A 57,671-nucleotide genomic window follows, 5' to 3' on the forward strand; every position below is an offset into this window, starting at 1 on the left:
GACGGTTGGGGGAGCTCGAGGCGGAGATCATGGACCGTCTCTGGGCTTGGCAGCGTCCCACGACGGTGCGGGAGATCGTGGACGACATCAACGAGCACCGCCCGGTCGCCTATACCACGGTGATGACCGTCGCCTCCATCCTCTACAACAAGGGCTGGCTGCTGCGCGCCAAGGAGGGCCGGGCGTGGGTGTACTCACCGGTCCGCAGCCGCGAGGAGTACACCGCGGCGCTGATGGAGGACGCCCTCGGCACCAGCGAGGACCGCTCGGCCGCCCTCACCCACTTCGTCGAGCAGATGGGCCCCGAGGAGGTCAGCGCGCTGCGCAAGGCCCTGCGGACCGCGGGGCGGCGGACCAGGGCGTGACGGCCGCCCTCACCCTGGCCTGCTACGCCGCCGTGGTCGGCTCAGCGGCCCCGAAGGCGATGGCGCGCAGCGCCTGGCCGCATCGCGCACCCGCCTTGGCGGTTGCCGTTTGGCATGGGTTGGTCCTGTCGTTCACCATCGCGCTCGCTCTGACCACTTATCACCTCGTCACCCCAACTTGGTATCTTCATAGCGGAATGTCCGGCTTGCTCCGCTTCTGTGGGTTGACGCTGAACGCCCGGATCCCCGGCACGGGCCCGATCGGCGTTCCGGCCATCGCCGTACCGGCCTCGGTGGCGTTGGTTCCGCTCGTCTGCTTCGGCCATGAGGTGCTGCGGGCCCGGCGCGTCCGCGCCCGCCACCGGGGCGTTCTGGACATGGCCGGCCGGCGCTCGGCGCGGTTGCGCGCCACCGTGCTGGACCATGGCACGCCCGCGGCGTACTGCCTGCCCGGCCGCAGGCCGCGGATCGTCGTGAGCGCGGGCGCGCTGCGGCTGCTCTCCCCCGCGCAGCTGGAATCCGTACTGGAGCATGAGCGCGCGCATATCGCGGGCCGCCACCATCTGGCGCTGGCGGCCACGGAGGCGTTCGCCCGGGTGTTCCGGTGGCTGCCGCTGGCGCTCGAGGCCAGGGCGCAGACGCCGCTCCTGCTGGAGATGGCCGCGGACGACCGCGCACTCCGCCGCCATCCGCGCCAGGCGCTCGTCTCCGCTCTGTACACGATGGCGGCGGGCCACGCTCCCCATGCCCCCGGCGGAGCCTTCACCGTCGGCGGACCGGGCGCCGCGGTCCGGCTGCGGCGGATGCTGGACGCCCGGCGGCGTCCGCATCCGGCGCTGTGCGGCCTGGCGGCGGCGGTCGCGGTGGGCTTACCGCTGCTGCCACCTCTACTGGGCTGCGCCCCCGGGATGTAGCACTCCGGGCACGACCCGGGGCCCGCCCCGAACCACGCGGCCCGCCCCGGACCACGCGGAGGGACCGCGGGACCCGGGCCCGAGCCTTCGCGCTCCCGTGGCGATGCCCTCGCCCTTCCCGCCACAGCCGGCGAGCGGCGGCCCTCCGGCGGCGACGGCGCCCACGAGCGCGAGACGGCGGTGGAGCGGCCGACGCGGGACATGCGTGAATGCGGTCATGTCGATATACCTCTTTTTGCCAAGTGTTGACTGTTCCATTGGGCGTACCGGCGCTTCAGGCGCGGTTCGGCCTATATCCGCAGAACAGACAGGGCAGTGAGGTCGGGGCCGGGCGAGCGAGGATCGGGCCGCGCGACGACGGGCGCCGCCAGGGGAAGCCGCAGCGGCGGATCGCTCCGGCGGGTGAGCACGGCGTGCGGGAGCGGCCCGCCGCGGCCCGGAGCCGGTGACGGCCGTACCGCCGCCGTGATCGGCGCCGTACGCCCCGGGATCGCCGTCGTACGCCGCAGGGTCGCCGCTGTACGCCGCGGGGCGCATCTCACCGGGCGGATGGCGCGCCGAGTGGGCCATGCCCGAGCCGGAGCCGCCGTCGGATGGCCCAGGGTGTGCATGGCGAAGACCCCGAGCGCGAGCACGACGACGAAAGTCCCCGGAGCCGCTCAGCCTTCCCGCATCGCCAGCCTGGCCAGCATGTTCTTCGCGTCATCGGCGACCTGGGCATCCGCGACCACCTCGTAGCGCGCGGCCACGATCTGGCTCCGCGACGAGAAATCGCGCCGCCCTCCGGTCATGGCGTGCCCGACGAAACCGAAGATCGCCCCGAATACCGCGCCGTAGACCAGACCGCTCACCAGCAGCACGATCACGTTGTGGGCGCCCGCCGCGAACACGGACAGCAGCAGCCCGATCAGCAGCCCGAACCACGCCCCCGTACCGGCACCGCGAGCGCCGCACGACCCCTGGTCAGCCGCCCGAGCACGGTCTCGACCATCCGGAGGTCCGAGCCGATGATCGCCGTGTGCTCCACCGGGAACTTGTTGTCGGCCAGGAAGTCGACCGCGCGCTGGGCACCGGCGTAGGTCGGGTACGAGCCGACGACCGTACGGTCGACCACCTCCGACGGCGGTTGCTGGGTCATCGCTGACTCCCTCCGTCAAGGAGAGCGTGCGCCCGCGCCTGCCCCCTCGCAACGGGAGAGGCGCGAGGAAGGGCGGAGAAACCCGCCGAGGGTCCGCGCAGCCGGATATCCGGAACGGCCACCGCGGCTCTCCGTGGAACGTTTTCCCGGCACTCTTCGCCCCGCAATTCCCACCCGGCCCGACACCCCGCGATTCCCGGAAGCCTCCGGTTCCTTTCCGCCGAGCGGAAAGAAACCGGAGGCGCGACGGACCTTACGGGTATCAGCCGCAGGCGGCGCGGTCGGTGTGGTCGGTGCGGATGAGGGAGCGCACCATCCGGCAGGTGGTGTCGGACGGCGGATGCACCCCGATCCGGGCGGCCGTGGTGCGTATCTTGCGGTTGGACGCCTGCTCGGGGCGGTAGACACCGGAGTTGAGCAGCGCGATGGCCAGCCGCATGGCCTTCAGACGGCGGTTGTGGGACTCGTACCACTCACGCGGGCGCCCGGCCGGCATCCGCTTCTTCGGCAGGGTCGGAAAGGTCGGAAGATCCTGAAGAGGGGGTCCGGCAACGGCCATCGGCAACCTCCTGAGTTGGTCGGGAAACCTTCCCTTCAACTCCCTCCATTCTACGGCCGGGTACTGACAAAGGCCCCTGGTCAGACCCCGTTCCAAGGCACTTTCGCGGTACCGTGTGCGGCATGGAGATCTGGATCAATCCGGCATGCTCGAAGTGCCGTAGCGCGCTCACCCTGCTCGACGCGGAGGGCGCCGGTTACACCGTGCGCCGTTATCTCGAGGACGTACCGAGCCAGGACGAGATCCGCGCGGCGCTCGACCGGCTCGGGCTGGAGCCATGGGACATCACCCGGACCCAGGAGGCGGCCGCGAAGGAGCTGGGTCTGAAGGACTGGCCGCGTGAGGAGAGCGCACGGGACCGCTGGATCGCGGCGCTCGCCGAGCACCCCAAGCTGATCCAGCGGCCCATCATCACGGCGGACGACGGTTCGGCGGTGGTGGGGCGCACCGAGGAGGCGGTGCGGGAGGCGCTGTCCCGGTCCCGCGGCTGACCTCAGGGCCAGGCCAGGGGAGCACGGAAACGCCCCGGGGCCCCGTGTCGTACACGGGGCCCCGGGGCGTACGTGGTGCTCGGTACCCCGGGCCGGGCCGACTCAGCGGCTCCGCGGTGCGGCCTGCTGCGGGCGCAGCAGGAACCGCTGCGTCTTACCGCTGGAGGTCTTCGGCAGCTCGGCCACGAAGTGCACCTGCCGCGGATAGGCGTGCTTGGCGTACCGCTCCCTGACCAGCTGCTGCAGCTCGGCCGCGAGCGCGTCGCCCGCCTCGATCCCCGGGCGCGGAACGACGAACGCCTCCACGACCTCGCCGTACTCCTCGTCCGGTACGCCGACCACAGCGGCCTCCGCCACCGCGGCGTGCTCCAGCAGCACGGTCTCCACCTCGAAGGGGCCGATGCGGTAACCCGCCATCAGGATGATGTCGTCGCCGCGTCCGGAGAAGAACAGATGGCCCTCCTCGTCGCGGGCGGCGGTGTCACCGGTGTAGAACCAGCGCCCGTCGGGGCTGAACTTCTCGGCGGTCTGCTCGGCGGCGTCACGGTAGCCCTTGAACCACATCAGCGGGCTGTCGGCGATGTCCACCACGACCCGTCCGGGGATGTCCACGCGGGCCGGCGCGGAGTTGGTGTCCTCGCGCAGCACCTTCACGCTCCAGCCGGGCAGCGGACGGCCCATGGAGCCGGGCTTGATCTCTTCGCGCAGGTCCGGGTGCCAGGCATGGGCGACCACCATGCCCAGCTCGGTCGAGCCGTAGTGGTCCCGCACGGGGACGCCGAGCGTCTCGAGCGCCCAGTCGACGACGTCCGGGGGCAGCGGTTCGCCCGCCGCGGAGCAGCAGCGCAGCCGCAGATCGGCGGGGGCGGGGACGCCGGAGGCACGCAGCTTGCGGTAGACGGTGGGCCCGGCGGCGAAGTTGGTGACACCGAAGCGGGAGAGCACCTCCCAGGTGGACTCCGCGGAGAACAGGCCGTTCAGCAGCAGTCCGCGCTGCCCGAGGGCGAGGGGCCCGATGAGCGCGTAGTACAGGCCATACGCCCAGCCCGGGTCGGCGGCGTTCCAGAAGACGTCGGTGGGCCGGTGGTCCAGGCCGAACTGCTGGTACATGGCGAAGCCCGCGACCGCCCGCAGCGGGATCGGGACGGCCTTCGGCGTGCCCGCGGTGCCCGAGGTGAACAGTTCCACGATGAGCCCGTCGCCGCCCACGGCCACCGGCTCGGACAGCGGGTCGTGCCCCTCGGCCAGCTCCGCGAAGGACAGATCGGCCCCGGTGACCGGCCCGGTGGTGACGATCCGCCAGGGGCGCTCGCCGGGGAAGCCCGACTCCGGGTCCAGCTTGGGGCGTTGGTCGGCGTCGGTGATCACGACCTTGGTGTCATTGCCCGTGATCCGCAGCGCGATGGCCGGTGAGGCGAACGCGGTGAACAACGGCACCTGGACGGCCCCGAGCCGCCAGATCGCAAGGCTCGCGACCAGCAATTCGGCGGATTTGCCCATCAAGGTGGCGACGCGGTCACCCACTCCGACTCCCAGGGAGGCCAGGGCACCGGCCATGCGCGAGGAACGGTCACCAAGCTCCCCGTACGTCATGTCATGACCGGTCATGTCCTTGCCCACCACAGTGAACGCGACGGCGTCGTCCGGGTGCCTGTCGCACAGCAGGTACGCGGTGTTCGCCGCAGGCTCACCGAAGGTCTTGAGCAGGTCAGCCATGCGCTGTTCCGGGCTGGTCAAGAGGGCTCCTAGTGCTGGTATCCACGAGTGGCGCCGGACCGGAGGGCCGCTGCCCGGCTTCGGGCGAGCGCGGACGCACCTCGGGGGCGCGAGCGCACCTCGCCTTCCGGGGCGGGCTGTTCCCGGGTTCTGCTGACGAACTCCCAGGCGGCGGCAACTCCCGTTGGCCGGTACACGCTATCGCGCTTTCCGACCGGCTCGTCAGCCGTCCTCCGATACCGGGACCGGGACGGCATCCGCGGGGCGGAGCGGGGGTGGTGGGCGACGGGCGACGGCCCCGGACGTCCCGAGCCGCTTCGGCAGTCCCGGCGCACTCTTACGTCCCGAGGCACTCTGGCGTCCCCCCTTTCCCCGTCCTACCTTTGGGCAGCGGTAGGCATACCGCTCGCACGGCTTGTCATGTCTGAGCTCCGAGACGCCCGACACGAGGTGAGCCTTGATCCTCCCCCGAAGACCCGTCGGCCGGTTGACCGTCGTCGCCACCGTCCTCGCCACCGCGGCGGCCATCGCCGCCGGACCCGCGCGGGCCACCCCCGACGGCACACCGTCGGCCGGACCCGCCCGGCCGTCGCTGGTGCGGCCGATCGATCCGCAGCAGTGGCGCAACCCCGACGACATGACCTGGTCCGACTACCGCGCGGTCCCCGGTACCCACTGGGCGGACCCCGCCGTCAAGCCCACCCGGCGCACCTTCAAGGGCGCGCTGGTGCTTCTGGACTATCCGGACGAGGAGTTCACGGTCAGCCGGCCGGCCGGGTCCACCCTGTTCGGCAATCCGCAGCCGAGCGCCTCCGGTATCCCGCGCGACCGCCTCCCGCGCTTCTACCAGGACTTCCTCAACACACCGGGGCCGCTGAACAACGGTCACACCATCAACGAGTACTGGATGGAGGACTCCGGCGGCCGCATCGGGGTCGATCTGACCGCCTTCGGTGTGTACCGCATGCCGGGCACGTCTTATCAGTACGGCGTCGAGGACTCGATGAACCCGGGCGCCTGCCCGGCCGGGGACACCTGCGGCAAGGACATCCGGGAGGACGGAAAGGCCGCCTGGACGGCCGATGTCGGCGCCGACAAGGCGGACTCGTTCGACTTCGTCTTCTATCTCACCGCCGGACAGGACGAGTCGTCCACCTGGCAGGAGTTCGGCCCGATGAAGTTCCCGGGCGCACCGGACATACCCGCCGCCTGGGGGCCACCGGCCGCCACGGGCGACAACTCCGCCCGGACCCGCTATGTGCCGTGGACGTCCTGGCAGGCCGCCGCCCGTATCTGGCCCAACGCCGCCGACGGGTCGTCGGTACAGGCCGAGAGCTCCGGCATGGCCGTGTACGCCCATGAGCTCAGCCACATCCTGGGCATCGGGGACAACTACAACAACCCGTACGGCACCCCCCTCAGCCGTTCGTACACCGGCATCTGGAGCATGCTCTCCCGCGGCTCCTTCAACGGCCCCGGCGGACCGCACACCCGCTGGCAGATCCCCGCCACGGGCGGGGGCTCGATGGGCTCCCAGCATGTGCTGCGCGACAAGCTGAAACTCGGCATCGTGGACGAGAAGAACGTGCTGCGGCTGGACCGCGACGCACTGAAGAGCTCCGGCCTCGTCGTCGCCCGCGTCACCGCACGCTCGGCGCCACCGGGCGAGAAGGGGCTCTCCGGGGTCAACATCACCATGGGCGGAGATCTGTCGGAGCCCTGCGACAACGGCACCGACCCGCTGTGCGACGGCGGCGGCTACGACAACTACACCGTCGAGGTCGTCGACCGCATGGGGATGGACTCGTTCACCCCGGATCACGGGGTGCTGCTGGCCAAGACCAAGAACAAGGACCGGGCCCCGTTCGCCTGGGTGGTCGACGCCCACCCCGAGGACATCGGCCTGGTGGACTTTTGGCGCCCCGACGGCACCGACCAGAAGATCACCATGGGCGACTACCGGCAGCTCAGCGACGCCCTCTTCCACGCCGGAGCCGACTCCGGCAGCCAGTACGAGTACATCGACCGGGCCAACCGGCTGCACTTCTATGTGCTCGACCTCAAGCGCGACAGGTCCGGAGTGCTCTCGTACACCATCGCGGTGAAGTCCCTGGACGGCGCCGGACCGCGGCGCCGCGGAGTGGCCCTGCACCGCGGCGAGGCCAAGGGGGACCCCTCCCGCTCCCGGGCCATGTGCACCTTCGGCCTCGACAACACCGGACGCGCCACCGGGGACCGGGCGACGACTCCGGCCACGTCGGTGGACTCGGATGTCTACCGGCTGTCGGCGAGGGCGGTCGGCCGGGGCTGGTCCGCCTGGCTGCCCAACCGTCTCGCCACCGCCAGGGCAGGTGAATCGGTGGATGTGGAAGTCGCCGTGGCCGCGGAGAAGGGTGCCGAGCGGCGGGGCGCGGTCGTCCTCACCGCCCGCTCCGAGAGTGATCCGCATCGGACCGCCAAGGCGCTGTGCCGGCTGTCGGGTCGCCGGTAGGGCGACGGGTGACGGCCCGCCGGAACTCGGCGGGCCGTCCCCGTTCGGCGGTCCTGCTCCGCCGGCGGTCTCGGTCGAGGGTCTCCTACTCCGTCTCGTCGGCCGCGGTCTGGATCGGCACCCGGAGGGTGTCGGGCTCACAGCCCGCCGTACCGGCGATGATCCGCGCCGCCCCCTTGGTGAGCGGCACCAGGCTCTGCTCGTCCACCTTGTCCGGGGTGTCCCGCGGATCGAAGATGTACATGGGCGTGGTGATCAGCTGCACCAGCGGCACACCCGTGTAGTAGAAGTAGGCGCCGTCGGTGGCCGGGTTCGGCGCGAAGGCGGTCGGCGACAGGATCCATGAGCGGCGCAGGTCCTCCGCCGCGAGCGACTCGGCCACCAGCTGTTCCAGCTGGGGTGCCTGAGTGGTGAACCACCAGCGCACCTCGGGGTCGTCGGTGGGCACGACCTCCCCGTCGACCACCTCGGCCTGGCGTGCGGCGTGTTCCAGATGCATTTCGAGGACGACCTGGGGGAACAGCTCGGGGTGCGCCGCGATGAACGCCTGGGTGCCCGCGGCGCCCGCCATGTGGCCGGACGTCAGCACGAACAGCATGTTGTGCGGCCGCAGTTCCTGGGGCACCGACGCCCAGAACCTGGCCTGCGCCAGGACGAGCGCCACCCCGGAGGCGTCCTCCACGGCGGATGCCCAGGGACCGTCGTGGTGTGAGCCGACGATCACCCAGTGGTCGGAGGCGCCGGGCAGGGTGCCCACCACATTGTGGGTGGTCTCCTCGGTGATGGTGGCATCGGAGACGATCCGGCCCTCGCATTCCCCCGACGCCATCAGCTCGCGGACCCGCTGCCCGTCCTTGCCGCTCAGCCAGATGCCGGGGATGGAGCGCCGTTCGGCGTCATAGGGCCAGTAGAAGTCACTGGTCTCCCAGGGCAGGCCGGTGAGCAGGCCGACATAGGCCGTGGCGCCGTCCTTGATGGCGATGTCGAAGTCCAGCACATGGGCAAGGTCGAAGGGCACGGTCTGGACGAGGTCGGGGAAGACGCCCTCGGGGTCGTAGGAGCCGGTGGCCCGGGCCTGCACCTCGGTCTGCGGCAGCTGGGTGAAGCCGATCTCCTGGACCGCGATGGAGCCCCGCACCTCCCCGCCCTCCATCCGCACCAGCGGGCCCTCGGTGCCCTCGGTCGGGGTGGTGTACGGCAGCGCGAGTCCGTCGAAGCGGGTGACCTCATCGGGCCGGTCGGTGGGCCAGATCTCGAAGGCGGCGGACCGCGGCCGCCAGATGGGCGTGTCCAGCGGCTCCAGCCGTACGTCCTCCAGACCGGTATCCCGGAATTGTTCGGCGGCCCACTCCTCGGTCCAGCCGTCGGCCGGATAGCCCGCCCGGCGAATGCCCTGGCTGACGATCAGTTCGATCCAGGCCATCATCTCCTTCGAGGTGGGGGCCCGATCGATGTACTTCTCCAGCTCCGGCCAGCCGCTCATCGCCATCCTCCTCATCGCCATGGTCGGCATTCATCGTCGATGCGCGGGCTAAAGCTGAGCTAATGCGGGGCCAGCACTCCTCTTTCGCGACGCCCCTTTTCTCATCCGGGAGGCCAAGTCTCGTCCGGGGGAGGCCAAGCCGGGCGTTAGACCCACTTTGGTGACGGCACAAATGATGGTCGCCGTATCCGGACAAGCCGCCGATCAGGCGGCTCAGCCGCAGGTCAGCGCCCGATTGACGGTTGGGAGTCGAGAGTGCGTACCGAAAGCTCGGAGGAACGGGAACGGGAACCGCGGGACACGGCCCGGCGCAGGAGGTGGACCCGGCAGGTCCCGGCAGGTGTCGTGGGTGTGGCAGCGGTGAGCCTGATCGCGCTCACCGTCTCCCCGGTGAACGCCGAGCCCGATACCAGAGGCAAACCGCCGCGCGGCAGGAATCCGCTCCCCGCTCCCCCGCAGATCCGCGATCTGGACTTTCTGCTCGGCTCCTACACCTGCGACTACACCCCACCGCCGGGCGGAAACCCGGCGGTGCTGACGCTGAACACCAAGCGGGCCATGGGCGGGCATTACCTCTATACGGACGCCACGCTCGAACCCGGAAACGTGGTCGGCCGTTCGTCCTTCGGCTGGAATCCCGTGGACGGGAAATTCATCACCCAGTACCACGACAACTGGGGTTCCTCCGGAAACTACACCTCGTCCGGCTGGAAGGACGGCCATCTGATATTCAAGGGTCCCCTCACCCAGGTGATCACACCGAATGCCTCAGGACAGACAACGGGCGTGAAGCTGGACCTCAAGGATGACTACCAGGTCCTCGGGCCGGGGCATTTCAAGGACACCACGAGCTTCACCTTCCCCGACGGAAGTACTTTGCAAGGCAGTTACGACTGCCGCCGCCAATAGCGTTCAGCGTTCCGGACCGAGGGAAGTGGAGGTGGCCGACCATGGCGAGCAATGAAGAGAAGCTGCTCGACTATCTGAAGCGGGTGACGGCGGATCTCCGGCAGACTCAGCGCCGTCTGAAGGATGTCGAGTCCGCGGGGCATGAGCCTGTCGCCATCGTGGGAATGTCCTGCCGCTTCCCCGGAGGCGTACGGTCCCCCGAAGAGCTGTGGGAACTCGTCGCCACGGAGCGGGACGCCATTTCGGAACTCCCCACCGACCGCAATTGGGATGTGGAGAACCTCTTCCACCCCGATCCGGAGCACCCTGGGACGAGTTACACACGCGAGGGCGGCTTCATCGACGACCCCGCGGGATTCGACGCCACGTTCTTCGGCATCAGCCCCCGCGAGGCGCTCGGAATGGCGCCACAGCAGCGGCTGGCCCTCGAGGCGTCCTGGGAGGCCGTCGAACACGCCGGGGTCGACCCGGAGTCGCTGCGGGGCAGCCGGACCGGCACCTTCATCGGCTGCGATCACCTCGACTACTGTTCCGACGCCTCCCAGGTGCCCGAGGGCTCGGCCGGCTACTTCACCATCGGCAACTCCGCCAGCGTGGTGTCCGGCCGGGTGGCGTACACCCTCGGTCTGGAGGGAGCCGCGGTGACGGTGGACACCGCGTGCTCCTCCTCCCTGGTCGCCATGCATCTGGCCTGCCAGGCGATCCGGCAGGGCGAATGCGATATGGCGCTCGCCGGGGGCGTGGCCGTGATGTCCTCGACGGCACCGTTCATCGGCTTCAGCGAACTGCGCGGGCTCGCGCCGGACGGCAGGTCCAAGGCGTTCTCGGCCAACAGCGACGGCATGACCCTGGCCGAGGGCGTGGGTGTCCTGCTGCTGGAACGGCTGTCGGACGCGCGGCGCAACGGCCACCAGGTGTTGGCCGTGATCCGGGGCACGGCGGTCAACCAGGACGGCGCCAGCAACGGCCTGACGGCGCCGAACGGGCCCTCACAGCAGCGGGTCATCCGGCAGGCGCTCGCCAACGCCCGGCTGCCGGCGTCCGAGGTGGACGCGGTGGAGGCGCACGGTACGGGTACGACGCTGGGCGATCCGATCGAGGCGCAGGCGCTGCTGGCCACATACGGGCAGGAGCGGCCCGAGGGGCGTCCGCTGTGGCTGGGGTCCATCAAGTCCAACATCGGGCACGCACAGATGGCCGCGGGTGCGGCCGGGGTCATCAAGATGGTGATGGCGATGCGCCACGAGATGCTGCCCGCCTCACTGCACATCGACGAACCGACCCCCCATGTGGACTGGAACGCGGGCGATGTCCGCCTGCTGACCGAGGCCCGGGAGTGGCCGCGGGGCGAGCGTCCACGCCGGGCGGGGGTCTCGTCCTTCGGCATCAGCGGGACCAATGCGCATGTCATCGTGGAGCAGGCGCCCGAGGAGCCGGTGACGGCGGCCGGAGCCGTCGAGGCGGGACCGGTGGAGTCGGCGTCCTCGGCGAAGCCGGTGGGTGGGCCGGTGCCGTGGGTGGTATCGGCGCGCGGGACGGAGGCGCTACGGGGCCAGGCGCGGGCGCTGGCCGAACGGGTGAACGCCGACCCCGAGGTGAGCGCCTCGGAGGTGGGGTGGTCCCTGCTGCGGTCCAGGACGCTCTTCGACCACCGGGCGGTGGTCATCGGGCAGGACCGCGAGGAACTGGTGGCGGGGCTGGAGGCACTGGCCACCGGAGAACCGCACCCGGGTCTGGTGCACCCCGGCGGAGCCGCCGAGGCCACCGGGCAGACGGTTTTCCTGTTCAGCGGACAGGGCAGCCAGCGCCCCGGCATGGGCGCCGAACTCTACGACCGATTCCCCGTCTTCGCGGCGGCCTTTGACGAGGTATGCGGTCTGCTCGATCCGCATCTGGAGCACCCGCTACGGGAACTGGTCTTCAGCCACGACCCCGAACAGGCAGCACTACTGGACCACACGACCTACGCCCAAGCCGGGCTGTTCGCCCTGCACATCGCCCTGGCGCGGCTCCTCGACTCCGTCGGCGTACGACCCGACGCCGTCATCGGCCACTCCATCGGCGAAATCGCCGCCGCCCATATCGCCGGAGTCCTCGACCTCCCCGACGCCTGCCACCTCGTCGCCACCCGCGCCACCCTCATGGGACGGCTCCCCACCGGCGGAGGCATGGCCACCATCGCCGCCACGGCCGAGGAGCTCGCCGACGACCTCGCCGCACACAACGGCCAGGTGAGCATCGCCGCCCTCAACACACCCGGCAACACCGTCATCTCCGGACCCATCGACCTCGTCGCCGACATCAGCGCCACCTGGACAGCCAAAGGCCGCAAGACCAGGACACTGACCGTCAGCCACGCCTTCCACTCCCCCCTGATGGACCCCATCCTCGAACCCTTCAAAGAGGCCATCAGCGGACTCACCTACCACTCACCCACCATCCCCCTCATCAGCAACCTCACCGGACAACCGGCGGACGAGCAGATCGCGACGCCCGACTACTGGACCCAACACATCCGCCAACCCGTCCACTTCCACCCCGCCATCACCCACACCACACCCCACACCAGCATCTACCTCGAACTCGGCCCCGCCCCCATCCTCGCCACCGCAACCCATCACACCCTCCACCACCACACCACCCATACCGAGCGCCCAACACCCCTCATCACCTCCACCCTGAGCCACAAACAACCCGACACACACGCTCTCACCCACACCCTCGCCCAACTCCACACCACCGGTATCAATGTCGACTGGACCAGCTGGTTCCCCGCCGACCCGGCCCCCCAGGTCGTCGGGTTGCCGACGTACGCCTTCCAGCACCAGCGCTTCTGGCTGGCCCCGCTCGCCGCCCGTACAAGCTTCGAGGGAGCTGCCGGGGACCCGGCCGAGGCGCAGCTCTGGCATGCCATCGAGGAGCTCGACGTCGACGCCCTCACCAGCACGCTCCAGCTGGACGAGGACAGCCCCGGCATCGACGCCCTGCTGCCCGCACTCCCCGTACTGTCCGCCTGGCGGCGCCAACACCGTGAACGCTCCACCATCGACTCCTGGCGCTACCGGGCCACGTGGCAGCAGCTCCCCGACCCGGCCGCCCCGGCCCTGACGGGCATCTGGCTGGTGATCGTCCCGGCCGGGCAGGAGGAGCACGCCGCGGTCCAGATCACCCTCCAGGCGCTGCGGGCGCACGGCGCCACGACGATCCCGTACGCGGTCGACGCTCATGACACTGATCGCGCCGGGCTCCGCGAACGTCTCGACCGGCTGACCGAGGAGTCCCAGCCCGCCGGAGTCATCAGTCTGCTCGCCCTCGACCAGGAACCGCTCGCCGGCCACTCCGCGGTGTCCGCCGGGCTCGGCGCCACCACCGCCCTCCTCCAGGCCCTCGATGACGCCGGAGTCAACGCGCCGCTCTGGTGCGTCACGCAGGGCGCCGTCGCCACCGGCCGCAGCGACCTCCTCCCCCACCCCGAGCAGTCGCAGATCTGGGGCTTCGGCCGGGTGGCCGCGCTGGAGCATCCGCAGCGCTGGGGCGGTCTCATCGATCTGCCCGGCGCCATGACCCACCACACCGCGGGTCGACTGGCGGCCCTTCTCGTGCCCGGGCAGCCCGAGGACCAGGTGGCCATCCGCACCACCGGTACGTACGCACGCCGCCTCACCCGTGTGCCCGCCGCCGACACCTCCCCCGCTCCCTGGGAGCCGTCGGGCACCACGCTCATCACCGGCGGCACCGGCGGTCTCGGCGCCCAGATCGCCCGCTGGCTCGCCGAGCGGGGCGCACCCCGTCTCCACCTCATCAGCCGTTCCGGTCCCGACGCGCCCGGCGCGTCCGAGCTCGGCGAGGAGCTCACCGCGCTGGGGGCGGACGTCACCATCACCGCCTGCGATGTCTCCGACCACGCCGCGCTCCGGCGGCTCATCGACAGCGTCCCCGCCGAACACCCCCTCACCGCGGTCATCCACACCGCCGGCACGATGGAACTGGTTCGGATCGGCGAGCTGGACGCCGGGCGGTTGCAGCCCGTTCTGCGGTCCAAGGCCCTGGCCGCCGCTCATCTGCACGACCTCACCCAGAACCTCGATCTCACGGCCTTCGTCCTCTTCTCGTCGAACGCCGCGACATGGGGCAGCGGGCAACAGGCCGCCTACGCCGCCGCGAACACCTATCTGGACGCGCTCGCCGAACACCGCCGGGCCCGGGGCCTGCCCGCCACCAGCCTCGCCTGGGGGCCGTGGGGCCAGGCGGGCATGGCCGCCGACCAGCACACGCTCTCCCACCTCAAGCGGCGGGGTCTCTCCCCACTCCCGACCGACCTCGCCATCGCGTCATTGCAGCACGCGCTGACACACCACGACACCGCCGTCACTATCGCGGATGTCGACTGGGAGAAGTTCGGCCGTACGTTCACCGCGCAGCGCCCGAGTCCGTTCCTCACCCGGCTGATGCCGTCGAACGCGGAGCCCGCCACGCCCACGGCCACCGCCGACGTCAATCCGCTGCGGCAACAGCTCGGCGCGGCGCCCGCCGCACAGCGCCATCAGATCCTGGTCCGCCATATCCAGGCCCTGGCCGCGACGATCCTCGGGCACTCCGGACTGGACGCGGTTCCCCCGGGGCAGCCCTTCCAGGAGCTGGGCTTCGACTCCCTCACCGCGGTCGAGCTGCGCAATCAGCTCACCGCCACGACCGGCCTCGCCCTCGCTCCGGCGCTGGTCTTCGACCATCCGACGCCGAACGCGCTCGCCACGTATCTGGGCGCCGAACTCACCGGGCAGAAGGCCGCCGTCACCACCCACACGTCGTCCGTGGCCACCGACGACGAGCCGATCGCGATCGTCGGCATGGCCTGCCGCTACCCGGGCGGTGTGTGCTCGCCGGAGGAGCTGTGGCAGCTGGTCGTCGCGGGCCGGGACGCCATCGGGGAGATGCCCGCCGACCGCGACTGGGATCTGGACACCCTCTTCGATCCCGACCCCGAGCGTCTGGGCACCAGCTATGCGCGCGAGGGCGGTTTCCTCCATGACGCGGCCGGGTTCGACGCGACGTTCTTCGGCATCAGCCCGCGCGAGGCGCTCGCCATGGACCCCCAGCAGCGGTTGCTCCTGGAAACCGCCTGGGAGACCTTCGAAAGCGCGGGCCTGGACCGGGACACGCTCGCCGGGAGCAACACCGGCGTCTTCGCGGGCGGCACCTATCAGGGCTACGGCGCCTCCGGCAGTTCCTCGGCACGGGAGGTCGAGGGGTATCTGCTCGCGGGCGGTACGCCGAGTGTCATGTCCGGCCGCGTGGCGTATGCGTTCGGTCTTCAGGGCCCGGCGGTGACGGTGGACACGGCGTGCTCGTCGTCGCTGGTGGCCATGCATCTGGCGGCCCAGGCGCTGCGGCAGGGCGAATGCACGTTGGCCCTGGCGGGTGGCGTGACGGTGATGGCCACGCCGACCACCTTCATCGAGTTCTCCCGCCAGCGCGGTCTGGCGGCCGACGGCCGGTGCAAGCCGTTCGCATCGGCGGCCGACGGCACCGGCTGGGGCGAGGGCGCCGGGCTTCTGCTGTTGGAACGGCTGTCGGACGCGCGGCGCAACGGCCATCGGGTGCTGGCCGTGATCCGGGGCTCCGCGGTCAACCAGGACGGTACGAGCAACGGCCTCACCGCGCCCAACGGGCCCTCGCAGCAGCGGGTGATCGGCCAGGCACTCGCCAACGCCCGGCTGTCGCCGGCAGAGGTCGATGTAGTGGAGGGACACGGCACCGGAACCACGCTCGGCGATCCGATCGAGGCGCAGGCGCTGCTGGCCACATACGGGCAGGAGCGGCCCGAGGGACGTCCGCTGTGGCTGGGATCCATCAAGTCCAACATCGGCCACACCCAGGCGGCCGCCGGAGTGGCCGGGGTCATCAAGATGGTGATGGCGATGCGCCACGAGATGCTGCCCGCCTCACTGCACATCGACGAACCGACCCCCCATGTGGACTGGAACGCGGGCGATGTCCGCCTGCTGACCGAGGCCCGGGAGTGGCCGCGGGGCGAGCGTCCACGCCGGGCGGGGGTCTCGTCCTTCGGCATCAGCGGGACCAATGCGCATGTCATCGTGGAGCAGGCGCCCGAGGAGCCGGTGACGGCGGCCGGAGCCGTCGAGGCGGGACCGGTGGAGTCGGCGTCCTCGGCGAAGCCGGTGGATGAGCCGGTGCCGTGGGTGGTATCGGCGCGCGGGACGGATGCGCTACGGGGCCAGGCGCGGGCGCTGGCCGAACGGGTGAACGCCGACCCCGAGGTGAGCGCCTCGGAGGTGGGGTGGTCCCTGCTGCGGTCCAGGACGCTCTTCGACCACCGGGCGGTGGTCATCGGGCAGGACCGCGAGGAACTGGTGGCGGGGCTGGAGGCACTGGCCACCGGAGAGCCGCACCCGGGCCTGGTGCACCCCGGCGGGGCCGCCGAGGCCGCCGGGCAGACAGTGTTCCTGTTCAGCGGACAGGGCAGCCAGCGCCCCGGCATGGGCGCCGAACTCTACGACCGATTCCCCGTCTTCGCGGCGGCCTTTGACGAGGTGTGCGGCCTGCTCGATCCGCATCTGGAGCACCCGCTACGAGAGCTGGTCTTCAGCCACGACCCCGAACAGGCAGCACTGCTGGACCATACGACCTACGCCCAAGCCGGGCTGTTCGCCCTGCACATCGCCCTGGCGCGGCTCCTCGACTCCGTCGGCGTACGACCCGACGCCGTCATCGGGCATTCGATCGGCGAAATCGCCGCCGCCCATATCGCCGGAGTCCTCGACCTCCCCGACGCCTGCCACCTCGTCGCCACCCGCGCCACCCTCATGGGAGGGCTCCCCACCGGCGGAGGCATGGCCACCATCGCCGCCACCCCCGACGAACTCACCGACGACCTCGCCGCACACAACGGCCAAGTGACCATCGCCGCCCTCAACACACCCGGCAACACCGTCATCTCCGGACCCATCGACCTCGTCGCCGACATCAGCGCCACCTGGACAGCCAAAGGCCGCAAGACCAGGACACTGACCGTCAGCCACGCCTTCCACTCCCCCCTGATGGACCCCATCCTCGAACCCTTCAAAGAGGCCATCAGCGGACTCACCTACCACCCACCCACCATCCCCCTCATCAGCAACCTCACCGGACAACCAGCCGACGAGCAGATCACCACCCCCGACTACTGGACCCAACACATCCGCCAACCCGTCCACTTCCACCCCGCCATCACCCACACCACACCCCACACCAGCATCTACCTCGAACTCGGCCCCAACCCCACCCTCGCCACCGCAACCCACCACACCCTCCACCACCACACCACCCAAACCAACCACCCAACACCCCTCATCACCTCCACCCTCACCCACAAACAGCCCGACACACACACCCTCACCCACACCCTCGCCCAACTCCACACCACCGGTATCAATGTCGACTGGACCAGCTGGTACCCCACCACCCCCACCCCCCGCACCATCGACCTCCCCACCTACGCCTTCCACCACCAGCACTACTGGCTGTCGTCCGGCCCCTCCTCGGACCCGGCGCCCACGGAGGCGGCTCTGGTCGACAGGGAGTTCTGGGAGGCGGTGGAGCGCGAGGATCTGGAAGCCCTGGCGGCGGCCATCGACTCACCGGCGGACCAGCGGCCCATGCTGGGCGCTGTTCTTCCGACGCTGTCCGCCTGGCGGCGGCATCACCGGGAGCGGTCGGTCATCAATTCCTGGCGATATCAGGTCACGTGGAAGGGGCTTCCCGCTCCTTCCACGCGTCCGGACCTCTCAGGCACCTGGCTGCTGATCATCCCCGCCGGTCAGTCCGACCACCCCGCCGTGGCAACCGCCACGCAGGCCCTGACCGCCCACGGCGCCACCCCGCTCCGCCATGTGCTCGACACCCGTACCGTCGATCGTGACGCCTTGGCGGACCACCTCACCCGTCTGGCCACGGAGTGCGAACCCACCGGAGTACTGAGCCTGCTCGCCCTCGATGACGAGCCGCACCCCGAATACGCCGCCGTACCCTCCGGGCTGACCGCGACCACCGTACTCGTGCAGGCCCTCGGCGACGCCGAGATCCCGGCACCCCTGTGGTGCCTCACCCAAGGCGCCGTCGCCACCGGTTCCGGCGATCCGCTCCCCAGCCCTCGGCAGGCGCAGATCTGGGGACTTGGCCGGGCCGCGGCCCTGGAACACCCTCGCCGCTGGGGTGGCCTGATCGACCTCCCGACCGTCATCGGCCACCACACCGCCGACCGTCTGGCCGCCCTGCTCGCCCCCGGTGGGCCGGAGGACCAGACCGCCATCCGCGCCACCGGCAGCTACGCCCGGCGCCTCCGTAGGGCCGGTACGCCCACCACCGCTCCCAGGACCTGGCAGCCCACCGGCACCACACTCATCACCGGCGGCACCGGTGGCCTCGGCGCCCATGTCGCCCGCTGGCTCGCGCGCCACGGCGCACCCCATCTCCACCTCATCAGCCGGTCCGGGCCCGACGCCCCCGGCGCCGCCCAACTCGCCCAAGAACTCACCGACCTGGGCACGACCGTCACCATCACCGCCTGCGACGCCTCCGACCGGGCCGCACTCCAGCACCTCCTCGACACCATCCCCGCCGAACACCCCCTCACCACCGTCGTCCACGCCGCCGGAACGTCGGACACCGAGCTCATCGCCGACCTCGGGCCGGAGCGGCTGCGGCATGTGCTCGGGCCCAAGGCCCTGGCCGCCACTCATCTGCACGAGCTGACCCAGGGACTCGCTCTCAGCGCGTTCGTGCTCTTCTCGTCCGGCGCGGCCGTGTGGGGCGGCAGTCGGCAAGGCGCCTACGCCGCGGCGAACACCTATCTCGACGCCCTCGCCGAACACCGCCGCGCCCGGGGACTCCCCGCCACCAGCCTCGCCTGGGGCCCCTGGGGCGATGCAGGCATGGCCGCCGACGAGACAGCGCTCGCGTTCTACGGGCGGCGCGGCCTGTCTCCGCTCAGCCCGGAGCTGGCCGTGGCATCGCTCCAGCACGCCCTGGACCACCGTGACACGACGGTCACCGTGGCGGACATCGACTGGGAGAAGTTCCCGACGGCGTTCACCGCCCAGCGCCCCAGCCCGCTGCTCGACGACTTGGTCACGGCCGCCGACCACTCCACCGAGCGAACCACCAGCAGGTCCGCAGGCACCTCGCTCCAGCAGCGGCTCTCCGCCGCCACCCCCGAGCAGCAGCACCAGCTCCTCCTCGAGCGGATCCAGTCCCTCGCGGCCTCGATCCTGGGGCATTCCGGACCGGACGCGATTCCGCCCGCCCAGCCGTTCCAGGAGCTCGGTTTCGACTCCCTGACCGCCGTGGAGCTGCGCAACCAGCTCGCCACCGCCACCGGAATCGACCTCGCACCCGCGCTCGTCTTCGACCACCCCACGCCCAACGCCCTCGCCACATATCTGCGCGCCGAACTCACGGGCCAGCAAATGGCCGTCACCGCTCACACCCCCACCACGGCCGCCCAGGACGAGCCGATCGCGATCGTCGGCATGGCCTGCCGCTACCCCGGCGACGCGCACTCCCCGAAGGAGCTGTGGGACCTGGTCATGGCCCACCGCGATGCCATCGCGGAGATGCCCACCGACCGCAACTGGGATCTGAACGCGCTCTACGACCCCGACCCCGACCGCGCGGGGACGAGCTACGTCCGCGAGGGCGGATTCCTCTACCAGGCGGCCGAGTTCGACCCCGGGTTCTTCGGCATCAGCCCGCGCGAGGCGGTCGCCATGGACCCACAGCAGCGCCTGCTGCTGGAAACCGCCTGGGAGACCTTCGAAAGCGCGGGTCTGGACCGGGACACGCTCGCGGGCAGCAACACGGGCGTGTTCGCGGGAGTGACGTCGCAGGACTACATCTCCCTCACCGGCGATACGGCGAGCGACGTCGAAGGCTATGTCGCCACGGGCAATATCGGCAGTGTGGTCTCCGGCCGGGTGTCCTACTCCTTCGGCCTCGAAGGCCCGGCGGTGACGGTGGACACGGCGTGCTCGTCCTCGCTGGTGGCCATGCATCTGGCCACCCAGGCCCTACGGCAGGGCGAATGCACGATGGCCCTGGCCGGCGGGGTGACGGTGATGGCCACCCCGGGGGCGTTCATCGAGTTCTCCCGCCAGCGCGGTCTGGCGCCCGACGCGCGGTGCAAGCCGTTCGCGGCCGCGGCGGACGGCATGGTGTGGGGCGAGGGCGTCGGACTCGTCCTGCTGGAACGGCTGTCGGACGCGCGGCGCAACGGCCACCGGGTGCTGGCCGTCGTGCGTGGCTCCGCGGTCAACCAGGACGGCACGAGCAACGGCCTCACCGCGCCCAACGGGCCCTCGCAGCAGCGAGTGATCCGGCAGGCGCTCGCCAACGCCCGGCTGTCACCGTCCGACGTGGACGCCGTCGAGGCACATGGCACCGGGACCACCCTCGGCGACCCGATCGAGGCGCAGGCGCTGCTGGCCGCGTACGGGCAGGAGCGGCCCGAGGGGCGTCCGCTGTGGCTGGGGTCCATCAAGTCCAACATCGGCCACACCCAGGCCGCCGCCGGAGTGGCCGGGGTCATCAAGATGGTGATGGCGATGCGCCACGGCGTGCTGCCCGCCTCACTGCACATCGACGAACCAACCCCGAATGTCGACTGGAGCGCGGGCGACCTGCGCCTGCTCAACGAACCCGTCCCATGGCCCCAGGGCGAACGGCCCCGCCGGGCGGGAGTCTCCTCCTTCGGCATCTCCGGCACGAACGCCCATCTCATCCTTGAGCAGGCCCCCGAGCCGATCGAGCCCGCCCCCGTATCGGACGTCGCTGGTGTGGTGCCCTGGGTGATCTCCGCACAGAGCGACGCGGCGCTACGAGGCCAGGCGCGGGCCCTGACCGGGCACATCATCGGCGAGCCAGAGGTGAGCGCCTCGGAGGTGGGGTGGTCCCTGCTGCGGTCCAGGACGCTCTTCGACCACCGGGCGGTGGTCATCGGGCAGGACCGCGAGGAACTGGTGGCGGGGCTGGAGGCACTGGCCACCGGAGAGCCGCACCCGGGCCTGGTGCACCCCGGCGGGGCCGCCGAGGCCACCGGGCAGACAGTGTTCCTGTTCAGCGGACAGGGCAGCCAGCGCCCCGGCATGGGCGCCGAACTCTACAACCGATTCCCCGTCTTCGCGGCGGCCTTTGACGAGGTGTGCGGCCTGCTCGATCCGCATCTGGAGCACCCGCTACGGGAACTGGTCTTCAGCCACGACCCCCAACAGGCAGCACTGCTGGACCACACGACCTACGCCCAAGCCGGGCTGTTCGCCCTGCACATCGCCCTCGCGCGGCTCCTCGACTCCGTCGGCGTACGACCCGACGCCGTCATCGGGCATTCGATCGGCGAAATCGCCGCCGCCCATATCGCCGGAGTCCTCGACCTCCCCGACGCCTGCCACCTCGTCGCCACCCGCGCCACCCTCATGGGACGGCTCCCCACCGGCGGAGGCATGGCCACCATCGCCGCCACCCCCGACGAACTCACCGACGACCTCGCCGCACACAACGGCCAAGTGACCATCGCCGCCCTCAACACACCCGGCAACACCGTCATCTCCGGACCCATCGACCTCGTCGCCGACATCAGCGCCACCTGGACAGCCAAAGGCCGCAAGACCAGGACACTGACCGTCAGCCACGCCTTCCACTCCCCCCTGATGGACCCCATCCTCGAACCCTTCAAAGAGGCCATCAGCGGACTCACCTACCACCCACCCACCATCCCCCTCATCAGCAACCTCACCGGACAACCAGCCGACGAGCAGATCACCACCCCCGACTACTGGACCCAACACATCCGCCAACCCGTCCACTTCCACCCCGCCATCACCCACACCACACCCCACACCAGCATCTACCTCGAACTCGGCCCCAACCCCACCCTCGCCACCGCAACCCACCACACCCTCCACCACCACACCACCCAAACCAACCACCCAACACCCCTCATCACCTCCACCCTCACCCACAAACAACCCGACACACACACCCTCACCCACACCCTCGCCCAACTCCACACCACCGGTATCAATGTCGACTGGACCAGCTGGTACCCCACCACCCCCACCCCCCGCACCATCGACCTCCCCACCTACGCCTTCCACCACCAGCACTACTGGCTCGCCCCGCCCGCTCCGCGCGCCGACGGGCATGTCAACGGCCACCACCCGGCCGAGGCCAGGCTCTGGGACGCCATCGAGGAGCTCGACGTCGACGCCCTCACCAGCACGCTCCAGCTGGAGAAGGACAGCCCCGGCATCGACGCCCTGCTGCCCGCACTCCCCGTACTGTCGACCTGGCGGCGGCAACACCGCGAGCGGTCCACCATCGACTCCTGGCGCTATCGCGTCGTGTGGAAGCAGCTGCCGGACCCCGCCACCGCGCCGACCCTCAGCGGGATCTGGCTGCTGCTCGTGCCCTCCGGGCAGGAGGAGCACCCGGCCGTCCACGCCACCGTCCAAGCGCTGGATGCCCATGGTGCGGCTTATGAAGTCCTGTCGCTCAATGGCGTGGACGCCCGACGCGACGCCCTCGCCCCACTTCTCTCACACCTCCGCGATGGCAGCACACCCGAGGGCATTCTGAGTCTGCTCGCGCTCGATCAGACGCCCCACCCCGACCACCCGGCCGTCCCCACCGGGCTGGCCGCGACGGCCGCCGTTGTCCAGGCCCTCGACCAGACGCCGCTCATCGTGCCCCTGTGGTGTGTCACCCAGGGTGCGGTGGCCGCCACCGCCACCGATCCGCTGCCCCATCCGCACCAGGCCCAGATCTGGGGTATGGGCCGGGTCGCGGCCCTGGAGCACCCCCACCTCTGGGGTGGTCTGATCGACCTCCCGGCCGACGTGGACGCCCGTACCCCCGCCCGTATCGCCGCCGTACTGACGCCCGGCCAGCCCGAGGACCAGGTGGCGATCCGCGCCACGGCTCTGGCCCGCCGTCTGGAGCGCGCCGCCTGCCCGGACACCGCGCCCCCCGCGTGGCGTCCCGCCGGTACGACCCTGATCACCGGCGGCACCGGCGGTCTGGGCGCGCATGTGGCCCGCTGGCTCGCCCGCCGGGGCGCATCCCATCTCCACCTCGTCAGCCGCTCCGGCCCCGACGCCCACGGCGTCAACCAACTCACCGAAGAGCTCACCGCGTTGGGCGCGGCCGTCACCGTCACCGCCTGCGACGTATCCGACCGCGCCGCACTCCAGCACCTCCTCGGCACCATCCCCGCAGAACACCCCCTCACCACCGTCGTCCACGCCGCCGGGCTCGCGGAGAACACCCCGCTCGCCGAGCTGGACCTTGCGGGGATCGAGGCGGTGCTGCGGCCCAAGGCGCTCGCGGCCGCCCATCTCCATGAGCTCACCGAGGATCTCGACCTCAGCGCCTTTGTGCTCTTCTCGTCCGGTGCGGCCGCGTGGGGCGGTAGCCGACAGCCCTCGTACGCCGCCGCCAACGCCTATCTCGACGCCCTCGCCGAGCACCGCCGCGCCCGTGGCCTGCCCGCCACCAGCCTCGCCTGGGCGCCATGGAGCGATGCGGGCATGGCCGCCGACGAGGCCGTCACCGACTACTACCGCCGGCGTGGGATGCGTCCCCTGGACACCGATCTCGCCATCGCCTCGCTCCAGCACTCCCTGGACCACGGCGACACCACGATCACCATCGCGGACATCGACTGGGAGAGGTTCCCGGCCGGTTTCACCGCACAGCGGCCCAGCCCGCTGCTGTCCGACCTGGCCGCCACCGCGTCGCCGGGCGCCGATGCCACCCCGGACGCCGACGCGGCGTTGAGCAACTCGCTTCAGCGGCAGCTGGCCACCGGCTCCCCCGCCCAGCGGCATCAGCTCCTGCTCCATCACATCCAGACGCATGCCGCCGCGATCCTCGGCCATCCCACCATCGACGCGATCCCACCCGCCCAGCCGTTCCAGGAGCTGGGGTTCGACTCCCTCACGGCCGTCGAATTCGGGCATCGGCTCTCCGCCACCACCGGTCTCGACCTTCCGCCCACTCTGGTCTTCGACCACCCCACCCCCAAGGAGCTGGCCGACTATCTGCGCGAGCGGCTCGTCGAGGGGCAGCTGACCTCCGAGGGACATCTGCTGTCGGAGCTCGACCGGTGGGACTCGGTCTCGGAGCCATCGGCGGTGGACGAGGCGGCCCGCCGCCGGATCACGGGGCGACTACGGCTGCTGCTGGCCAAGTGGAGTGACACGGAACGGAAAACGGAGCGTTCCGCGGCCCACAGCGAGCTCGAGACGGCGACGGCAGAAGACATTTTCGACCTCATCTCCGACGAGTTCGGAAAGTCCGACGAGCTCGGAAAGTCGTGAGCCCGATGACCCCCATCCTCCGCGACGCGCCAAGGAGCCTCCGCTAGATGTCGAACGAAGAGAAGCTGCTCGACCACCTCAAGTGGGTCACGGCCGAGTTGCGCCAGACCCGTGAGCGTCTGCGGGAGGCCGAGTCCGCCGAGCCGGAGCCCATCGCGATCGTGGGCATGGCCTGCCGCTATCCGGGCGGGGTGCGGTCGCCGGAGGAGCTGTGGCGGCTGGTGCGGGACGGCGAGGACGCCGTCTCCGGCTTTCCCACGGACCGGGGTTGGGGCGTTGAGGAGCTGTTCGACCCGGATCCCGAAAGCTATGGGAAGTCGTATGTGGACCAGGGCGGATTCTGTTACGACGCGCCCGAGTTCGACGCGGCGTTCTTCGACATCAGCCCCCGCGAGGCCCAGGCCATGGACCCTCAGCAGCGGCTGCTGCTGGAGACCGCGTGGGAGGCGTTCGAACGCGCCGGGCTCAACCGGGCGTCGCTGGGCGGCAGCAACACCGGGGTGTTCGCAGGGGTGGGTTCGCATGACTATCTGTCGGTCATCGGCGACATCACCAGCGAGGTGGAGGGCTACGTCGGCCCCGGGAACCTCGGCAGTGTGGTATCCGGCCGGGTGGCGTACACGCTCGGCCTGGAGGGGCCCGCGGTCACGGTGGACACCGCGTGTTCCTCGTCACTGGTCGCCATCCATCTGGCGTGTCAGGCGCTGCGCGGCGGCGAATGCGATCTGGCCCTGGCCGGTGGTGTGGCCGTGATGGCCACACCCGGCGCGTTCATCGAGTTCTCCCGTCAGCGTGGCATGGCCCCGGACGGCCGCTGCAAGCCGTTCGCGGCGGCCGCCGACGGCACCGGATGGGGCGAGGGTGCCGGGTTGATCGTCCTGGAGCGCCTGTGTGAAGCGCAGCGCCGCAACCGCCGTGTCCTCGGGGTGATCCGGGGTTCCGCGGTCAACCAGGATGGAGCCAGCAATGGTCTTACGGCGCCGAACGGGCCCTCACAACAGCGGGTGATCCGGCAGGCCCTGGCCAACGCGCAGCTGTCCACCGCCGAGGTGGACGCGGTCGACGGACACGGCACCGGGACCACCCTCGGCGATCCGATCGAGGCGCAGGCGCTGCTGGCCACGTACGGCCAGGGTAGGCCGGAGGACCGGCCGCTGTGGCTGGGCTCGATCAAGTCCAACCTGGGGCATACGCAGGCCGCCGCCGGTGCGGCCAGTGTGATCAAGATGGTGATGGCGATGCGGCATGAGCTGCTGCCCGCCTCGCTGCACATCGACGAGCCGACGCCGCACGCCGACTGGGCGTCGGGTGCGGTGCGGCTGCTGACCGAGCCGGTCGCGTGGCCGCGTGGAGAGCGTCCACGCCGGGCCGGTGTGTCCGCGTTCGGGATCTCCGGTACGAACGCCCATCTCATCCTTGAGCAGGCCCCCGAGCCGGTCGAGGCCGCCCCCGCGCCGGACACCTCGGGGGGCGGGGTGTCGGCGAGTGGTGTTTCGGCGGGTGGTGTGGTGCCGTGGGTGGTCTCCGGACGTGGCGCTGAAGCATTGCGCGGTCAGGCACGCGCACTGGCCCAACGAGTGGCCACCGACCCCCAGACATCAGCGGAGGAAATCGGCTGGTCACTCATCGCCACCCGGTCCGTCTTCGACCACCGCGCCGTCATCGTCGGCGAACACCGCGACGAACTCCTGACCGGACTCAACGCCCTGGCCACCGGCCACACCCACCCCACCATCATCGAACCAAACACCACCACCAGCGGCGGCACCGGCCCCGTCCTGGTCTTCCCCGGCCAAGGCTCCCAATGGCTCGGCATGGGCGCCGGACTCCTGGACACCTCCCCCGTCTTCGCCACCCGCATCGCCGAATGCCAACAAGCCCTCGCCCCCCACATCGACTGGTCCCTGACCGAAACCCTGCGCGGCGGAACCAACGCCGCCGACCTCACCCGCGTCGACGTCGTCCAACCCGCCCTGTGGGCCGTCATGGTCTCCCTCGCCGCCCTATGGGACCACCACGGCGTCACCCCAACCGCCGTCATCGGCCACAGCCAAGGCGAAATCGCCGCCGCCTGCGTCGCCGGAGCCCTCTCCCTCGACGAAGGCGCCCGCATCGTCGCCCTCCGCGCCCACGCCCTCCGCCGCCTCGCCGGCCACGGCGCCATGGCCTCCCTCACCCTCAGCCAAACCCACACCGAACAACTCCTCACCAAACTCGGCGAAGGCGCCGAAGGGGTGGGTGTCGCCGCCGTCAACGGACCCGGATCGGTGGTGATCTCCGGGCCACCGGACCAAGTCGCCCACACCATCACCGCCTGCGAACAAACAGGCCACCGCGCCCGACTCATCGACGTGGACTACGCCTCCCACAACACCCAAGTCGACCAAATCGCAGAGGAGTTGAGGGCGGTCCTGTCGGGGATCGAACCCGTCCAGGCGGAGGTGGCGTTCTACTCGACCGTCACCGGCACCCGCATGGACACCAGCGGACTCGACACCGCGTACTGGGTCAAGAACCTCCGCGAACCAGTGCGCTTCGCCGACGCCGTACGAGCACTCCTCGACGACGGCCACCGCGTGTTCATCGAAGCCAGCACCCACCCCGTCCTCACCATCGGCATGCAGGAGACCTTCGAAGAAGCCGGTGTGCCCGCGGCCGCGGTGCCGACCCTGCGCCGGGACCACGGCGACCACGCCCAGTTGATGCGGTCGGTGGCGCAGGCGTTCACCGCCGGAGTCACGGTCGACTGGACCCGCTGGTTCCACACCGACCCCGCACCCCGCGTCATCGACCTGCCCACCTACGCCTTCCAGCGGCGGCGGTACTGGCTGGACGGGCGGGGTGGCCACAGTGGCGACCCAGGTGACCTCGGGCTCGGGTCCGCGGAGCATCCGCTGCTCGGTGCCGCCGTGGAACTCGCGGAGGGCGGCGCCCATCTGCTGACCGGCCGGCTGTCGCCGCGGACCCATCCGTGGCTGAACGACCACCGGGTGCTGGACACCGTCCTGCTGCCGGGTACCGCCTTCGCCGAACTCGCCCTGCACGCGGCCGCGCGAACCGGCTGTGGCCATGTGGCGGAGCTGACCCTGCACGCGCCACTGGTGATTCCGCAGGGTGAAGCGGTCGATGTGCAGATCGCCGTGGCCGCTCCCGATCACACCGGCGAGCGTCCGATCACGGTGCATTCACGGCCTGCGGCCGACCCCGGCGACACGGCCTGGATCCGGCATGCCACCGGTGCACTCGCCACCGCCGCCGCGCCCAACTCTCCGGACCTGGAGGGCGCCTGGCCGCCTCCCGGAGCGACACCGCTCCCCGTAGAGGACTTCTACCGGCAGCTCGCCGACCACGGATACCACTACGGACCGTCCTTCCAGGGCCTCACCGCCGCGTGGCGGCTGGACGGCGATGTCTACGCCGAGGTGTCCCTGCCCGAAGGGGAGCGCGAGGGCGCGGCCGCCTACGGCATCCATCCCGCCCTGTTCGACGCCGCGCTGCACGCCCGTGCCCTGGATGTCGCGCCCGACTCCGAGGAGGCGCACGGGATCCTGCTCCCGTTCACCTGGAGCGGTCTGCGGCTGCGTGCCACCGGCGCGGACACCCTGCGGATCCGCATCACCCCGACGGCATCGGACCGGCTCAGCATGCTCGCGGCCGATCCGACCGGCGCGACGGTGGCCGTCGTGGACGACCTGATCCTGCGCCCGGTGCCGGACGGGCAGTTGGGCCGGGCCCGTACGGCGGGGAGGAATTCGCTGTTCCAGCTGGTCTGGACGCGGATGACACCGGCCGCGGGCGCCCCCGCGTGCCGTTCTGCCGTGATCGGTCCGAACGGCGGTCCCCTGTCCGACGCGCTGCCCGATGCCTCCCACCTCCCCGATATCGCCGCCGTGCGGGCGGCCGTGGCGGATGGGGGCCCGGCCCCCGATGTGGTGTTCGCCTTCTTCGGCTCTTCCACCGATGGCCGCGGCGATCCGGTGGAGCGCACCCATGACCTGGGCAGGGAGGCTCTCGGGGTGTTGCGGGAGTTCCTCGCCGCTCCCGAATGCGCCGACGCCCGGTTGGCGGTGGTCACTCATGGGGCGAGCGCCCCGCAGAGCCATGACGATGTCCACGATCTGCCCGCCTCCGCCGTGTGGGGTCTGGTGCGCAGCGCCCAGTCGGAGAACCCCGGCCGGGTCCTGCTGCTCGACCTCGATGGTCGGGACACCTCGCCACGGGCCCTGTCCGACGCCGTGGCCTCGGGCGAGCCCCAGCTGGCGCTGCGGGACGGGGTGGCGTACGTACCGCGGCTGGTCCACGACGACGCGGCCAAGCGGCTCACCCCGCCGGAGGGGTCGGCCACGTGGCGCCTGGGGCTGACCGGCCACGGCAGCCTGGACCAGCTGGCGCTGGTCGACTGCCCGGACAACACCCGCCCGCTGGGCCGGGGCGAGGTCCGGGTGGCGCTTCGGGCGGGCGGGGTGAACTTCCATGACGTCGTGGTGGCGCTGGGCATGGTGGAGGACCCCAGGCCACTGGGCGGCGACGGTGCGGGCGTGGTCGTCGAAGTGGGGCCCGCTACCGAGGAGTTCGCGGTGGGCGACCGGGTCATGGGCCTGTTCAACGGCACCGGGTCGCTGGTGGTCACCGACGTCCGGATGATCACCAGGATCCCCGTGGGGTGGTCCTACGCACAGGCTGCCACCACACCGTCCGCCTTCCTCACGGCCTACTACGGTCTTTCCGATCTCGCGGGGCTGCGGGCCGGGGAGAGGCTGCTGCTGCACGCGGCCACCGGTGGAGTGGGCCTGGCGGCCGTGCAGCTGGCCCGCCACTGGGAGGCCGAGGTGTTCGCCACGGCGGGACCCGCGAAGTGGCACGCCCTGCGGGAGCGCGGTTTCGACGACCGTCATATCGCCTCCTCGCGCACCCTCGACTTCGAAGCGGTGTTCCGCGCCGCCGCCGGATCGGTCGATGTGGTGCTCAACTCCCTGGCCGGTGACTTCATGGACGCCTCCTTGCGGCTGCTGGCCCCCGGCGGTCGCTTCATCGACATGGGCCGGACCGATGTCCGCGACCCCGAGGAGGTCGGCGCCCGGTATCCGGGGGTCGTCTATCGCGCGTTCGACCTGGTCGGCGGGGCGGGTCCGGACCGCATCCAGCAGATGCTGGCCGAGTTGTCGACGCTGTTCGAGAACGGGACGCTGCAACCGCTGCCGACCACGCTGTGGGACATCCGCCAGGCCCCCGAGGCGTTCCGCTACTTCAGCCAGGCCCGCCACATCGGCAAGATCGTGCTGACGCTCCCCACCGCCCTCGACCCGGAGGGCACGGTCCTCATCACCGGTGGCACGGGCACTCTCGGCGCCGCCACCGCCCGACATCTGGTGACCCACCACGGCGTACGGCGGCTGCTGCTCATCAGCCGCCGGGGCCCCGACGCCCCGGGGGCCACGGAGCTGGCGGCCGAACTGACCGAGTTCGGCGCACACGTCTCCATCCTGGCGTGTGACGCGGCCGACCGGGCCGCCCTGGCCAAGCTGCTGGAGACCGTGCCCGACCGCCATCCACTCACCGCCGTCGTCCACGCCGCAGGGCTGCTTCGCGATGCCACGGTCGAGGTGCTCACGCCCGATCAGCTCGACGAGGTGCTGCGGGCGAAGGCCGACGCGGCGTGGAATCTGCATGAGCTCACCCGAGACGCCGGGCTGTCGGCGTTCGTGTTGTTCTCCGCGGCGGCCGGGCTGCTGGGCGCAGCGGGCCAGGGCAACTACGCGGCGGCCAACGCCTTCCTGGACGCGCTCGCCGTGCACCGTCATGCCCACGGCCTGCCCGCCACCTCCCTGGCCTGGGGGTATTGGGCCCAGGCCACCGGCATGACCGGTGGGATGACGGACACCGACCGGGCACGGCTGGCGCGGGCCGGGATGGTGGGGCTGGAGACCGAACAGGGCCTCGCGCTGCTCGACATCGCGCTCGACAGCGGTCTGCCGACCCTGGCACCCATCCGGCTCGACCTGGCCACCATGCGGCGTGAGGCCCACGCCGACGACCTGCCGCTGCTCTTCAGGAGCCTCGTACGCGGCGCCGCGCCACAGGCGGCCACCGCAGCCGTCGCCCCGGGCTGGGCGGCACCGGCCGAGGCGTTCGCCGCCATGTCCGGGGAGGACCGGCGGCAGGCGCTCCTCAAGCTGGTGCGCAACGCCACGGCGACGGTGCTGGGCCATGACACGGCGGATGCCATCCACCCCGCCCAGAACTTCCGGGAGCTGGGCTTCGACTCGCTGACCGCCGTGGAGCTGCGCAACCGGCTGGGCGCCGCCACCGGTCTGCGACTGCCCACCACCCTGGTCTTCGACCACCCCACGCCCACCGCGGTGGTGCGGCTGCTGGAGGAGCTCCTGGTCCCGGCCGGGGCGGCGTCTGCGGACTCGCTCCTCACCGGCCTCGACTCCCTCGACGCCGCCTTGACCGGGGGGATCGCCGACCGGGAGCAGCGGACCCGGATCGCGGCGCGGTTGCGGGAGCTGCTGCGCAAGGCGGACGGCCCGTGGCAGGACGCGGACGGCGACGACGCCGAGGAGGATCTGGCGTCGGCCAGCGACGAGGACTTGTTCCGGGCGCTCGACAACGAGCTGACCGTCCCCTCCGACGACAGTCTCCGATGAATCAGGACCACTGGACCAGGACCACTGGACCAGAACCACTGGACCAGGACCGCTCAATCAGGACAGCCGTGACGATCGGGTTGATGCGATATGACGGATGACGAGAAGCTCCGCAGCTATCTCAAGCGGGCGACCGCCGATCTGCGTCTGGCCAGGCGGCAGTTGCGCGAGGTCGAGGACCGCGCCCGGGAGCCCATCGCCATCGTCGGGATGGCCTGCCACTTCCCCGGCGATGTGGCGACCCCCGAGGATCTGTGGCGGGTGGTGGACGAGGGCGTGGACGTCATCTCCTCGTTTCCCGAGGACCGTGGCTGGGACCTGGAGAGCCTCTACGACCCGGATCCGGAGCACGCCGGCACCAGCAGCGCCCGCGAGGGCGGATTCCTCCGCGATGTGGCCGACTTCGACGCCGAGTTCTTCGGGATCAGCCCACGTGAGGCCGCGGCGATGGATCCGCAGCAGCGGCTGCTGCTGGAGACGGCGTGGGAGGCGTTCGAGCGCGCGGGGCTCACGCGGGAGGCGCTGAGCGGCAGTGCCACCGGAGTGTTCGCCGGGGTGGACTCGTACCACTATCTGTCGCTCATCGGCCAGACGACCAGCGACTCGGCGGGCTATGTGGCCACCGGAAACCTCGGCAGCGTGGTCTCGGGCCGGGTGTCGTACTCGTTCGGCCTGGAGGGGCCCGCGGTCACGGTGGACACGGCGTGCTCGTCGTCACTGGTGGCCACGCATCTGGCGGTGCAGGCACTGCGGCAGGACGAGTGCTCGCTGGCCCTCGCGGGCGGAGTGACGGTGATGGCCACGCCCGGTGGGTTCACCGAGTTCTCGCGTCAGCGCGCGCTGTCCCCGGATGGGCGGTGCAAGGCGTTCGCGGCGGCGGCCGACGGTACGGGCTTCTCCGAGGGCGTCGGCCTGGTGCTGCTGGAGCGGCTGTCGGACGCGCGGCGCAACGGGCACCGGGTGCTGGCGGTGATCCGGGGCTCGGCGGTCAACCAGGACGGTGCGTCGAACGGTCTGACGGCGCCGAACGGGCCCTCGCAGCAGCGGGTGATCCGGCAGGCCCTGGCCAACGCGGGGCTGTCGCCGTCCGAGGTGGACGCGGTGGAGGCGCACGGTACGGGCACCACGCTGGGCGATCCGATCGAGGCACAGGCGCTGCTGGCCACGTACGGAAGGGACCGGCCGGAGGGACGTCCGCTGTGGCTGGGCTCCGTCAAGTCCAACATCGGGCACACCCAGGCCGCCGCCGGTGCGGCCAGTGTGATCAAGATGGTGCAGGCCCTGCGGCATGAGGTGCTCCCCGCCTCGCTGCACATCGACGAGCCGACGCCGCATGTGGACTGGGACGCGGGTGCGGTGCGGCTGCTGACCGAACCGGTCGAGTGGGCGGCGAATGGACGGCCGCGCCGTGTGGGCGTGTCGTCGTTCGGCATCAGCGGTACGAACGCCCATCTCATCCTTGAGCAGGCCCCCGAGCCAGTCGAGGCCGCCCCCGCGCCGGACACCTCGGGGGGCGGGGTGTCGGCAAGTGGTGTTTCGCCGGGTGGTGTGGTGCCGTGGGTGGTCTCCGGACGTGGCGCTGAAGCATTGCGCGGTCAGGCACGCGCACTGGCCCAACGAGTGGCCACCGACCCCCAGACATCAGCGGAGGAAATCGGCTGGTCACTCATCGCCACCCGGTCCGTCTTCGACCACCGCGCCGTCATCGTCGGCGAACACCGCGACGAACTCCTGACCGGACTCAACGCCCTGGCCACCGGCCACACCCACCCCACCATCATCGAACCAAACACCACCACCAGCGGCGGCACCGGCCCCGTCCTGGTCTTCCCCGGCCAAGGCTCCCAATGGCTCGGCATGGGCGCCGGACTCCTGGACACCTCCCCCGTCTTCGCCACCCGCATCGCCGAATGCCAACAAGCCCTCGCCCCCCACATCGACTGGTCCCTGACCGAAACCCTGCGCGGCGGAACCAACGCCGCCGACCTCACCCGCGTCGACGTCGTCCAACCCGCCCTGTGGGCCGTCATGGTCTCCCTCGCCGCCCTATGGGACCACCACGGCGTCACCCCAACCGCCGTCATCGGCCACAGCCAAGGCGAAATCGCCGCCGCCTGCGTCGCCGGAGCCCTCTCCCTCGACGAAGGCGCCCGCATCGTCGCCCTCCGCGCCCACGCCCTCCGCCGCCTCGCCGGCCACGGCGCCATGGCCTCCCTCACCCTCAGCCAAACCCACACCGAACAACTCCTCACCAAACTCGGCGAACCAGCCCACAACGTCGGCATCGCCGCCGTCAACGGACCCGGCTCCGTCGTCGTCTCCGGACCACCCGAACAAGTCGCCCACACCATCACCGCCTGTGAACAAACAGGCCACCGCGCCCGACTCATCGACGTGGACTACGCCTCCCACAACACCCAAGTCGACCAAATCGCCGAGGAGTTGAATGAACTCCTCGCCGGGGTCAAGCCGGTGCCGGGCCAGGTGGCGTTCTACTCGACCGTCACCGGCACCCGCATGGACACCAGCGGACTCGACACCGCGTACTGGGTCAAGAACCTCCGCGAACCAGTGCGCTTCGCCGACGCCGTACGAGCACTCCTCGACGACGGCCACCGCGTGTTCATCGAAGCCAGCACCCACCCCGTCCTCACCATCGGCATGCAGGAGACCATCGAGGAGGCGGGGGTCGACGCGGTCACCATCCCGACCCTGCGACGCGACCACGGTGGCGCGGTCCAGCTGGCACGGTCGGTGGCGCAGGCGTTCACCGCCGGAGTCACGGTCGACTGGACCCGCTGGTTCCACACCGACCCCGCACCCCGCGTCATCGACCTGCCCACCTATGCCTTCCAGCGTGAGCGGTACTGGCTGGACGGAGAGGGCGGGCCGGGTGGTGACCCGGCCGATCTGGGGCTGACGGCCGCCGGGCATCCGCTGCTCGGCGCCTCGGTGGAACTCGCGGACGGCACCACTCACGTGCTCACCGGCCGGATCTCCACGCGGTCCCATCCATGGCTCGCCGAGCATGTGGTGGCCGGTGCGGTGCTGGCGCCGGGCGCGATGCTGGTGGAGTGGGCGCTGCGAGCGGCCGACGAGGTCGGCTGTGGCGGGGTGGAGGAACTGGCGCTCCAGGTGCCGCTGGCGCTGCCCGAGTCCGGTGGGCTGCGGGTGCAGGTGGTGGTGGGTGCCGCGACGGAGGACGGGCGGCGTGAGGTGCGGATGTACTCGCGTCCCGACCGGCCCGACCCGTCCCACCGGCCCGACCGTCCCAACGACCCCAACGGCGTCGGCCACGCCCCGGCCCTCGATTCCGGCCCGGTCACGGGGTGGGTGTGTCATGCGGTGGGCGTGCTCGCACCCGCCGCCGACGCCCCCGCACCGGTGGAGGGCCTGGGCGGGGCATGGCCGCCGCCGGGCGCGGAGCCGCTGGACGTCGGCGCCTTCTACGAGCAGGTGATGGCGGCGGGGTACGGCTACGGCCCGGCGTACCAGGGCCTGACGGCCGCGTGGCGCCAGGGCGGGGATGTCCTCGCCGAGGTGGCACTGCCCGATGCCGCGGGGGGCCGGGACGGATTCGGCATCCATCCGGTGCTGCTGGACGCGGCGCTGCATCCGTCGCTGCTGATGGACCGGCCCGAGGGACAGGAGGACGACGGCCAGGTGTGGTTGCCGTTCGCCTGGAACGGCGTGTCTCTTTGGGCCACCGAGGCGGCCTCGGTACGGGTCCGGCTGTCCCGGGACGAGGAGCGGCAGTCGCTGCGGCTGACGGTGGCGGACACGGTGGGCGCGCCGGTGCTGACGGTCGACTCGCTGGTGACCCGTCCTGCCGCGACGGACCGGTTGCCCACGGCCGCCCGTGCCGTGGACGGGCTGTTCACCCTGGACTGGACGCCGCTGCCCGCTCCGGCCACCGCACCGTCCGCCACCTCGGTGGTCGGCGACGGCGGTTGGGTGGTGCTGGGCGAGGACCGGCTGGGGCTGGCGGAGTCGGTCCGGGCGGGCACGAGCGATGCGGTGGCGTGCCATCCGGACCTGGAGGCGCTGATCGCGGCCGTCGACGCGGGCGAGCCCGCTCCTGCCGTGGTCCTGACCCATCCGTACGCCGCCGAGGGCCGCCACGGGGACGGGCTGGAGGCGACCGAGGAGCTGCTGGGACTGGTGCAGTCCTGGCTGCGGCGCCCGGCGCTGGCCGACACGCGGCTGGTGGTCGTCACACGGGGCGTGGTTGCGTCGGGCCATCCCGGCAGGAACGCTGATGCCACCGACAACACTCACGACAACACACTGGACCCGTCCGGCGCCGGGGCGTGGGGGCTGATCCGCAGCGCCCAGTCGGAGAACCCGGGCCGGTTTGTGCTGCTCGACCTCGCTGAGGGCCACGCGGACCGCGAGGGCCTCGTGGAGGCCGTGGTACGCGCGATCGACGCGCATGAGCCCCAGGTGGCGGTGCGGGACGGACGGGTGCTGGTGCCCCGGATGGTCCGTGCGACGGCCGCGACCGGCCCGGCCGTCGACGGCCAGGACGAGGAGGAGACCACCTGGCTCGACACCGAGGGCACCGTGCTGATCACGGGTGGCACCGGCACCCTCGGCGCTCTGGTCGCCGAACACCTGGTGCGCACATGGGGCGTCAGGCATCTGCTGCTGGTGAGCCGGAGCGGCCCGGAGGCCGTCGGCGCGGATGAACTCACCGATCACCTGACCGAGTTGGGGGCGCGGGTACACATCACCGCGGCCGATGTCACCGACCCGGACGCGGTGGCCGATCTGGTGGCCGGGGTCGATCCCGCGCATCCGCTGACCGGTGTGATCCACGCGGCCGGGGTGCTGGACGACGCCGTCCTCACCACCCAGACCCCGGAGCGGCTGGCGCGGGTGTGGCGCCCGAAGGCCACGGCCGCGGCCCATCTGCACGCCGCGACCGCGGAGCTGCCGCTGTCCCTGTTTGTGATGTTCTCCTCCACGGCGGGCACGCTTGGCGCCTCCGGACAGTCCAACTACGCTGCGGCGAACGCCTATTGCGACGCCCTGGCCGCCCGGCGCCGCGCCCTCGGTCTGCCGGGGCTCTCGGTGGCGTGGGGCCTGTGGGCCGACGCCAGCGGGATGACCGGGCATCTGGGGGAGACGGACCGGGCCAGGATGAGCCGGTCGGGCATCGGGGCGATGTCCAGCGAGCGGGCGCTGGGGCTGCTGGACGCCGCCGTGCGCCATGGCCACCACCATCTGATCGCCATCGACTTGGACGTACGGGCGCTGGCGGGCCGGCCGGCGCTCACCCTGCCCGCTCCCCTGCGGGCGCTCACCGGTGGCGGTACGGCCCGGCGCACCGCGGCCACGGCCCGGCCGCACACCGACTGGGCCGGTCATCTGGCCGCGCTGCCCGTGCAGGAGCAGCGCCGTACGCTGCTCAATCTGGTCCTCACCCATGCGGCGGCGGCGCTGGGCCACTCCGACCCGGGGCGGATCCAGACCGAGCGCGGCTTCCTGGAACTCGGCTTCGACTCGCTCACCGCGATCGAGCTGCGCAACAGGCTGACGGCCGTGACCGGGCTGCGGCTGGCCACCACCCTCATTTTCGACCACCCGAATCCGGCCGCGCTCGCCGTCCATCTGCATGCGGAATTGGCGCCCGAGGATGTGGATCCGCTCGCCCCGATGCTGGGCGAAATCGACAGGCTGGAAAGCGCGCTGCTTTCCGTTGCCCAGGACGAGACGGCGCATGAGGCGCTGTTGAAGCGCCTTCAGTCCACGCTGTCGAAACTGGGCGCCCTGCACGGCGGCGGGACGGAGGAAGGCCAAGCGGCCGGCCGCATTCAGGACGCCACGGCCGACGAGATCTTCCAGTTCATCGACCAGGACCTGGGCCGAAGCGAAAGCGACGGAGAGCATGCACATGGGGGCACACGGTGATTGATGAGCGAAGCCGGAAGAAGCTCATTCTCGAGCACAGCCGCCGGATGAACGCCGCGGATGTCGACGGGCTTCTCGAACTCTACGCGGACGAGGTCACGTTCGAGGACCCGGTCGGATCGGGGCTCAGGACCGGACGGGACGCCCTTCGTGCGCATTTCGAGGAACTCGCCGCGGCGGGTATCACCGAGATTCCCGGCGAGCCGGTCGCGGGGCAGGACGGGGTGCATGTCCTGGTGCCGGTGACGGCCACCATGGACTATCTGCCCAAAGGACCCGGCTTCGCCGAGCGCGGCTGGCTGACGGCTCAGGACGCCCCGGAGAACTCCCGCATCACCTGGGATTACGTCCTGATGATGCGCGCGGGGCCAGGTGGCCTCATTCAGGAACTGCAGATGTTCTGGGGGAGGTCGGACATTGGTATCGCCGACTGATCCCCCACGACCCCGGCACCGCACAGGAGGCGTTCATGGCCGATGAGGCGACCCTCAAGAGAATGGCTCTGGAATACGCGCGGCGCATGAACGAGGGTGATGTGGAAGCCGTATTGGAGCTGTTCTCGGACGACATCGTCTTCGAGGACCCGGTCGGCGCGCCCCCGCTCATCGGAAAGGACGCGCTTCGCGAACATATCGCCTGGTCCATCGAATGCCAGGTGCACGAGACCCCGGGCCGTCCGGTCACTTCCATGGACGGCCGCAGGGTGGCGGTACCGACCACGGTCACGGTGTACGCGCCGACCAAACTCACCTTCAGCATCATCGGGGTGATCGAACTCGGTGATGACGGTCTGGTCCATCACGCCCAGGCTTTCTGGGGCATCACGGACACGAAAGTGGGCGACGGTCCCGAACTCACCGGTGTCGCGCATTTCATGGCCGTCACCCAGAACCTCGCCAAGATGGTCCAGGCCAAGGGCAGCCCCAGTCCGACGGGAAAGCCGTAAGCGGTGAAGGGAGGAGAGCGAAAACCATGACCGAACCCACACACGGAATCGTTCTGGGCGGGGGCTGGGCGGGAATGCTGGCCGCCCATGTGCTGGCCCGGCATCTGGAGCGTGTCACCGTCGTGGAGCGCGATGTGCTGCCGGACGGCCCCCGGCACCGCAAGGGATCGCCGCAGGGCCGCCATGTCCATGTGCTGTGGTCCAGCGGCGCGCGCATCGTGGACACGCTGCTGCCGGGCATGATCGACCAACTGCTCGACGCGGGCGCCCGCCGGATCGGGTTCCATCAGGATCTGGTGACCTTGACGTCCCACGGCTGGCAGCACCGCTTTCCGCCGCGGCAGTACGCCCTGATGTGCACCCGCCCGTTCCTGGACTGGAAGGTACGCGACCGCGTACTCGCCACCGGGCGGATCACCGTGCGCCGGCGCGCCGAGATCCTCGATCTGGTCGGCGACGCCAAACGGGTCACCGGGGTCCGGGTGCGCGACGTGGACACCGGGGCGGGCGAAACCCTGGAGGCCGATCTGGTGGTCGACGCCTCCGGGCGCGGTTCCCGGCTCCGGCACTGGCTGTCGGCGCTGGAGGTGCCGCCGCTGGAGGAGGACATCGTCGACGCGGGCATCGCCTACGCCACCCGCGTGTACCAGGGTCCGCCGGGCGCCGCGGCCGGATTCCCCGCCGTCAACGTGGCCGCCGACCACCGGCTGCGCGAGCCGGGCCGGTTCGGGGTGGTGTATCCGCAGGAGGACGACACCTGGATGGTGACCCTGTCGTGCACCCGGGGCGCCGGACTGCCCACCCACGACGACGAGTTCCTGCCCTACGCGCGGACACTGCGTCATCCGCTGGTGGCCGATCTCATCGCGCTCGCGAAGCCACTGACCCCGGTGGCCGTCTCGCGGGTCGGTGCCAACCGGCGGCTGTATCCGGAGCGGCTGGACATCTGGCCGGAGGGGCTGCTGGTGCTCGGGGACGCGCTGGCCGCGTTCAACCCGATCTACGGCCATGGCATGAGCTCGGCGGCTCGCGCGGCCGCCGCGCTGGACACCGAGCTCCAGCGGTCCGGGATCGCCAGGGGAACGACGCACCGGGCCCAGCAGGCGATCAGCGCCACCGTGGACGACCCCTGGATCATGGCCGCGTCCAAGGACGTGGAGTACGTCAACTGCCGGATGAACACGACGGATCCACGGCTGACGGGCGGGTCCGTGGCGCGGCAGCGCTTCTCCGATCTGATCGCCGACCGGTCGATTCGCTCCTCGGCGGTGTGTGATGTGGTGACCGACGTCATCAGCCTCACGGCCCCACAGTCCGAGCTGGCGTCCAGCGGCTTCCTGTCGCTGATGCAGAAGGACCGGGTCCTCCCGGAGCTCACCGAGCCGCCGCTGACCGCCGATGAGCTCGCGCTGGTGGATCTGAGCCCGCGCAGCGCAGTGGGTGCGGGCGGCTCATGAGCAACGAGGAGAAGCTCGTCGACTATCTCAAGTGGACCACGTCCGAGCTCCATGAGACCCGGCAGCGGCTGCGGGAGGTCCAGGAGGAACTGGAGGAGCCGATCGCCATCGTGGGCATGGCCTGCCGCTTCCCCGGCGGTGTGCGCACCCCGGCCCAGCTGTGGGATCTGGTGGCCGACGGACGGGACGCCGTCTCCAGCTTCCCCACCGACCGGGGCTGGGACCTGGAGAACCTCTACCACCCCGATCCGGAGAACCACGGCACCTCGTATGTGCGGGCCGGCGGTTTCATCTATGACGCGGCCGACTTCGACGCGGAGTTCTTCGACATCGGAGCCCGGGAGGCGGCGGCCATCGAACCGCAGCAGCGGATGCTGCTGGAGCTGGCGTGGGAGGCGACGGAGAGCGCGGGCATCGATCCGCACACCCTGCGGGGCAGTCGGACCGGCGTCTACACGGGGGTGATGTACCACGACTACGCCTCGCGTCTGGACGAGATCCCCGAGGGTCTGCTGGGCCAGGTGGGAAACGGCAACGCGGGCAGTGTGTCCTCGGGCCGGGTGGCGTTCACCCTCGGCCTTCAGGGCGCGGCGGTCAGCCTGGACACCGCGTGTTCGTCGTCGCTGGTGGCGATGCATCTGGCGGCCGGGGCGCTGCGGCGGCGCGAGTGCACGCTGGCGCTGGCCGGTGGCGCCGCCATCATGTACACCGCGAGCGTATTCCAAGTGGCCTCCAGCCAGCGCCAGTTGTCGCCCGATGTCCGGTGCCGGTCGTTCGCGGACGCCGCCGACGGCATGGTGTACGGGGAGGGCGCCGGTCTGCTGCTACTGGAGCGGCTGTCGGACGCACGGCGCAACGGCCATCCGGTGCTGTCCGTGATCCGCGGCTCGGCCATCAACCAGGACGGTGCCAGTACGGGCATGGCCGCGCCCAACGGCCCCGCCCAGCAGCAGCTGATCCGCGACGCCCTGGCGAACGCCCTGCTGTCCACGGGGGACGTGGACGCGGTGGAGGCGCATGGCACGGGTACCGCGTTCGGTGACTCCATCGAGCTCCAGGCGCTGCTCGCCACGTACGGGCAGGACCGTCCGGAGGGCCGGCCGCTGCTGCTCGGATCCATCAAGTCGAACATCGGTCATACGCAGGCCGCCGCCGGAATGGCCGGTGTGATCAAGATGGTGATGGCGATGCGCCGGGGCGTACTGCCGCGTTCGCTCCACATCGACCGGCCGACCCGGCTGGTGCACTGGCGGAAGGGCGCGGTGCGGCTGCTGACCGAGCGGATGGACTGGCCGCGGGTGGACCGGCCGCGGCGGGCCGGGGTGTCCTCGTTCAGCGCCAGCGGTACCAACGCCCATGTGATTCTGGAGGAGTTCACCGAATCGGTGAAGGGTGCCGCCGACGAGGGTGGCGCCCGCGACCCTGGGGTGGTGCCGTGGGTGCTGTCCGCGCGGGGCGCGGCGGCGCTTCGCGGCCAGGCCCGTGCGCTGGCCGCACATGTGGCCGCCGCTCCGAGGCTGTCCCCCACAGACGTTGGTTGGTCGCTGGTGACCACGCGGTCGGTGTTCGACCACCGGGCGGTCGTGGTCGGCCGGGGGCCGGACGAGCTGAGGGCGGGGCTGGCCGCGCTGGCGGCCGGTGAGCCGCACCCCTCGGTGGTGGGGCCCGATGTGGCCCGTACCGGCGCGACGGCCTCGGCGGGCGGGACGGTGTTCGCCCTCGGTGGCGAGGGCGGTCATCCGCCGGGGACGGGCCGCGAGCTGTACGACCGGTTCCCCGTCTTCGCCACGGCCTTCGACGAGGTCGGTGAGCTGCTCGGGACGAAGGGGGAGCACGACGCGTCCTCCCGGGCCGGGCTGTTCGCCCTCTACATCGCGCTGGCCCGGCTGCTGGCCTCGGTGGGGGTGCGGCCCGACGCGGTGGTGGGCCGTGGGGTCGGTGAGATCGCCGCGGCACACATCACCGGGGCTCTGGGCCTCGCCGACGCCTGCCGACTGGTGGCCACCGACGCCGGTCCGGGCCCGGTGGAGTACGAGCGGCCACCCATGCGCTCGCTCGACGAGGCCGGCGCGATGTGGGAGCTGGGACCGCGGGCGATGCTGCCTTCCGCTCCGGCCGCGCTGGTGCTGGCGCCCTTCCGTGGTGAGGTGGCCGAGGTGCGGGCGCTGATGTGCGGCCTGGCCCGTACGCACACCATGGGCGCCACCGTGGACTGGGCCGCCCTGTTCGACGGCGACCCGCCTCCCCGCGCCGTCCCACTGCCCACCTACGCCTTTCAGCGACAGCGCTTCTGGCTGGAGAACGAGGCGCCGTCGGATGCCGTGCCCACGGTGGAGACCTGGGCGGAGGCCGAGTTCTGGGATGCCGTGGAACGTACGGACGCGGCGGCCCTGACCCGGGCGCTCGAGGTGCCCGCCGAGCGGCGGGAGGTGCTCGCGGAGATCCTGCCCGCCCTGGCCACCTGGCGGCGGCAGCGGGAGTGGCGCTACCGCATCGCCTGGAAGCCCCTCCCCGATCCGCCGACACCGCGGCTGACCGGCACCTGGCTGGTCGTGACGTCCGGCGCCGGCGGGGACGACGGCACGGTGGCCGCCATGACCACCGCGCTGCGCGACCATGGCGCGGAGACCGTCATGTTCGCTCCGAACGCCGCACTGTCCCTCGCCGGGCGGCCGGTCGCTGGGGTGCTCTCCCTCCTGGCGGTGGAAGACGCTCGGCCACCGGCCGACGACGGGCGGAGCCCGGCGCTCGCGCCGACCGTGGAGTTGTTCGAGACGCTGCGGCGGGCCGGGGTCGAGGCCCCTGTGTGGCTGGCGACCCGCGGTGGCGTCAGCGTCGACGTGGGCGATCCGATGTCCCGTCCGGAGCAGGCCGGACTCCGGGGCCTGGGCGGCGCGCTGGCGATAGAGCGTCCGCCCCGGTGGGGCGGGCTGGTCGAGCTGCCGGACAGGTTCGACGACCGCGCGGGGCGGCGGCTCGCGGGCGTGCTGGCCGGGGCGTACGACGAAGTGGACGTGGCCGTACGAGGCGACAGTTGCTTCGCCCGGCGTCTGATGCGCGATGTCCCCACGGCCCTCACCACCCCCGCGCGACGGCTGCGGGGAACGGTCCTCATCACGGGGGCCGCCACCGCCCTCGGCGCCCACACCGCCCGCTGGGCGGCCGGGGACGGCGCCGAACACCTGCTGCTTGTCGACACCGCGCCACCGTCCGCCGCCCTGGTGGCCGAGCTCGACGCCTCGGGCGTACGGACGTCCGTGGCCACCATCGACGTGGCGGATCGGGAAGCACTCGCCGCGGCCGTCGCCGGCATTCCCGCGGAGTTCCCGCTGACGGCCGTCCTGCATCTCACGGCGCCCCTGGCCACGGAGGCGGGGCAGCTGGAGGTGGCGCGGATCGAGCGCGAGTGGGCGGCCACGGTGGCGGGCGCGGTGAACCTCTGTGCCCTCGGCAGCGACCATGAGCTGTCGGCCTTGGTGCTCGGGTGCTCGGTCGTGGGCGTCCTGCCCAGCCCGGGTCTGGGCAACCAGGCGCCGGCACACGCCTATCTGGGCGCGCTCGCCCAGGAGTGCCGGGCGCGGGGCGTTCCGGCGACGTCGGTGTGCTGGGGCTCGATCGACGACCCCGACACGGCCGTCGGCGCCGCCAAGCAGCTGCGCGCCAACGGGCTGCCCGCACTCCCCCAGCACTCGGCCGCCGCGCTGCTGCGGCAGGCGGTCATGGCGGACACGGCGTCCGTGGTCATCGCGGACATCGACTGGGCCTGGATGACCGCACACGCCTCCGAGCTGGGAACACATCGGCTCTTCGATGACGTCTCCGGCCCTTCGAGCACGCCGCATACCCACCGCGGTCGGTGACCGACACCGACCGGCCCCAACCAGGCGGGAGTACCCATGAACGCACACACCAAAGTCAACAATCACACCCCCGGCGACGGCACCGGAGCTCAAGGAGAGGGATCCGCGATGCAGACGGAGAAGAGCGAGACCGCACTCGACGGGGCGGCGCTGCACCAGGCGCTCGCCATCGCCACGGCCGAGGAGCGCGAGGACGTCATGCGGGAGGCCGTACGGACGCAGCTGGCCGACATCCTGGCGCCCACCGTGGTGGACGACGACAGCAACTTCCTGGAGAACGGGCTCACTTCGCTGACCGCTCTCGAGCTCACCCGCAATCTGATGACGCTCACCGACGTGGAGATCCCCCTCGTCGCCATCCTGGAGTACCCCACCCCGGCCCAGCTCGGCCACTACCTGGCCGAGGCGTACGCAGCGGTGAACTCCGGTGACGGCGCCACGGCCTAGTCCGGCCCGCCGGGCACAACGCCGCGCGGGAGGGGATCAGCCCCCTCCCGCGCGGCGTTTTCGGTGATGTGGGGCAGGTGCGTCAGAAGGCGCACTGCACATGCTTGATGGCCTCGACGAAGCTGGCCACCAGCCGCCGGGGCTCCCCCACCGTGCGGATCTCCGGCAGCCGGCTGAACAGCTCGCGGAAGAGCACCGTGACTTCCATCCGGGCGAGATGGGCGCCCAGACAGAAGTGCGGTCCGACCGACCCGAAGGTCATATGGGGATTGGGGTCCCGGGTGATGTCGAACTCGTAGGGGTCGGGGAAGACGTCCTCGTCCCGGTTGGCCGACCAGTAGAAGAGCAGCAGTTTGTCGCCCTCCTCGAAGCGGTGGCCGTTCACCTCGCAGTCGCGCCGGACGGTGCGCCGCATCCAGTTGATGGGGGTCGCGACCCGCAGGATCTCCTCGACCGCGCCCGGCGCGTAGGCCTCGAAGTCGGAGAGCAGCAGCTTCCGCTGCTCCGGGTGCTCGCTGAGCAGCACCAGACCGCGCGAGATGGCGTTGCGGGTCGTCTCCATTCCGGCGACGACGAGCAGGATGAAGAAGGACGAGAGCTCTTCGGGGCTGAGCCGCTCACCGTCGATCTGCGCCTGCACCAGCCGGGTGATCAGATCGCCCGTGGGGTTGCGGGTGCGGTCGGCGGCGAGCCGTGCGATGTAGTCGGCGAGTTCATGGGAGGTCTTCAGCAGGGCGGCGGTGGCCTGATCGGCCCGGGGAACATATTCGGGGTCGAAGGTGCCGACGATGATATTGGACCGGTCGTAAATGAACTCGTAGTCGTCGTCGGGAATCCCCATCATGCCGCTGAGTACCGCGATCGGCATGATCGCCGCGACCTTCCGGACGAAGTCTCCCGGCCCTTCCGCGATAAGGCCGTCGACAATCTTCCGGGCCGCCTTGTGGGAAGCCGCCTCGAACTCGGCGGCCATTCCCCGGCCGAACGCGCGGGAGACCAGCCGACGCATCCGGGCGTGCTGGGGATTGTCCATATTGATCATCGATCCGAAGAAGTTGTCGAACTCCTCCGGCAGATCGATGATGCTGATCGCGGTGGGCACGGAGCCGAAGTCCTGCGGACGCCGGCTCACCTCGGCGATATCGGCATGCCGGACCATCGCGTAATAGCCGGACCCCTGCCCGAACCCGGGCATGACCGGCTCGCGGAAGAGAACGGGCTCCGGCCGTCCGCGCAGCGCCGCGAAGGCGGCATCGCGGTCGCCGTAGGGCTGTGCCCAGAAGGACAAGTCGGTGAGGTCGATGTTGTCGATATGAGCGAACCTGGATTCCGGGGGATACACGGCGCCTCACTTCGGTTCGGAGTCTGCGGTCGGCAAGGGAGGTGGGTCGGCATGAGAGTATGAATCGCCCGGCCATCCAGCATCTCGCCTCCCGCTAAAGCGCCGCTAATTCGCGCATACATCACATCCCCCAGCGGTCGAATCGGATTGGGCGGTCCGGCTAGAATTCCGCCATGGATCTTTCCGTGCCCGTAACCGACGATGTGAAATTGCATTTCCGGCACCGGCCGGGAACGGCGTCGCTTCCCTTTCTCCTGGTCCACGGCATGGCGTCGAGCGCCCGGCTGTGGGACGAGGTCGCCGACCATCTGGCCGCCGCGGGCCATGCGGTGTACGCGGTGGATCTGCGCGGCCACGGGGACTCCGACACCCCGGAGACCGGATACGACATCCCGACCGCGGTAGCGGATCTGGTGGCGGCGTCCGCCGCCCTCGGGCTGGACCGGGTGGTGGTGGCCGGTCACTCCTGGGGCGGCAATATCTCGGTGCGGCTGACCGCCGAGCACCCCGGGCTGGTCGCCGCGCTGGCCCTGGTGGACGGCGGCTGGCTGGAGCCGGCCAAGGCGTTCTCCTCCTGGGACGCGTTCGTCGGGGCGCTGCGGCCGGCGTCCTTGGAGGGTGCCACCGTGCAGAGCGTGAGCGACTACTTCCGCGCCATCCACCCGGACTGGTCCCCGGCGGCGATCGAGGCCGCGGTGGCCACGATGCGGGAGAACCCGGACGGGTCGCTGTCCCGGCGCATGTCCACCGAGCAGCACCTGTCGATCCTGCACAGCATCTGGAACGAGCCGCCGCGGCCGTGGTACGCGGCCATCGACGTGCCCACCCTGCTCATGCCCGCCATCCCCAAGGGCGCGGACGCGAAGTGGGCGGACCGCATCCGCTCCCGCATCAGGGAGACCACGGCCGATCTGCGCCATGCGACGATGCGCGAATATCTCGACTCCGAGCACGATCTGCACGCCCAGCACCCCCGGCGGGTGGCCGACGACCTGCTCGACCTGGCCCGCGGCCTCCGGCCGGTCGGCGACGCTCGCTGACCGGCACGGCACCCTCCGCCACCGACGGCTAGGCCCTCCGCAGGGTCTCGGCTCGCTTCTCGATCGCCGAGATCAGCGCTCCGACCGTGGCCTCGAAGATCTGCTCGTCCGTCACCTCGGCGAGTTCGGCGCTCAGACGGGTGATGTTCGGGAGTGCCTGCGGGTCGACCAGCCGGTACTCGCGGGTCCAGGCGGACTCGTCGGCCGCGCGGGCCTCCGCGTCGAACAGGAAATAGGCGGCCTGCTGACCGACATAGGCGAGCAGTGAGTCCGCGACCATACGGTAGTGGAGGGCCGCCTCGGCGCCCTCGAGTCCGGCCTCCATGACGGCGCCGAGGATGAGTTCGACGACCCGGAACTCGTTGGGCCGCCGGGTGGTCCGGCTTGCCATGGCCGAGCCCACCACCGGGTATTTGAGGGCGACCGCCAGCGAGCCGTCGGCGAGTGCCCGGATGCGCCCCTTCCAGTCAAGGCCCTCGGGGATGCTGTCGAGCACCTCCCCGAGCGTGCGGTCCGCGACGGACAGCAGCAGCTCGTCCTTGTCGCGAAAGTGCCGGTAGATCGCGGTCGGGTCGGCACCGAGCTCCTCGCCCAGGCGCCGGACGGTGAAGGCGTCCTCACTACCGCGAGCCGCGATGCGCAGGCTCGCGTCGATGATCGCGTCGGGCGTCAGCTGACTGCCTGCGCGCTTGCTCCGGGCCGTGTTGGCGGGTGACTTCGGCATGGTGCGGCCAGTGTATCGATCCAGGAAACGATCAGCGCAATACCGTTGACAACAGCATTGCGCTGCCGTTCACTCCTCCACAACAAACAAGCCAGCGGGTCAGCCCGCCGAGCCGGAGGTTGCTTCGATGGCACACCGCAGCCAACAGGCCGACACCGTTTTCGTGGGTGGCCGGGTCTTCACCGGGGCCGGAACGAGGCCCACCCCGGTGGACGCCGCCGTCGCCGTAGGGGGAGGCCGGATCCTTGCCGTCGCCGACGCGAGCACGGTGTGGTCGCTCGCCGGCGCCGCCACGGAGGTCGTCGACCTGGAGGGCGGACTGCTCGTCCCCGGGTTCCAGGACGCCCATGTCCATCCCGTGGTGGGCGGAGCCCTGATGCTCGGCTGCGACCTGGGTGGGCGGAACACCGCCGAGGGCTGTCTCGCGGTGGTGGCCCAGTACGCCAAGGACCATCCGGACGCGGACTGGATCCGCGGCGGCGGCTGGTCCATGGACAGCTTCCCCGGGGGTACGCCGACGCGCGGCATGCTCGACGCGGTGGTGCCGGACCGGCCCGTCCTGCTCACCAACCGCGATGGCCACGGCGCCTGGGCCAACACCCGCGCACTCGACCTCGCGGGGGTCGGCCGCCGCACCCCCGACCCGGTGGACGGCCGGATCGAGCGGGAGCCGGACGGGACCCCGGCCGGCACCCTGCACGAGGGCGCCGTGGAACTGGTGGCCCGCCATATGCCGATCGCGACACCGGACGAGGCGTACGCCGGTCTGCTCGCCGCGCAGGAGTACCTCTTCTCGCTGGGCGTGACCGGCTGGCAGGACGCCATGATCGGCGCCTTCCCCGGCAACCCCGACAACTTCGATGTCTATCTGCGCGCGGCCCGTGAAGGCTCGCTGCTCGCCCGCGTCGTCGGTGCCCTGTGGTGGGACCGCGAACGCGGTCTGGAACAACTCCCCGAGCTGGCGGAGCGCCGCCGCACCGGACAGGTGGGCCGCTTCAACGCCACCAGCGTGAAGATCATGCAGGACGGTGTGGCGGAGAACTTCACCGCGGGAATGCTGGAGCCCTACCTCGACGGCTGTGGCTGCCCCACCGCCAACTCCGGGCTCAGTTTCATCGAACCCGCCCTGCTCACCGAGGCGGTGTGCGCGCTCGACCGCTCCGGCTTCCAAGTGCACTTCCACGCGCTCGGCGACCGCGCCGTCCGTGAGGCCCTCGACGCGCTCGCCGCGGCCCGCGCCGCCAATGGCGTCAATGACAACCGGCACCACATGGCCCACCTCCAGGTCGTCCACCCCGACGACATCGGACGCTTCGCGAGCCTGGACGTGGCCGCGAACATCCAGGCGCTGTGGGCCGCGCACGAACCGCAGATGGACGAGTTGACGATCCCGTTCCTGGGCCCCGAACGGGCCGCGTTGCAATACCCGTTCGGGGATCTGCGGCGCGCCGGGACCCGCCTGGTCGCGGGCAGCGACTGGTCGGTGAGCAGCCCCAATCCGCTGTGGGGCATCCATGTCGCGGTCAACCGCACGGTGCCGCCGGAGGAGACCCCCGGCGCGCCGTACCCGCCGTTCCACCCCGAGCAGGCCCTGTCCCTGGCCGAGGCGCTCACCGCGTACACCGCGGGCAGCGCCTGGGTGAACCACCTCGACGACGTGACCGGCACGATCGAGGAGGGCAAGTACGCGGATCTCGTGGCGCTCGACCGCAACCCGTTCGCGGGCCCCTCCCAGGAGATCGCCGACGCCCGGGTGCGCCGGACCTATATCGGCGGTCGGCTCGTCTTCGCCGCGACCGACTGACGTATCCCCTCTACTTCACCGAGCCCACCCCGGACGGAGCCAGCCGATGCCCATAGGGAGCGCAGGAACGAGACGACGGACCCGACCATTGCGGCGCACCGTGGGGACCTTCCTCGCGGTGGCCGTGGTGCTCACCACCGGTGCGTGCAGCGGCACCGCGCACTCGGACAACGGCGGCAGCGCGAGTGCCGCGTACCAACTCACGGACCGAACCCCTGCCGCTGCAGGGGCACTTGACTCCTTCAGCTGGTCGATCTTCGCCGAGCCCACCTCGATCGACTACGCCTACGCCTTCGACTACCCGCCCAACCAGATCCTCTCCAACGTCTGTGAGAGCCTGCTGCGCTGGAACCCGGATCTGACGACATCGCCGAACCTCGCGTCCTCGTACCGCAATCCGACGCCCACCACCTGGGTCTACGAGGTCCGCCCCCATGTGCGCTTCCATGACGGGACGGTGCTCACCGCGCACGACGTCGTCGCCTCGCTGCGCCGCCACCTCGACCCGGCCGTGGGCAGCGCCTGGGCCAACTCGTTCCGCAATGTGAAGTCGATCGACCAGTCCGGTGAGCTGGAAGTCACCGTCAGGCTGAAGAGGCCGGACTCGACCTTCAACCAGGAGATGGCGGCTGGCCCCGGCACCGTCGAGTCCGCCGCCACCCTCGCCGAGGAGGGCAAGGACTACGGCAGCCCCAAGGGCGGTGTGAACTGCACCGGGCCGTTCTCGTTCGGGTCCTGGAACCCGGGTCAGTCGCTTGTGCTCAAGAAGTTCGACGGCTACTGGAATCCCCAGCTCAAGGCCAAGGCGCGCCGGGTCGAGTTCGTGTTCCTGAGCGATGCGACGACCCGCGTCAGCGCCTTCCAGAGCGGTGAGGTGGACGGCGGCTGGATGGTCCCCACCGATTCCTACGCCCAGCTCCGCTCGTCCCGGGCGGGAAAGCTCTACTTCGGCCGCAACACCACCGTCGCCGACGAGGTGGTCGGCGATCTCAAGGGCCCGCTGGGCGACACCCGGGTGCGCAGGGCCCTGCTCATGGCCATCGACCGCGAGGGCATCGTCAAGGCGGGCGCCGGCGGAGTCGGCGAGGTAGCCGACTCGCTGGTCACCGACAACGTGTGGAACAGCGCACCCGCCGCGACCCGCAAGGCCCTCCGCAAGGATCTGCCGCGCTACCCGTACGACCCGGCCAAGGCCAAGGAGCTCGCCAAGCAGGCCGGAGTGCGGGGCCGGCGGATCACCATCGCGACCAGCCCGCTCGACTCGCAGTCGACGATCACCACACAGGCTGTCGCCCAGGCGGCCAAGGACATCGGGCTCGACCCCAAGATCGACACGCTTCCCCCGGAGAAGTACTCGACGCTCTTCACCGACCCCGCCGCCCGCAAGGACATCGACCTCTTCCTCACCTTCTGGTACACGTCGATCACCGACCCGCTGGACATGTACACCTCCCTGGAGACCGGCGCGTCCACCAACTACGGGGGCTGGTCGAACAAGGACTTCGACAGGGCCGTCGAGCAGGCCATCGGCACCTACGAACCGGCCGCGCACGCGGAGGCCAACGCGAGGGCGCAGCGGATCGCCCTGCGGGAACTGCCCTGGCTGCCCCTGCACACCCAGCCCGTGAGCGTCTTCCTCGGCAACCGGATCACCGGCGTCCAGCCGTCGATCGCCTACCTGTACTACCCGTGGGCGGCCGAGATCGGAGCGAAGGGATGAATCGCACGGCGACATGGGCGCTCGAGGGTCTGCGCAGACTGGCCGGGATGGCCACGACCCTCCTGGTCACCTCGTTCCTGGTGTTCTCCTCGCTGTACCTGGCGCCCGGCGACCCGGCGAGCTTCCTGGTGCGCGGCCGCAGCGCGAGCCCGCGAGAACTGGCCGAGATCCGGCACCAGTACGGATTCGACCAGCCGTTCCTGGTCCGGTACGGGCACTGGCTGGACCAGGTGCTGCACGGCGACTTCGGCCGGTCCCACATCTTCCACCAGGACGTCGGCTCGGTCATCTGGTCGCGCCTGCCGGCCACGCTGCTGTTGGTCGGGGTGTCGGCACTGCTGATCGCGGTGGTGGGCATCGCGGCGGGCATGGTCGGCGCGCTGCGCCGCGGCACGCGGACCGACTCCGTGCTGATGCTTCTGGTGACGGTGGGGGCCGCCGCCCCCGCCTTCGTCGTCGCGGTGCTGTTGAGATCGCAGTTCGGGGTGCGGCTCGGCTGGTTCCCGACCATCGGCAACGGCAACGGCGTACTCGACCGGCTGCATCATGTCGTGCTTCCGGCGGTGGCCCTGTCGGTGACGTTCATGGCGCTGGTGACCCGGGTGACCCGCTCGGCGATGCTGGAGGAGCTGGGCCGTGAACACGTCGAGGTCTCGGTGAGCCGTGGCACCCCACGGTGGACCGTGATCCGGTGTCATGTGCTGCGCAACGCGCTCGGGCCGATCGTCACCGTCTCCGCGCTCCTGATCTCGGGAATGCTGGTGAGCACCTCGATCGTGGAGACCGCGTTCGGGATGTCGGGCGTGGGATCGCTGCTCGTGCAGTCGGTCAACCAGATGGACTTCCAGGTGGTGCAGGCGATCGTGCTGCTGGTGGTGGCCGCGTTCGTCGTGGTCAACGCCCTGGTGGACGTCGCCCATCCGCTGATCGATCCGCGGGTGGCGGCAGCGGGGAGCGCACGATGAGCGTACGGATCCCAGGCGTGACGCACGGTCCGGTCGCCCGGCTGCGGTCCTTGGGCGGCGGGTGGTCGCGGAACCTGTGCCTGCTGCTTCTGGTCCTGTTCGTCCTGGTCTCGGTGTTCGCGCCGTGGCTCGCGCCGCAGGATCCGACCTACGGCGACCTCGGCTCGGGGCTCGTCGGCCCGAGCGCCGAGCATTGGCTGGGCACGGACCAGGGTGGGCACGACACGTTCTCGGCCCTCGTCGAAGGGAGCCGTACGAGCCTGGTCGGGCCGCTCACGGTGGTGCTGTTCTCCACCGTCACGGGCATCGCGGTCGGCCTGTTCACCGCCTGGCGGGGCGGCTGGGCCGACACCGTGATCGGGCGGCTCATCGACGTCCTGTTCGCCTTTCCCGCACTGCTCGTCGCGATCCTCGCGGTGGCGGTCTTCGGCAAGGGGATGACGGCACCGGTGATCGCCATGTCCCTCGCGTACATGCCCTACACCGCCCGGCTGGTGCGCGGCCTCGCGTTGCAGGAGCGGGCCAGGCCCTATATCGCCGCCTACCGCGTGCAAGGACACTCCGGGATGTTCGTCGCGGTCCGCCGACTGCTGCCGAACATCGGCCCGACCGTGCTCGCCCAGTCGACCGTCAACTTCGGCTACGCGCTGCTCGACCTCGCCGCCCTGTCCTTCCTGGGCCTTGGCGTTCAGCCGCCGACACCCGACTGGGGCGCGATGATCAACCAGAGTCAGGCCGCGGTGCTGCAAGGGCGGCCACTGTCCTCGATCGTGCCCGCAGTCGCGGTCGTACTGGTCGTCGTCGCCTTCAACGTGGTCGGAGAGAACTTCGGCGACCGGCTCGCGGGGAGGGATTCCTGATGGCACTGCTCGAGTACGAGGCCCTGAGCATCGCCCTGCCCGGCATGGCCCGCCCGGTCCTCGACGGCATCGATCTGACCGTGGCCGCCGGTGAGGTCGTCGCCCTGGTCGGTGAATCCGGCTCCGGGAAATCGGTCACCGCCCGCGCCGCCCTCGGCCTGTTCCCCGCGGGGACCGAAGTCGAAGGCCAGGTCCGGGTCGGTGGAACGGATCTGGTGAGTGCCGACGCCACCGGTCTGCGGACCATCCGTACGGCCAAGGCGTCGATGATCTTCCAGGACCCCCGGGCGGGCATCAACCCGGTGCGCCGCATCGGGGACTTCCTCACCGAATCGCTGCGCGTCAGCCACGGCTGGGCCAAGGACCGGGCCAACGCCCGGGCCGCCGAACTGCTCGCCGCGGTCGGCCTCCCGGACCCCGCCCGGCACCTGAGGCAGTATCCGCACCAGCTCTCCGGCGGCATGCTCCAACGCGTCATGATCGCCGGAGCGCTCGCCGGCGAACCCCGGCTGCTGCTGTGCGACGAACCGACCACCGCCCTCGACGTCAGCACCCAGGCCGAGATCATGGCCATCCTGGGAGGGCTGCAACGCGAACGCGACCTGGGCCTGCTCCTCATCACCCACGACATCGAACTCGCGGCCGCCACCTGTGACCGCGTCTACGTGATGTACGCCGGGCGGATCGTGGAGACGGCGCCCACCCCCGAACTCTTCGCAGCGCCTCGCCACCCCTACACCGCGGGCCTGCTCGGCTCCTCCCCTCCCCTGTCGGCGCCGAACGGCCCGCCCGCCCGGCTGACTCCGATCCCCGGGGCCCCGATGGGTCTGCTCGACTCCGCCCCCGGCTGCTCCTTCGCGGACCGCTGCCGCTTCGCCCGGCCCGGCGTCTGCGACCAGTCACCACCGTCCCTGGAGCGGCACGGCACGGGCCTGGTCGCCTGCCACCGCGCCGATGACCTCACCTCCGTACCCGACGCGCTCGCCGCGACGGCGACCGCTCCCAACTCATCCCAGCTGGAGGACGGTTGACCAGCGAGACGGACACGCTGCTCCAAGTGAGCGGTCTGCGCAAGACCTACCGGACGGGAAAGGCGGAGGTCGTCGCGGTCGACGACCTGTCGTTCTCCGTACGGGCCGGCGGCGCGCTCGGCATCGTAGGGGAGTCTGGCTCCGGCAAGACGACCACGGCCCGGATGCTGATCGGCCTCGAACGCCCCGACGCGGGACGGATCCTGGTCCAGGGCGAGCCGCTGACCGCGACCGTACGCGGCAAGGCGGCCCGCCTCGCCCGAGCCAAGGCGGTCCAGATCGTCTTCCAGGACCCGTACCTCTCGCTGGACGCCCGCGTCAGCATCGGCGCGACCATCGACGGGGTGCTGCGCCTGCACGGCCTGACGGACCGGGCGGGCCGGGCCGCCCGCACCAGGGAGCTGCTCGCCCAGGTCGGCCTCGGCGAGCGCGAGGCGGCCGCGCTCCCCCGCGGGCTCTCCGGCGGCCAGCGCCAACGCGCCGCGATCGCGAGGGCGTTGGCCGTAGAACCCGCCGTGCTCGTGCTCGACGAAGCGGTGTCGGCCCTCGATGTATCCGTGCAGGCACAGGTGCTCAATCTCCTGTGGGACATCCGCCGCGATACCGGCATCGGCCTGGTCTTCGTCAGCCACGACCTGGCCGTGGTGCGATACGTGTGCGACGAGGCGCTCGTTCTGTACCGGGGCCGCACGATGGAACACCGCCCCGTCGCGGACCTCCTCAGCGACCCCGGACACCCCTACACACAGCTTCTGCTGGCGTCCGTTCCCCGACCGGGCTGGGACCCCGACTCGATCAGCAGCCGACGCAGGGAGCACAGCAGCTGACGCACCGGCGGTCGCGGGCCCGCCCGCGACCGCCGGTCAGACCCCGAGCTCCCGGTCGATGAGCGCGAACACTTCATCGGCGGTGGCCGCCGCCAGATCCTGCTCGCCCGGGGGCGCATCGGCCTCCTGCGCGGTGGCGGTGTACTTCCATACCAGGGCCTGCAACCGATTCACCAGACCGGCGCGCCGCGGGTCGCCGGTCGGCAGCACGGCCAGTGCGGCCTCGAGCTCGTCGAGGTGTCCGGACACCGGATGTGCCGCGTCGGCCTCCCCAGGGTCCACCTCGGCCAGCAGATGGCCCGCCAGCGTGCGAGGTGTCGGATAGTCGAAGACCACCGTGGTCGGCAGGCTCAGCCCCGTGGCGGCGCGCAGCCGGTTCCTGAGCTCCACGGCCGCGATGGAGTCGAACCCCAGCTCCTTGAACGGGCGGTCCGGCTCGACCGCGTCCGGCGCCGGATAGTGCAGTACGGCCGCCACATGGGCGCGTACCAGCGCCAGCAGCCGCTCGACCCGCTCGCCCCCGGGCAGGGCGGCCAGCTCCCGCCGCAGCGCCGACGCCTCGTCGGTGCCGGTGTCCGCCGCGGGTCCCCGCGCGGCCTCGATGGCCTGGCGGGCGGCCGGGACATCCTCGAAGAGCCTGCTGGGACGGGCGAGGGTGAACAACGGCGCGAAGCGCTCCCATGCCACATCGGCGATGGTGACGCCCGGATCGTCGTGGTCGAGCACCTGGCGCAGTGCGGTCAAGGCCGGCCGGGGGTCCAGCGGGGACAGGCCCTGCCGCCGGGCGCGCTCGGTGTGCGAGGTCGTCGTCGCGTCCGCTGCCTCACCGCCGTACGGCAGGTCCCACAGCCCCCACGCGATCGAGACGGCGGACCCGCCGTCGGATCGGTCGCGCCGGGCCAGCGCGTCGAGGCAGGCGGCGGCGGCCGCATAGGAGCCGTGGTCCTTGCTGCCCCAGGACGCGGCGACGGTGGAGAAGTAGACCACGGTGTCCTCGGGGCCCATGCCGCAGAGTTCGTCCAGGTGGCGCCCGGTGTCGTCCAGATGGGCGCGGATCTCCTGGGCCAGCCGCCGCGGGGTGAGCTCCATCAGCGGGGCCAGCTCACCCGAGGCCGAGGTGTGGATGATGGTCCCGATCCGTCCGCTCGCCTCCGCCACGCGCTCGACGAGGCGCGCGGTGTCCTCCCGGTCGGCGGGCGCGTGGTCGGCCACGGTGAGTCCGGTGCCGAGTGCGTCGAGTTCGGCCCTCAGCTCCACGGCGCCGGGTCCACCGCCACCTCCCGGGCACAGCATCACGATGTGTTCCGCCCCGTCTGCGGCCAGGTGGCGGGCGACCTGGGCGGCGGGCCCGTCGGCGGTTCCGGTGATGAGCACGGTGCCCCGGGGCCTCCAGGTGCGCCGCGCGGCACGGCCGCCGATCGGGTCGGGGACCAGCCGACGTACGTACGCACTGGCCGGGCGCAACGCCACCTCGTCCTCGCCCCGGGCCCCGGTGAGCACGGCGCGCAGCCGCTCCGCGTCGAGGGTGTCCGGGCTCGTCGGCAGGTCCACCAACCCGCCCCATCGGTCGGGGTGTTCGAGGGCGGCCACCCGGCCGAGCCCCCACAGCTGGGCCTGGTGGGGTGCGTCCAGGGGGTCGGAGTCGTCGATGGCGACCGCGCCGCGGGTGGCGCACCACAGGGAGGCGGTGACGGCGGCGTCCACCAGCGCCTGGAGCAGGGTGAGCGTACCGGTCAGGCCAGGGGCCACGCCGGGCAGCGGCGGCGCGTCGGCGTCAAGGGCCAGCAGCGACAGGACGCCCGTCGGTGGCGGCTCCTCGGCATACCGGGAGCGCAGCAACTCGGCGAGCTCCTCGCGATCGGTGTCCTCGGCCACCTCCAGCCGCCGCACCTGGCCGCCGTCCGCGCCCAGCGCCCGTACACAGGCGTCGGTCCAGCCGCCGGAGGTGCCCTTCGGGTGGACCACGAGCCAGGAGCCCCCGGCAGCGGGAGCGGCATCGGTGACGGGCCGCCACTCGACGCGGTAGCGCCAAGTGTCCACGGCGGAGCGCTCACGCCGGGCGCGGCGCCATGTCGAGAGCGCGGGGAGCACAGTGCCCAGCGAGGCCCGGTGGCCGGTGTCGTGCGGGAGGCTCAGCGTCTCGGAGAGCGCGCTGAGGTCTTCTCCCTCCACCGCGGCCCAGAACCGGGACTCCTCCTCGTCCGCCGCGGGCCGGGTGTCGAAGGACACCGAGTCGGCCAGCCAGTACCGCTCCCGCTGGAAGGCGTAGGTGGGCAGTTCGACGGTGTGCGGGGCGGCGGGGCCGGTGGGGTGGAGGGTGGTCCAGTCGACCGCGACGCCCGCCGTGAAGGCCAGCGCGAGGGACTCGATCAGCCGCACCGGGCCACCGTGGTCGCGCCGGAGCGTGGGCACGGTGACCGCCTCGGCCCCGGCCTCCTCGAAGCTCTCCTGCATGCCGACGGTCAGTACGGGGTGGGTGCTGCTCTCGATGAACACGCGGTGGCCATCGGCCAGCAGCGCCCGAACGGTGTCGGCGAACCGCACCGGTTCACGGAGGTTGGCCACCCAGTAGCCGGTGTCCAGCGTGGTGGTGTCGATCCGGCCGGCGGTGACCGTGGAGTAGAACGCCACCGTGGACGCGACCGGTCGGACACCGGCCAGGGCCTCCGTCAACTCGTCGGCGATCTCGTCCACCTGGGGGCCGTGCGAGGCGTAGTCCACGTCGATCGGCCGGGCCCGGTCGCCCGCCTCCTGACACGCCGCCACGGCGTGCGCCACCTGCTCGGGCGGCCCGGAAATCACCGTGGACGCGGGGCCGTTGACGGCCGCCACGCCCACGGCCGCCGTCTGCTCGCCCAGCCCGGCCAGCAGTTTCTCGGTCCGCTCGCGGCTCACTCCCAGAGAGGCCATCGCCCCGCCACCGGCCAGCCGCCGCAACGCCTTGCTGCGCAGCGCCACGACCTTGGCACCGTCCTCCAGCGACAGGGCCCCGGCCACCACGGCCGCCGCGATCTCGCCCTGGCTGTGCCCGATCACCGCCGCTGGACGTACGCCATGGCCGGTCCACACCGCGGCGAGCGACACCATCACGGCCCACAGGACGGGCTGCACCACATCGACACGGCCCAGGTGGCCCGCCCCGTCGGCGCCGCGCAACACATCGGTGAGGGACCAGTCGACGTACGGCGCCAGGGCACGTTCACACTCCGCCACGCGGGCGGCGAACACGGGTGAGGCGTTGAGCAGTTCGGCGCCCATGCCCGCCCACTGCGAGCCCTGACCGGGGAACACCAGCACCGGGCCCAGCCCCCCGGCCACGGCGGCGCCACCGGGGTGGACCAGGGCCGGGTGCGTCCCGCCGGTGGCCAGTGCCTCCACGGCCGCCATCAGTTCCTCGCGGGTCTCGCCCACGGCCACGGCCCGGTGGTCGAACACCGAGCGGGTGGTGACCAGCGACCAGCTCACCTCGGCGATGGACGGCCCTGAGTCGGCGGCCATCCGCCGGGCGAGCGCGGCGGCCTGCCCCCGCAGGGCCTGGGCACTACGGGCGGACAGCACCCAGGGCACCACCGCCGTCGCCACCGCGGCCGTCGCCACGGGAACGCGATGGGCGGGCTCCTCCTGCCCGCGCTCCTCCTGCCCGGGCTCCT

Annotated in this window: 26 protein-coding genes and 2 pseudogenes (2 of these 28 running past the window's edge); 20 read left to right on the forward strand and 8 right to left on the reverse strand. The window is 71.2% G+C overall.

Going from position 1 to position 57,671, the window contains the following annotated elements:
- Both ACMTAK_RS06950 and ACMTAK_RS06955 read left to right on the forward strand, forming a co-directional pair.
- Positions 1-365 carry the 3' portion of a BlaI/MecI/CopY family transcriptional regulator gene (locus tag ACMTAK_RS06950; RefSeq protein WP_413805354.1) on the forward strand. The gene continues 4 nt to the left of window position 1, outside the view, so 365 of the gene's 369 nt are visible here — the last part of the coding sequence; its start codon lies beyond the left edge, outside the window; the stop codon is at positions 363-365.
- Between the two features lie 197 nt (positions 366-562).
- Entirely contained in the window at positions 563-1,279 is a 717-nt protein-coding gene (locus ACMTAK_RS06955; protein WP_413805355.1) for a M56 family metallopeptidase, read from the forward strand.
- A 659-nt stretch (positions 1,280-1,938) separates the two neighbouring features.
- On the opposite strand, the gene ACMTAK_RS06960 is transcribed toward ACMTAK_RS06955, so the two are convergent.
- The 3 genes from ACMTAK_RS06960 to ACMTAK_RS06970 form a co-directional block, all read right to left on the reverse strand.
- Positions 1,939-2,169: a hypothetical protein gene (locus ACMTAK_RS06960; RefSeq protein WP_413805356.1), complete on the reverse strand. Its 231-nt coding sequence runs from the start codon at positions 2,167-2,169 to the stop codon at positions 1,939-1,941.
- Between the two features lie 17 nt (positions 2,170-2,186).
- Positions 2,187-2,417 (reverse strand): YflT domain-containing protein, encoded by a 231-nt coding sequence (locus tag ACMTAK_RS06965; protein WP_413805357.1) that lies wholly within the window; start codon positions 2,415-2,417, stop codon positions 2,187-2,189.
- A gap of 262 nt (positions 2,418-2,679) precedes the next feature.
- Positions 2,680-2,976 (reverse strand): hypothetical protein, encoded by a 297-nt coding sequence (locus ACMTAK_RS06970; protein WP_413805358.1) that lies wholly within the window; start codon positions 2,974-2,976, stop codon positions 2,680-2,682.
- Positions 2,977-3,098: 122 nt separating this feature from the next.
- On the opposite strand from ACMTAK_RS06970, the gene ACMTAK_RS06975 reads away from it, so the two are divergent.
- Complete coding sequence (locus tag ACMTAK_RS06975) at positions 3,099-3,467, forward strand: arsenate reductase family protein (protein ID WP_044567769.1); 369 nt, start codon at positions 3,099-3,101, stop codon at positions 3,465-3,467.
- A 102-nt stretch (positions 3,468-3,569) separates the two neighbouring features.
- On the opposite strand, the gene ACMTAK_RS06980 is transcribed toward ACMTAK_RS06975, so the two are convergent.
- Complete coding sequence (locus ACMTAK_RS06980; RefSeq protein ID WP_413805359.1) at positions 3,570-5,204, reverse strand: AMP-binding protein; 1,635 nt, start codon at positions 5,202-5,204, stop codon at positions 3,570-3,572.
- A gap of 436 nt (positions 5,205-5,640) precedes the next feature.
- Here ACMTAK_RS06980 and ACMTAK_RS06985 point away from each other — a divergent pair, with 436 nt between their 5' ends.
- Entirely contained in the window at positions 5,641-7,674 is a 2,034-nt protein-coding gene (locus tag ACMTAK_RS06985) for a M6 family metalloprotease domain-containing protein (protein WP_413805360.1), read from the forward strand.
- 85 nt (positions 7,675-7,759) lie between these two features.
- On the opposite strand, the gene ACMTAK_RS06990 is transcribed toward ACMTAK_RS06985, so the two are convergent.
- Positions 7,760-9,157, reverse strand: a complete 1,398-nt coding sequence (locus ACMTAK_RS06990; protein ID WP_413805361.1) for a M28 family metallopeptidase — start codon at positions 9,155-9,157, stop codon at positions 7,760-7,762.
- Positions 9,158-9,508: 351 nt separating this feature from the next.
- Here ACMTAK_RS06990 and ACMTAK_RS06995 point away from each other — a divergent pair, with 351 nt between their 5' ends.
- The 9 genes and pseudogenes from ACMTAK_RS06995 to ACMTAK_RS07035 all read left to right on the forward strand — a co-directional run bounded on the left by ACMTAK_RS06995 (position 9,509) and on the right by ACMTAK_RS07035 (position 43,708).
- A complete protein-coding gene (locus ACMTAK_RS06995; protein WP_413805362.1) occupies positions 9,509-10,066 on the forward strand; it encodes a hypothetical protein in 558 nt (185 codons plus the stop codon).
- 41 nt (positions 10,067-10,107) lie between these two features.
- Positions 10,108-24,435 (forward strand): type I polyketide synthase, encoded by a 14,328-nt coding sequence (locus tag ACMTAK_RS07000; RefSeq protein WP_413805363.1) that lies wholly within the window; start codon positions 10,108-10,110, stop codon positions 24,433-24,435.
- Between the two features lie 47 nt (positions 24,436-24,482).
- Positions 24,483-31,085 (forward strand): annotated as a pseudogene (locus ACMTAK_RS07005) (SDR family NAD(P)-dependent oxidoreductase); the annotation flags it as partial.
- 90 nt (positions 31,086-31,175) lie between these two features.
- Positions 31,176-36,998: a type I polyketide synthase gene (locus tag ACMTAK_RS07010; RefSeq protein WP_413805365.1), complete on the forward strand. Its 5,823-nt coding sequence runs from the start codon at positions 31,176-31,178 to the stop codon at positions 36,996-36,998.
- Positions 36,995-37,432, forward strand: coding sequence for a nuclear transport factor 2 family protein (locus ACMTAK_RS07015; protein ID WP_413805366.1), 438 nt, complete (start codon positions 36,995-36,997; stop codon positions 37,430-37,432). The genes ACMTAK_RS07010 and ACMTAK_RS07015 overlap by 4 nt, the downstream gene beginning before the upstream one ends.
- Before the next feature lie 35 nt (positions 37,433-37,467).
- Complete coding sequence (locus ACMTAK_RS07020; RefSeq protein WP_262706062.1) at positions 37,468-37,944, forward strand: nuclear transport factor 2 family protein; 477 nt, start codon at positions 37,468-37,470, stop codon at positions 37,942-37,944.
- Positions 37,945-37,970: 26 nt separating this feature from the next.
- Positions 37,971-39,401: an NAD(P)/FAD-dependent oxidoreductase gene (locus ACMTAK_RS07025; RefSeq protein WP_413805367.1), complete on the forward strand. Its 1,431-nt coding sequence runs from the start codon at positions 37,971-37,973 to the stop codon at positions 39,399-39,401.
- Complete coding sequence (locus tag ACMTAK_RS07030; protein WP_413805368.1) at positions 39,398-43,261, forward strand: type I polyketide synthase; 3,864 nt, start codon at positions 39,398-39,400, stop codon at positions 43,259-43,261. Before ACMTAK_RS07025 ends, ACMTAK_RS07030 begins: the two co-directional genes overlap by 4 nt.
- A 36-nt stretch (positions 43,262-43,297) precedes the next feature.
- Positions 43,298-43,708, forward strand: coding sequence for an acyl carrier protein (locus ACMTAK_RS07035; RefSeq protein ID WP_413805369.1), 411 nt, complete (start codon positions 43,298-43,300; stop codon positions 43,706-43,708).
- Between the two features lie 82 nt (positions 43,709-43,790).
- Here the strand turns inward: ACMTAK_RS07035 and ACMTAK_RS07040 are convergent, their stop codons facing one another.
- On the reverse strand, positions 43,791-45,050 hold the full coding sequence (locus ACMTAK_RS07040; RefSeq protein ID WP_413805370.1) for a cytochrome P450: 1,260 nt from the start codon (positions 45,048-45,050) through the stop codon (positions 43,791-43,793).
- Between the two features lie 173 nt (positions 45,051-45,223).
- On the opposite strand from ACMTAK_RS07040, the gene ACMTAK_RS07045 reads away from it, so the two are divergent.
- On the forward strand, positions 45,224-46,090 hold the full coding sequence (locus ACMTAK_RS07045) for an alpha/beta fold hydrolase (protein ID WP_413805371.1): 867 nt from the start codon (positions 45,224-45,226) through the stop codon (positions 46,088-46,090).
- Between the two features lie 28 nt (positions 46,091-46,118).
- Here the strand turns inward: ACMTAK_RS07045 and ACMTAK_RS07050 are convergent, their stop codons facing one another.
- Positions 46,119-46,814, reverse strand: coding sequence for a TetR/AcrR family transcriptional regulator (locus ACMTAK_RS07050; protein WP_413805372.1), 696 nt, complete (start codon positions 46,812-46,814; stop codon positions 46,119-46,121).
- A gap of 127 nt (positions 46,815-46,941) precedes the next feature.
- Between ACMTAK_RS07050 and ACMTAK_RS07055 the strand changes: the two genes are divergently transcribed.
- The 6 genes from ACMTAK_RS07055 to ACMTAK_RS07080 all read left to right on the forward strand — a co-directional run bounded on the left by ACMTAK_RS07055 (position 46,942) and on the right by ACMTAK_RS07080 (position 54,021).
- A complete protein-coding gene (locus ACMTAK_RS07055) occupies positions 46,942-48,618 on the forward strand; it encodes an amidohydrolase (protein WP_413805373.1) in 1,677 nt (558 codons plus the stop codon).
- Positions 48,619-48,706: 88 nt separating this feature from the next.
- Positions 48,707-50,338, forward strand: a complete 1,632-nt coding sequence (locus ACMTAK_RS07060; protein ID WP_413805374.1) for an ABC transporter substrate-binding protein — start codon at positions 48,707-48,709, stop codon at positions 50,336-50,338.
- The gene (locus ACMTAK_RS07065; protein WP_413805375.1) at positions 50,335-51,303 is read left to right on the forward strand and encodes an ABC transporter permease; all 969 of its coding nucleotides are present in this window, start codon (positions 50,335-50,337) and stop codon (positions 51,301-51,303) included. The genes ACMTAK_RS07060 and ACMTAK_RS07065 overlap by 4 nt, the downstream gene beginning before the upstream one ends.
- A complete protein-coding gene (locus ACMTAK_RS07070; RefSeq protein WP_413805376.1) occupies positions 51,300-52,163 on the forward strand; it encodes an ABC transporter permease in 864 nt (287 codons plus the stop codon). Before ACMTAK_RS07065 ends, ACMTAK_RS07070 begins: the two co-directional genes overlap by 4 nt.
- Complete coding sequence (locus tag ACMTAK_RS07075) at positions 52,163-53,194, forward strand: ABC transporter ATP-binding protein (protein ID WP_413805377.1); 1,032 nt, start codon at positions 52,163-52,165, stop codon at positions 53,192-53,194. Before ACMTAK_RS07070 ends, ACMTAK_RS07075 begins: the two co-directional genes overlap by 1 nt.
- A complete protein-coding gene (locus ACMTAK_RS07080; protein WP_413805378.1) occupies positions 53,191-54,021 on the forward strand; it encodes an ABC transporter ATP-binding protein in 831 nt (276 codons plus the stop codon). The genes ACMTAK_RS07075 and ACMTAK_RS07080 overlap by 4 nt, the downstream gene beginning before the upstream one ends.
- Positions 54,022-54,057: 36 nt before the next feature.
- Here the strand turns inward: ACMTAK_RS07080 and ACMTAK_RS07085 are convergent.
- Positions 54,058-57,671: pseudogene (locus ACMTAK_RS07085) on the reverse strand (type I polyketide synthase) (its annotated part continues 1,411 nt past the right edge of the window); the annotation flags it as partial.

The sequence above is a fragment of the Streptomyces lacaronensis genome (assembly GCF_047337785.1).
GTDB lineage: Bacteria > Actinomycetota > Actinomycetes > Streptomycetales > Streptomycetaceae > Streptomyces > Streptomyces lycopersici.

Coding starts and splice junctions, on each gene's coding strand:
- ACMTAK_RS06955 (WP_413805355.1), top strand. CDS start 563: ATGTCCGGCTTGCTCCGCTTCTGTGGGTTGACGCTGAACGCCCGGATC.
- ACMTAK_RS06965 (WP_413805357.1), bottom strand. CDS start 2,417: ATGACCCAGCAACCGCCGTCGGAGGTGGTCGACCGTACGGTCGTCGGC.
- ACMTAK_RS06970 (WP_413805358.1), bottom strand. CDS start 2,976: ATGGCCGTTGCCGGACCCCCTCTTCAGGATCTTCCGACCTTTCCGACC.
- ACMTAK_RS06975 (WP_044567769.1), top strand. CDS start 3,099: ATGGAGATCTGGATCAATCCGGCATGCTCGAAGTGCCGTAGCGCGCTC.
- ACMTAK_RS06990 (WP_413805361.1), bottom strand. CDS start 9,157: ATGAGCGGCTGGCCGGAGCTGGAGAAGTACATCGATCGGGCCCCCACC.
- ACMTAK_RS07000 (WP_413805363.1), top strand. CDS start 10,108: ATGGCGAGCAATGAAGAGAAGCTGCTCGACTATCTGAAGCGGGTGACG.
- ACMTAK_RS07010 (WP_413805365.1), top strand. CDS start 31,176: ATGACGGATGACGAGAAGCTCCGCAGCTATCTCAAGCGGGCGACCGCC.
- ACMTAK_RS07020 (WP_262706062.1), top strand. CDS start 37,468: ATGGCCGATGAGGCGACCCTCAAGAGAATGGCTCTGGAATACGCGCGG.
- ACMTAK_RS07025 (WP_413805367.1), top strand. CDS start 37,971: ATGACCGAACCCACACACGGAATCGTTCTGGGCGGGGGCTGGGCGGGA.
- ACMTAK_RS07030 (WP_413805368.1), top strand. CDS start 39,398: ATGAGCAACGAGGAGAAGCTCGTCGACTATCTCAAGTGGACCACGTCC.
- ACMTAK_RS07035 (WP_413805369.1), top strand. CDS start 43,298: ATGAACGCACACACCAAAGTCAACAATCACACCCCCGGCGACGGCACC.
- ACMTAK_RS07045 (WP_413805371.1), top strand. CDS start 45,224: ATGGATCTTTCCGTGCCCGTAACCGACGATGTGAAATTGCATTTCCGG.
- ACMTAK_RS07050 (WP_413805372.1), bottom strand. CDS start 46,814: ATGCCGAAGTCACCCGCCAACACGGCCCGGAGCAAGCGCGCAGGCAGT.
- ACMTAK_RS07055 (WP_413805373.1), top strand. CDS start 46,942: ATGGCACACCGCAGCCAACAGGCCGACACCGTTTTCGTGGGTGGCCGG.
- ACMTAK_RS07065 (WP_413805375.1), top strand. CDS start 50,335: ATGAATCGCACGGCGACATGGGCGCTCGAGGGTCTGCGCAGACTGGCC.
- ACMTAK_RS07070 (WP_413805376.1), top strand. CDS start 51,300: ATGAGCGTACGGATCCCAGGCGTGACGCACGGTCCGGTCGCCCGGCTG.
- ACMTAK_RS07075 (WP_413805377.1), top strand. CDS start 52,163: ATGGCACTGCTCGAGTACGAGGCCCTGAGCATCGCCCTGCCCGGCATG.